Raw genomic sequence first — 57671 nt, 5'->3', positions numbered from 1 at the left:
GGTCCTGATTGCCCCCGTGTCGCTCGCCGGCGTCCCCGGCAGTGGCCTGGCCGGCGAACACCAGGCGGTGACCACCGTGGCCAGCGCTGCGGTACGCGACGCGCAGCAGCGCGATACGCTTCGCTACACCGTCTGGTATCCGGCTATGGCGGGCAGCAGCGAAGTGCCACTGCGTATCGGTCCGCCCGATGCACCGCTGTTCGTGGTGGGCCAGGCGGCGCCGGAGGCCGCCATTGCCGGTGGCCGCCTGCCGACCTTGCTGCTCTCGCATGGCAACGGCGGCGGCGCCCGCATGATGGGCTGGCTGGGCACCGCGTTGGCGCGCGCTGGTTATCTGGTGATCGCCGTCGACCATCCCGGCAACAACGGCATGGATGAATTGACCCTGCAGGGCAGCATGCTGAGCTGGCTGCGTGCGGATGATCTGCGCGCCGCATTGGCCGCCGTGCAGGCCGATCCCAAGCTGGGGCAGCATGTGGATGCGGAGCGGATCGGTGTAATGGGCTTCTCGGCCGGAGGCTACACGGCCCTGCTGGCGGCGGGGGCGCGACCGGACCTGCGGCGGTTGCGTGATTTCTGCGAAGCCCATCCGGATGACGGTGTGTGCCAGCCCCAGAGCGAGGCGCCGTCGCACACCCTGGAGGCTCGCAAGGCCGCGGCGGCAGCAGCGGATCTGGCGCCGTGGATGGCCCACGCCGATGATGCCCGCCCGGTCCCGGGGGTGCGCGCCGTGTTCCTGATGGCACCGGCGATCATGCAGGCGTTCCCGCCCCAGCAGTTGCAGGCGCTGCGGCAACCGGTGTCGATCATCCAGGGCGCGGCGGACACGGTCGCTCCTGCAGCCACCAACGCGGAGGTCGCCAAGGCGTCCATCACGGAGGCGAGACTGGATGTCCTGCCCGGTGTCGGCCACTACGACTTCCTGTCCGAATGCACGCCGCTGGGCCAGCAGCGACTGCCCGCCCTGTGCAGCAGCCAGACGCCAAGAGCGCAGACGCATGCACGCGCCGTGGCGGAGGCGCAGCGGTTCTTCGAGGCCGCCCTGAAGCCGCGACCATAGCGCTTCGCGACGCCGTGTTGCACGGATGACGACGGCGCGCGAAGGCCCGTGCCACTACACTGTCAGCGCACGCTTCGAGGCGGAGAGACCATGCGTCTGTTGCATCTCACCCTGCCGGTATCCGACGTCACCGGGGTGGCGGCCTATTTCCGCGATGTGTTGCAGCTGCCGGTCAGCGGCAACCGCATCCACATCGGCTGGAGCACGATCGAGCTGCGGCTGGCCGAGGACGTCGCGGTTGGCGGCGTGCACCTAGCCTTCAACGTGCCGGACAACCGTTTCGCGGCCGCCATGACCTGGCTGCGCGAGCGTACGCCGCTGCAGCGCAACCCGGCAGGACTGGACTACTTCGCGCTGGAAAGCAGCTGGCAATCGCAGTCGGTGTACTTCACCGGCCCGGATGGACTGATCCTGGAGCTGATCGGCCGGCGCCGGCTTCCCTGCAGTCCGCAGGAGGGCGCCTTCCATGGCAGTGAGATGACCTGCCTGAGCGAAGTCGGCCTGCCCAGCCACGATGTCGATTCGGTGCGCCTGCAGGCCGCCGGGCGCTTCGGCCTGCAACCGATCAGCGCGCCCTCGGCCCAGTTCGCACCGATGGGCGATGACGAAGGCCTGCTGATCGTCGTTGCCGCCGACCGGCGCTGGTTCCCCGAACAGAAGGACCTGCCCAACGCACGGGGATTGCAGGTGCTTCTGGGAGATGTACCCGCGGGCGAGCTGCGGGATGCGGAATTGGGCTGGGAGGTACGCGCCGTACCGCATCGGCGGGGCTGAACGGGCCGTGTGCCGTGCAGGAACCTACAATGGCGCACCCTCCCGTTGCCGGACCCGCCATGCGTCGCATCCTGCTGTTGTTCGCCCTGTTGTTGCCCGCTGCCGCGGCGACGGCCGTGGATCTCCAGGAGGGCGACCTGCTGTTCGTCACCGCAGGAGACAGTGGCCTGAGCGCTGCCATCGATGATGCGACCGGTACGCAGGCTCATCCCGGTTTCGATCATGTGGGTCTGGTGGCCGCCACCACGCAGGGCTGGGAAGTGCTGCATGCGGACGAGAAGGGCTCGCGCCGGCAGACGTTGGCTACGTTCCAGCAGGACGCGCGCGCCCGGCTGCGGCAGATCGTGGTCTACCGCCTGCGCGCACCGCACAACGCTGCCATCGGCGACGCCGTCGCCACCGCGCGTACCCTGCTTGGAAGGCCCTACAACGCCTCCTACGTGCCGAACGATGACAGCTACTACTGCTCGGACTTCATCGAACGTGCCTTCCGTGCCCACCATGTATTCGCGCTGCAGCCGATGAACTTCCGCAATCCGCAGACCGGGAAGATCGCCCGGCATTGGATCGACCTCTACCGCAGCATGGGCATGGACGTACCGCAGGGCGTACCGGGTACCAATCCCAACGACATGTCGGCGGCGCCCGTGCTGGAGCGGATCGGCACACTGGAATGAGAAGCCCCGCACAAGGCGGGGCTTCAAGCGATGCTGGACAGGGACGCGAGGGTCACTCTTCCTCGTCCTGCCCGCCCTGCTGCTGGTTGCGCTGGCCGCGCTGCTGCTGTTCCTGCTGCTGTTGCTGCTGCTGATCGCGACCGCGCCCCTGCTGATCCTGCTGATCCTGCTGCTTCTGGTTCTGCTGGTTCTGCTGGTTCTGATTGTGCTGGCCCATTGCGGTGTCTCCAGTGCCACTCGCGGAATGCGGTGGTTGCGGCCATCGTCTGCAGCGGTGGGTTAACCATGCGTTGTGACGCAGCTACAGAAATGTGCATGCGCGTGAATGAACCGGCGTGGCCCCTTGTGCCGCAAGCGGCTGAAGGATTCATGCGGGTTCGGCATGTGCTCATGCCCGCAGAGGCTGTGACCTATTCAGCGGCGCCGGCCCGGCCCGGCCGCGCAGCGGGCGCAGCACCTCATGGCATCACAGGCGGCACGTAATCCAGCGTCATGCCTAGCAACCACAGCAGGCCCAGCACCAGCGGGATGTGCACCAGCAGCTGGATGAAGGTGAAGCCGACGATGTCGCGGGCCTTCAGGCCCAGCACGCCCAGCAGCGGCAGCATCCAGAACGGATTGATCAGGTTCGGCAGTGCTTCGGCGGCGTTGTACACCTGCACGGCCCAGCCCAGATGCGCCTTCAGTTCGTTCGCCGCCTGCATCACGTACGGTGCTTCGATGATCCACTTGCCGCCGCCGGAGGGAACGAAGAAGCCCAGGACCGCCGAGTACACGCCCATCACCAGAGCGAACGTATCGGTGCTGGCGATATGCACGAACAGACTGGACAGCCGGTGCGCCAGCGTCTGCCCATCGGCGCCGGCCGCGTGGGTGAGGATCATCGCGATGCCGCCATACAGCGGGAACTGGATCAGCACACCGGTCGTGCTGGGCACCGCCTTGGCCACCGCGTTGAGGAAGCTGCGTGGACGCCAGTGCAGCAGCAGGCCGAGCGAGATGAACAGGAAGTTGTAGGTATTGAGGTTGGCGATTGCGGTCACCACCGGCTTGTTGGCGAACTCGTTGAACAGCCATCCGAAGGCCAGCAACGAGAGCAGCACGGTCAGCAGTGGGCTGTATTCGAGCCATTCGCCGGGGCGCGTGCGGCGCTGCAGCGGCTCAGGCTCGGCCTGCGCCGCACCGGGAAACGATTCAGCGGTGCGCGCACTGCCAGCCGCCGGTGCGGTCAACCAGGCAATCAGCAGTGACACCAGGATCAACGCCGCGGTCAGCACGATCGACTGCCACAGGAAGATGGTTTCAGTGAAGGGCAGTACGCCGGTGATCTCCACCAGCCCCGGCGGCATGCTGGCCGGGTTCGCCTGCAGCTGCGCAGCCGAAGAACTCAGGCCCATCGCCCAGACCGCGCCCAGGCCGAGGTAGGCGGAGGCACCCGCTGCGCGGTAGTCCATGCGTAGATCGGTCCGGCGCGCCAATGCACGCACCAGCAGACCGCCGAACACCAGCGAGAAGCCCCAGCTGAGCAGCGAAGCCAGCATGCTGACCAGGCCTACATAGACCACTGCACCGCGCCCCGTGCGCGGCACCCGCGCCAGCAGTTCGATGAAGCGCGCCACCACAGGCGCGGTGGCCACGGCATAACCGCCGATCACCACGAAGGCCATCTGCATGGTGAACGGAATCAGGCTCCAGAAGCCATCGCCAAAGGCACTGGCCGTGGTCTGCGGCGTGGAACCGAAGCCGATGGCTGCCAGGGCGACGATGACCACGCCCAGCACCGCGAACACGTAGGCATCAGGGAACCACTTTTCCGCCCAGGAGGCCGAGCGCAGCGCTGCGCGCGCCATCCAGCCATCCTGTACTGCTGCCGTCGAGGCCATCACCTACCCTCCCAGGTTCGATGGCTCGATTCTCGGCCTCGCGGCGGGGACTGTCAGTCGCCTATTGGTCGTAGGAGGGCCGCCCTATCGTGCAGGAGGGCTCTGACATGATCCTGCCCATCATGGCCGCTCAGGACTAAAGCCACAGAAGGCTGGGATAATAGCGGAGGCATCAATCCTCTACAGAATCATTATTTTCAACCACTCGCGACCTGGCGGCGCGCACCTCGCTACCATGGGTCATTGATTCCCAAAGAAAGTGTTTTGTCCCTGCCGAGGGCGCCTCATCTCGCAACCATCGTTGAGTATTAGGCATGGGCAGACCCATGCGTCCGTGCAGTTGGGCGAAGCCAATTTCAAGCGTTCCATCAAGATTGGACTTCAACTTTCCTCCGCACAGCCAAGCAGGAACCTGCTGGCCTGATCCATATTCAGTAACAAATTCCAGCGCTGCACCAAGGCGTTCCCTGCCAGAGGCATATAGCGTACCGCCTTGGATACGATCTGTCTCAGCCGCATTCAAATATGCCGCCAAGCCGAATGCAGTGTGGCGCAGGTCACGGCACATTTCTTGAACCATTCCGGATTTGAATACCTTCTGGCCATACCACGCTTGCCGCACCGGCCGACCACAACCGGGCATCTGCCTTGGAATCGCACCATCACTGCGGAGATAGATATAAGCCGGAAGTTGCGCGTTCCAGTCTGCGACGGCACGCTGGTATATGTCTCGACGATCTGTGTAGACACCAATGGACATCCTGGCATCAATTGCACTGGCCTGCCAGTTTCCATTCATACAGGCACCCATGCGATCAATATCAGGAAGATATTGTGCGAGCAGCCAACCGCCGAAATAACGGGAGTCTTTTTCCAACCAACCGCTGCCGGAATACCTGATTATTTCTGCCGCACGTGTCCACAACTGTGCTGCCCATGCTGCCTGCAACGGAGCATTGCTACCTTGATGCCCTCCAGTCAAAGTCGCGGACCAAGCATCCATGATCCTGATCGCATTGCGAGCCCGCCGATTGTCTCGCTCGTAGATCCATAGCAACGCTTGGGTATATGCAGCTTGCGCATCACGAACCTCGGCCTTGCAGCCAATGTCCGGCTTGGAGTGCGGACCGCAGACTACTGCAGCCACCGGCGAAGGATCGTAATTGAGTGCAGAAAGAGGAGAAGCCTTCATATCGGAAAGCATCCTCAACTTCTCCGCGTCGCCTGCCATCAGTGACCTGCGCGTTGTCTCAAGGCCGGCGTGGTCATTAAGAATCCCTGGATGCCGGAATTCAGCTGCTACTGCTGATGCCGGGAGGGTGAACAGGGCAATGCCGGGTATGAGCACCAGCACAGAAAACCGGCCCATGAAGCCATTCCAGAATGGAGAGAAATGTTCTTTCATGGCAAGCAGGTTACCGGACGATGTCTATGCCTCAGTGATCATGCAACGCTCGTCTCAGCGTAGCAAGCTCATCTCAATCCCAGATCCAGCGCGACACCGGCAAACAGCGCCGCGCCGACCCAGTTGTTGTGCAGGAATGCCTTGAAGCATGGCCCCCGCTCGCGGTTGCGGCAGATCCAGAATTCGTACATCACCAGCGCCGCAGCCACCGCCAGGCCGGCCAGGTACCAGCTCCCCAGGCCGGCGCGCACACCGACCAGCGCCATGGTCGCCAGGAACAGAGCGTAGAGCACCCCTTGTATCACCAGATCCAGATCCCCGAACAGGATCGCCGTGGAGCGCGAGCCCATCTTCAGGTCGTCCTCGCGGTCGACCATGGCGTACCAGGTGTCATACGCGGTCGACCAGAGGATGTTGCCGGCGTACAGCAGCCAGCCCAGCAGCGGCACATCGCCCTGGACCGCGGCGAATGCCATGGGAATACCCCAGCCGAACGACATGCCCAGGTAGACCTGCGGCAGGTGCGTATAGCGCTTCAGGTAGGGATAGCTGGCGGCGAGGAACACGCCGATGAAGCTCATGCCGATGGTCAGCCCGTTCAGGGTCAGCACCAGCCCGAATGCCACCAGCATCAGTACCGCGAACAGCACCAGCGCGGCACGGCCGCTGATCGCCCCCGTCGCCAGCGGACGGGCCTTGGTGCGCTCCACATGCGGGTCGAGCCAGCGATCGGCGTAGTCATTGATGACACACCCCGCCGAGCGGGTCAGCCAGACACCCGCGGTGAACACGAACAGGGTCCACAGCGGCGGCATGCCGCCTGCCGCCAGCCACAGCGCCCACCAGGTGGGCCACAGCAGCAGCAACGTGCCGATCGGACGATCCGCGCGCATCAGACTCCAGTAATGCCGCCAGCGCGGCGTCGCCGGCGAATGCGGCGAAGTGAGGGGGGTATCGGCCATGGGGATAGGATACTCCTGCGCTGAAGGGACAGCGACGCGGGCCTGGAAAAGACGAAGCCCGATGCGCCTGCGCGCACCGGGCCCCGGTGTCCTGCCCCGCGAGAAGATCAAGCCTTGTCGTCAGACTTGTACTCGTAGTAGCCATAGCTGTAATAGCCCGTGGCGCGCTTCTCGACCGCATTGAAAATCGCACCCTTGATCTGCACGCCGTTCTGCTCGAAACGCTGCAGGGTCAGCTCGATTTCCTTGGCCTGATTCACGCCGAAACGGGTGACCAGCAGACTCGAGCCAGCGTGGGTGGCGACCAGCGCCGGGTCGGTCACGGCCAGGATCGGCGGCGTATCGACGATCACCAGATCGTACTTGCCTGACATGTCCTGAAGCAGCTGCGCAAAGCGCGGGTGCATAAGCAACTCGGCCGGGTTCGGCGGAATATCGCCGCGCACCATGTAGTGCATGTTGTCCAGACCAGCCACCGGATGAATCACGTCGTCGACGTTGAGCTTGCCGCCCAGCACGTCTGACAAGCCCTTCTGGTGCGACACACCCAGGATCTTGTGCAGGGTGCCCTTGCGCATGTCCGCGTCAATGACCAGCACGCGCTGGCCCGCTTGTGCGATCACGGCCGCCAAATTGGCAGAAACGAACGTCTTGCCAACGCCTGGGCGGGGACCCGAGATGGTCAGGATGTTGTTCTTCGCTTCCAACATGGCGAAGTGAAGGCTTGTACGCAGGCTGCGTAGTGCCTCCACGGTCGGATCAGCCGGCGCGGAGACGGCCAGCAGGTGCTGGCGGCCATCGGCGACGACGCGCGTGCCGTGCTTGCCCTTGCGCAGCTTGGGCAGGGTGTTGGACACACTGAGCGGAATGGCCGCATAGACCGGCAGGCCCAGGGCCTCGATGTCGGCCGGGTCTTCGATGCCCGGGTTCAACATGCGCTGGAGGAAGACGAATGCTGCTGAGAGAAAGGCGCCGAGCAGAGTCGCGATAAGCACGATCAACTTCTTCTGCGGCTTGACCGGGTTGGCGGTGTCCACCATCGCAGGATCAACAATCCGCACATTGCCGACAGCTCCGGCACGAGCAACATCCAATTGCTGCGACTGGTTCAACAATGCCGTGTACAGCTCATTGCTAACCTGAAGGTCACGCGTCAGGCGCAGCAGCTCTTGCTGGGTGTCCGGCAGCTGGCCGACCTGACGTTGGAAACCTGCCTTCCGTCCTTCCAGGTCACCAATCTGCTTCATGAGCGCGCGGTACGCTGGGTGCTCCCGGGTGAAGCTGCGATCCATTTCAGCTTGCTTCAGTCGCAGCTGTTGGATTGCCCCCTCCACCGCGACTTCCTGCTCCAACAATCCCTTGGTCTGCAAAGTGATATCAACGGCATTTGAGCGAGACTGATACGCGCTCATGGCCGCTTGCGCCTGCTCAACCTGACGCCTGATCGTAGGCAGCTGATCTCGCACGAACTGCAGCTGCGAAGCCGCCTCAGCGGAGCTGCGCTCGACGTTCTGGCGCACGTAAGCTTCCGCAACGTTCTGAACTACACCTTGCGCACGGATGGCATTCTGATCTTCGTATGTAAGCAGCAGAATTCCAGAATCCTTGCCCTGTTCGGTCGCCTTGATGCCTTCTTGCAGACGATTGACGACGTCCAGTCGGCGAAGCTTCAAAACGTCGAAACGCATCCCCGCGTTCGCACGGAGGCTCTCGACTTCGATGGAAATCCCATGTCCTTGGGCAAGCTCTCCCACCTTCCCGTGGAGCAGCTCGGTTCCGTCCGGGTCAAGCAGCCTGTACTGGCCAGAAGCCTCCAAGGCCTCCACGACAAAGCCAGCACCGACCATGGCTGGTGGAACCTGGAATCTATGGATCTTGAGCTCTTCACCTCCCCAACCATAGCTGGAGAGCCCCATCCAAGGGGCCGCAACCAGGTTTGGAGCATCAGGCTTGTAACGGCGTGCGATGAAGCCACCAATCAGCGGAAAGCGCGAAGCTTCGATCACCGTGTCAAGTTGAAGGCTATCGACTGCACTACCAATCACGGTACGAGAAGTCAGCAACGCGACTTCGGTAGTCGCCGCAGATGTGCCGCCGCCAAGCGCCCCGAGATCGGACAACCCCGGGATGGCCGGGGCCTTTGTCTCGACTTGCACCATTGCCTGCGCCTGAAAAACTGGAGGTGCCAACAGCGCGTAGGCGACACCTACAGCAAAGAACAGAGCTGTAGTTCCGAGGATCAGCCACTTCCGGTCGATGAGCACACCCACCAATTCGCGCAAGTCTATCTCGTCGTCCTTGACCACTCGGGATTCCGCTTTTCTCGTCATCGCATCCACTTTGTTTTTTGGAACAGCCATACCGGATGGCGCTGCTAGGCCAGCCAAGGCCCTGCTGCCGGCAAACTGTCGGCACCGCGCACTCTACTCTACGGCACTGACAGGCACCGCTGACCAATGCACCTCAGCCCAGCCTGACAGTCTAACGCATCGAGGGAACGGGAGGGCCAAAGGAACGAGAAGCACCCTCGCAAAAGACAGGCCACGATTCAAATGAATGAAATCCACTCTCGTTCAGGATTGAAAACGAGCCTCGAATTGCTAAGATGGAATCAGGGGGAAGCACGCATGCAAGACCCATACCAACTTTGGTACATAGCCAAGCCCCCCCGATAGAGCCCATGTTGACAGACACCCCTGAATGGGCCACCCCCTTCAACCTCGCCGGTCAGTCTCGGCCAGATGGCAGGCGTCTGCTCAGCCGCTGCTGCGCAAATCCCTGGCAACGCGCGCATGGATACCGGATGAACTGGCAATTTCAGGTTGGCGGCATCGCCGGTCCCGTGTAGTAGCATCCCCTACGCCCTGCAAGGCTGGCCCCCACACGTCGGACTTGCGGCGCGGGCAATCGCCCACGCCTGCGCGATTGCAGGCACATCGTTCGCGAATCAGTAGCGTTCGATCTTTCGCTCAGAACCAGTCTTGTGCGCTGTACCAAAAGGATTTTGCGAATGAAAATTGCCGTGGCCGGAACGGGTTATGTTGGCCTCTCCAATGCAGTTCTGCTGGCCCAGAACCACGAAGTGGTCGCCTTGGATATTGACGCGAAGCGAGTTGCGCTCATCAATCATCGCAAGGCTCCAATCGAGGACAGGGAAATCGAAGATTTTCTGGCCCACAAGTCCCTGCAGCTCAGTGCCACGCTGGATCCTCGCGAGGCCTATGCGGGAGCTTCGTTTGTAATCATTGCAACGCCAACCGACTACGACCCCCAATCGAACTATTTCAACACAAGCTCGGTCGAGTCGGTGATCCGCGATGTTGTGTCGATCAATCCCGATGCCGTGATGATCATCAAATCTACCGTGCCGGTCGGATGTACCGCGGAGCTTCGCGAGCGTTTTGGCACGGAGAACATTATATTCTCGCCTGAATTTCTGCGTGAAGGGCGTGCTCTTTACGACAACCTGCACCCGAGCCGGATCATTGTCGGCGAGCGCTCCAAGCGCGCGGAAACATTCGCCGAGCTCCTGAAGGAAGGCGCTGTCAGCAAGGATTCTCCCGTCCTGTTCACTGACTCCACCGAAGCTGAAGCCATAAAACTCTTCGCCAACACCTACTTGGCGATGCGTGTGGCCTACTTCAATGAGTTGGACACCTATGCCTGTACCCACGGTCTGGATACGCGCCAGATCATCGACGGCGTGAGCCTGGATCCGCGCATCGGCTCACACTACAACAACCCTTCCTTCGGTTACGGGGGCTACTGCCTGCCCAAGGATACCAAGCAGTTGCTGGCCAACTATAGCGACGTGCCGCAGAACTTGATCCACGCTATTGTGGAATCAAATCGCACGCGCAAGGACTTCATCGCCGATACCATCATCGCAGGCAAGCCGAAGGTCGTGGGCGTCTATCGCTTGGTAATGAAGTCCGGTTCGGATAACTTCCGCGCCTCGGCCATCCAAGGCGTGATGAAGCGCATCAAGGCCAAGGGCATCGAAGTGATTGTCTATGAGCCGGTGCTCGACGCATCCGACTTCTACCGATCGCGCGTAGTGAACGACCTCGCTGCATTTAAAGCGGAGGCCGACATAATCGTGGCGAACCGTTTGTCCGACGAGTTGCGCGATGTGGCCGGCAAGGTCTACACCCGCGACCTGTTCGGCTCCGACTGATAATAACTTCCGGCCCTCACGGTAAGTCCTGCATGAAAATTCTTGTCACCGGTGCAGCCGGCTTCATCGGCTTTCATTCCTCGATGCGGCTGCTCGATAGCGGTCACGAAATCGTGGGCATCGACAACCTTAACGATTACTACGACGTGCGCCTGAAGGAAGCGCGCCTGGCGCAGCTCGATGGGCGTCACGCTTTCTCCTTCATTCGCCTGGATCTGTCCGATCGCGAAGGCATGGCCGCACTGTTCAACGACCACAGCTTTGACGCGGTGCTGCATCTGGGTGCACAGGCTGGCGTCCGATATTCCATCGATAATCCGTTCGCCTATGTGGACAGCAACCTGACCGGTACTTTGACCGTGCTTGAAGGCTGCCGCCGCCACGGCGTGAAGCACTTGGTCTACGCGTCTTCGTCATCGGTATATGGTGCAAACACCAAGCAACCATTCTCGACTGAAGATCGCGTCGATGCGCCGATCTCTCTGTACGCAGCGACCAAGAGGGCCGACGAGCTGATGTGCCAGACGTACGCGCACTTGTATCGTTTCCCGATTACCGGCCTCCGCTTCTTCACGGTCTACGGGCCTTGGGGTCGCCCGGACATGGCGTATTTCAAGTTTGCCAATGCTATCACCAGCGGCAGTTCCATCGATGTGTACAACCATGGTGACATGAAGCGCGACTTCACCTACATCGACGATATCGTCGATGGCATACAGACGCTGGTTGAAGGCGCTCCCTTGCCGGCCGACGATGAAACACCGCACCGCGTCTACAATCTTGGGAACAACAACCCGGAACAGTTGCTGGAAATGATCTCGCTGCTGGAGGCAGCACTGGGCCGTCAAGCACGGAAGAACTTGCTGCCCATGCAGCCGGGTGACGTGCTAGCCACTTATGCCGATATACGGCATAGCACCCAGGACTTCAGCTTCGTACCAAAGACCGATCTGGCTACCGGCCTGAAGCGATTTGCCGCATGGTATCGCCAGTTCTACCCAGAGCGCACCTCGTAAGACCGGGGCCCGCTCATGCAATCAGCAATCACCATGAAATTCTCACGGATACGCCAACGGCTTTTCGGCGGTGAATCTGGCGGCGTCGTGCGTGGAATGCTGACGCTGGCGCTTGGCACGGGGACGGCACGACTAGTCAGTATTGCGACCATCCCGCTGCTGACCCGCATCTACAGCCCGGACGACTACGGGGTGTTGGCGGTCTATAGCGCATTGGTGGCAGTGATTGCCCCCATGTTGACACTCCGCTACGTGCTCGCCGTGCCACTGCCCCGTTCCGATCGCATGGCAGCCAACCTGATGGTGCTGTCCGGCCTGTTGATGTTGATCATGGCTGCGCTGATAGCGCTGCTGTTCTGGGCCTTCGGCGACATTGTACTGGGCTGGATGTCCATGGACGTGCTGGCACCTTGGTGGTGGCTGGTGATTCTGGGTGCCATCGCAGTGGCCGTGTACGAGGGCCTGAGTCTGTGGGCAACGCGCCGTCGCTCCTACAAGGCAATTTCCCAGACCAAGGTCGTGCAATCAGTAATGGGCGTACTGGTCAAGATTGGCTTGGGCCTGGCGGGGCTCAAACCATTTGGCTTGCTGTTCGGGCATCTGGTAGAACAAAGTGGCGGCATCAGTTCATTCACGCTGCGCTTCCGGAAAGACTTTCAGGGAAATGTCCATCGCGTGAGCCGCGATGCAATGCTCTTGCTGGCCCGCTATTACCGTGGCTTTCCGGCATTTCGTCTACCTTCGCAATTCCTGTTGGCGTTCTCTACCCAAGCACCGGCAATGTTCGCCGCGGCACTGTTCGGTGCCGGCGCTACGGGCCAGCTTGGTCTGGCGCTGATGGCTCTGGCCATTCCCGGCAACCTGATTGGCCAGTCAGTAGGCCAAGCATTCTATGGTGAGATAGCACGCCTTCCGAAGGGGTCGGAAGTTCGCATCAAAGTCCTTGCCTACTCAGTGCAGAAAAAGCTGTTCTTGGTCGGCCTGCCGCTCACCCTGGCCCTGATGCTGCTGGGCGAGCCGCTTTTCCATATGGCATTCGGTGAGCGGTGGACCGAAGCCGGCATGTATGCCTCGATTCTGGCACCCTTCGTCCTACTGCAGTTGACGTCTGCACCACTGGTGCAGATCCTCAACATCTATAACGCACAGGGTGCATTTCTTTCGATCAATGTAGTGCGTGCCATTGGCCTACTAGTCATCTACCAAACCTGCCTCTGGTTGGCACTTTCGCCCAAGGAATTCGTATACGTACTGAGCGCATTCTTGTTCACGTTCTACCTGCTCATTACTCTGTATATCCTGCACGTGGTCAACCGCGCGGCCGCGGCAGCCCGCCGTGACGGGCGCAGCTGAGACCTATGAAGAATCCTTTTCGCCTTATTGAATTGTTGTGGCTCGGCGGAGCCAAGCCACGTGTGCGCTGGCACCTCCGGGCGCTCATTCACGCACGCATGCGCGGCAACACGCTACTGGGCCGTTATGTGGAAGGCCGACTGGCGCGCAAGCACGGCTTGTTCATCTCGCACAAAGCAACGTTTCCGGTCTCGCTCGATCTAAAGCACCCTACCGGCGTAGTAATCGGTGAAGGGGTGGTGATCGGCGAGAACGTGAAGATCTTCCAGAACGTAACCCTCGGTGGTGCGCGCAGCGGCGACTGGCGATCAAAAAGTTACCCCGTTATCGGTGATGACACCACGATCTTCGCCGGAGCAGTGGTGATCGGCCGTATCACCGTAGGGCGGAATTGCATCATCGGCGCGAACGCGGTCGTCACCCGGGACGTCCCCGACAACGCTACCGCTGTCGGCATCCCCGCACGCATCATCCAGAAAGACTCCACAGAATCCTCATCCGAGCACACGAACCCATGAGCAACGCCGCTGTCCTGCATGTCAGAAAGTCCCGCCTCGAAGGCCGCGTTTCGCTGGCCGGCGCCAAGAATTCCGCATTGCGTCTGCTGGCAGCCAGCATCCTGACCCGAGATACTCTGGAACTGCGGAATTACCCAGCAGGACTGCTGGACACTCAGGTGCATGTGGACATGCTGCGCGCATTGGGCAAATCCGCTGAATTGCTGGGTACTGATTCAATCCGGATTACCGAAAGCGAGTCGCTGGCCAGCCAGCTGAAATGGGAAGGCCGTTCGATCCGAAACACCCTGCTGATCCTGGGTGCGCTGACCGCACGTCTGGGTGCAGGGAGCGTTCCGCTGCCCGGTGGCTGCAAACTGGGCGAGCGCAAGTACGACCTCCACGTCATGTTGCTGGAGCGCTTGGGCGCGCGTGTCTGGGAGGATGACGCATATTTGTATGCCGAAGCGCCCAATGGTCTGGTCGGGGCGGATATCCACCTGCCGATGCGCTCCACCGGCGCGACCGAGAATGCAATCCTGGCCGGCACCCTGGCCAAGGGCACCACGCGAGTGTGGAATCCGCATATCCGCCCGGAGATCCTCGACCTGATCGCAATGCTCAATTCCATGGGCGCTTGCATCACCGTGTTTGGCCAAGAGCACATCGAGATTCAAGGCGTTGATGCCCTTCATGGAACCGAGCACCGCGTGATCGCCGACAACATGGAGGCAATCACCTGGCTGTCTGCAGCGGTGATCACCGGCGGCGACATCGAAATCGCTGATTTTCCTTATGCCGACCTGGAAGTGGTGCTGGCGCACCTGAGGTCTGCTGGCGCGCGCCTGTATGTCGGCGATGATTCGCTGATCGTGCGTGGTGGCGCCTGCTATCCGATCGAGATCAGTACCGGACCGCATCCGGGCATCAATTCAGACGTTCAGCCAATCCTGGCTGCGTGGGGCGCCAGGGCCCGGGGTGAATCGCGCATCGTTGACCTGCGCTTCCCCGGTCGTTATGGCTACGCAGAAGAGATGGCGAAGATGGGCGTGAAGTACAACGTGGACGGTGACATGCTGCGGATCCATGGCCAAGGTGGCGTGCTGCACGGCGCTGTCGTACGTGCGCTGGACCTGCGTGCAGGGGCGGCACTGACCCTGTGTGGTCTGACGGCTGAGGGCGAGACTATCGTCACCGATGCCTGGCAGATCTCCCGCGGCTATGTCGACTTCGCCGAAAAGCTGCGTGCCATGGGTGCGGACGTTCGATGGGGCTGAACTTGGACAAGGTCAAGCTGGGCGGCATCGCCTCCGAGCTGGCACGCCTGTTCCCGGGAGCGGTACAGCGCGATGTCCCATTGGCCATCATCAGCCGCTGGCGGATTGGCGGTACTGCCGACGTTATGATTGCGCCCCGCAGCATTGAAGAACTGGCCCGTCTGCGTGGCTGGCTCGCTACGCGAGGCGTGCCATCGGTGGTGATCGGAGCGACCACCAACCTGCTGTTCGCCGACGAAGGCCTGCGTGCGGTTGCGATCCGGATTGGCCCCGAATTCTCTTCGCTGGCCATCAAGAAGAACCACCTCCGTGCCGATGCCGGTGTTTGGGTGCCAGGCTTGGCCCGTCGCGCGATGGCAGCAGGCCTGGGTGGCATCGAGCACACCTGTGGAATTCCGGGAACGCTTGGAGGCCTCATATGCATGAACGGAGGTAGCCAGCGTAAAGGTATTGGCACGCATGTTGTTTCGGTAATTTCAGTGGATGCAACTGGTCAGCTGATCGAGCGCAACAGAGATGAATGTGGATTTGCATACCGCACCTCGGTGTTCCAGACCCGACATGAAGTGATCGCCCAGGTGGAACTGGAGCTGGAGGCAGGCGTGGACCGCGCTGCGCGCAGGCGCGAGATGCTGGACATCATGCGCAGCCGGCGTATGAAGTTCCCGCAAAAACTACCCAACTGCGGCTCCGTATTTGTCAGCAATCCGGCGATGTACGAGCAATATGGACCGCCTGGAAAGGTCATCGAAGATCAGGGCCTGAAGGGTCGTGCCATAGGTGGTGCCTACGTCGCACCGGAACATGCCAACTTCATCATCAACGGCGGCAATGCCACGGCAGCCGACGTGCTGGCGCTGATCGCGCTGGTGAAGAACTCCGTGGCGCATGCGACCGGCTATTCGATGGCCGTTGAAGCGCGTTACGTTACGCCATCTGGTTCCATCGAGGAGATCTGATGGAACGCCCACCATTGATTTCCATCGTTTGTGCCTGGTACAACCGGCCCGACTACCTCAAGGACACGCTCGACAGCCTGTTGGCACAGACTGCTGCTTCCTTTGAAATTGTATTGGTCAATGATGGCAGCAAGGACCCGCGGGTACGGGATATTCTTGCGACCTACAACGATCCGCGGTTGGTGGTCATACACCAGGAAAATGCTGGTTTTGTGGCCGCCATCCGCAACGCGATCACCTTGTCGCGCGGCCGCTACATCGCCATACAGGGAGCAGGCGACATGTCCGAACCCGAACGTATTGCACTGCAGGCCAAGGCCATGGATGCCGATCCACGACTAGGCGTGGTCGGCTGCTTGCGCCGCCACGAATCGGTCAGTGCCGGTACAATCACGACGCTAGGTGTCCATGGAAAGCCTGGGGCGGCTCTCCTGGACGACTTCCTGGAAGGAGGCAATCCCTTCAGCCATGGTGAGGTCATGATCCGTCGCGAAGCCTATGACCAGGTCGGAGGCTACCGACCCTTCTTTATGTTTGCACAGGACCGCGACTTATGGATTCGCATTGCTGGCGCTGGTTGGAACATGTCCAATCTGGCCGAAGTACTGTACGTACGGCGTAACTTCGCCGGCGACGGCGTATCCACCAACAAGTCCAAACTTTACCTACAACAGGCGTTCTCCACGTTCGCCCGGCAATGCCATTATGATCGCGTCCGCGACGGGCATGATGCGATCGACCTGTATGGGGTGTCGGCCGGGCTATTCCGCCGTCCGCATCCTGGGCTCGCCCATGCAGCAGCAAAGATTGCCATCCAGTCGCTGTACGCGGGCGAGATGGACGATGCCTGCCTGTACGCCAAGCGGGCCCAGAATGAAAAGAGGACGCTGTTCACCATTGCAACCCGGCTAGCCGTGAATGCATCAGTCGCGCTGCCCGCCGTCCGCCGCCTGCTCATCCGCGTGATCGGCAAGCGCGCGGGCTGGGGAGCGTTGAGCTGAGCCCCCTTTACGTGAAACATTCAAGATCATCATGAAGATTCTGGCTGTCGCCTCTGCAGGCGGACATTGGGTACAACTACTCCGGCTCACGCCTGCATTCGAGGGAGCTGAGGTAGTGTTCGTGACAACCCAGGAGCCCGCGCCGCATGCGATCGGCAATCATCGCTGCCATACGGTTATCGATGCCAATTTCAGCCGTAAGATCAAGCTGGGCATGATGTCCCTGCAGGTGCTTCGAGTACTTCTACGTGAGCGTCCGCAGGTAGTGATATCCACTGGGGCCGCGCCTGGTTTTGTTGCTGTGGTGATAGGCAAAATACTAGGGGCACGCACTATTTGGATAGACAGCATCGCCAATGCCGAGGAGCTTTCCTTGGCTGGACGGAAGGTCGCCCGGTGGGCCGACCATTGGCTGACGCAATGGCCGGAACTAGCTAGCGAAGATGGGCCACGCTATTTGGGAGCCGTGCTGTGATCTTCCTTACCACCGGCACGCAGCTGCCTTTCGACCGCCTAGTGAGTATCGTCGATGCTTGGGCCGCACGCTCCGGGATCCAAGGCTTCGCGCAGATTGGTACATCGTCTTATATACCGACCACCTTGAAACACCAGCGTTTTATCAGCCAAGCAAACTTTGAAGAGCGCATCAGGGCCTGCTCCTGCATCATTTCCCATGCGGGAATGGGCACCATCATCTCTGCGCTGACCTATGGCAAACCCGCCATTCTGATGCCACGCCGCTTCGCATTGGGCGAACATCGCAATGACCACCAGCTGGCCACGGCCCGCAAGCTTGCCGACCGTCCGTTCCTGCGATTCATTCAGGAGGCCGATGAACTCGATGCGGCCTATCATGAGCTAGTATCCAGCGCCCCCCTCGGCGAAGTGTTGCCCCCTCATGCCGATGCCCGGTTCATCAATGGCCTGCGCGACCTGATTTTCGGCAATGATAGTGGAGTTGACACGCCATGAACCGTAGCTTGTCCGGCACATTCGCCGTCGCCCCACCCAGCGCCAAAGGTCTGCGCATTGGACACGTGGGTGGCATGCTGCTGGTTCTCGTGGCAGCCACCTTGCACAACTCGCTAGGCATTCTGGCTGCCATAGTGTTCGCGGCGGCCAACGGCAGCCTGCTGCGGCGACGACTCAATGTTGGCTGGTTTTCCGGGGCCTTCTACCTGATCGCCGCCTATGTGCTCGTCCGCGCCTTGTTCCCCTCCTTGGTGCCCTTCCTGGCACAGTCACAGGAAGCAGTGCGCTTCGTCACATTCGCGATCTTCGCTTATGCGCTACATCGCCTACGGGTGCAGGAAATTGCACTTACATTGATGCTTTTCCTCGCCTTCCTACTGTTGCCGTTCGCGCTTGATCTGGCAACGGGCGCTTTTCTATCAGGTGACTACCGTTACCGTTCATTGATGCCGCATGCGAACCACTTGGGTTATGTGTGTGCAACGGTGCTGATCACTTTCTTGTATCTGCACTTCAGCCGGCTATACAGCCCACGTGGCCTTTACGTCTTCCTGGCCGCAGCTCTTGGCATGCTGGTGGCATCCAAGAGCTCGGGCGCACTGTTCGTATTCATGGCCGGCGTGCTGATGATTTTCCTTAGCTTCCGCTTCAGCGTTACGCGTTTGGTATATGCAGCGATGGCTGTAGTGGCTGTAGTGATGGCACTTCAGACTCCCCTTGGCCAATACGCGCTCGAAAAGATCACAGTGTCCGATCTTGACCTGATCGTCGAGAAGGCCCGCAGCCACCAGTTCGGTAACCAAGGCTCCTCTTTCGCATGGCGCATGTCCTATTGGATCGCCATGATTGAAGCGCAGTTTGATAGCGGCTCGGCCATCGTGTTGTTTGGTCAGGGCGGTGGCTCAACCGGTGATGGCAACCGTGTATTTGACTTCATTTCCAAGGATCCGCATTCGGACTTCGTCCGTCTCTTCATCGAGTATGGCGTCGTCGGGAGCCTGTTGATCCTCGCCTTGCTCGCTCGCGGCTGCATGAAGGCAGGCCCAGTGGCTCTGGCCATGGTCATCCTGTTCGGCCCGATGCTGACCGGCAACAGCATCATCTCCCCACCAGTGATGTTCCCGATTCTGATGAACCTATTCCTGCTCAAATCACTGACCGAGGCCCAGAAATGAGCCGCCGCATCTTCCTGAGCACTCCACTACGCAACGAGATAGACAATATCCCTGACTTGTATGCAGCTGTGGCCGCACAGGATACCGCCATTGCCATGTGGGTCATCGTGGAAAACGGATCCACAGACGGTTCACGCGAACTGCTGCAGACGCTGGCCAAGCCCGCCAACGTCGAGCAACTCATCGTGCTCAATGAAGACACCGAATCCGGTGAGTACGCACTCGGTCAAAAGTACGCCCGCATCGTGTCACGTGGTTTCGACGAAATCCGCGGCAGCGTGGAATTGGGAAATGAGGATCTCATCGGCATTCTTGATGCGGACAGCTTTCCGGAGCCGGACTACTATCGTCTACTAATCGAAGCTTTTGATCGCAACCCCAAGTTGGGCATAGCCAGCGGAATCAGTCGTGATACTGGAACCGACAGGCGTTCTATGCACGCTGCTGACTGGGTGCGGGGCAGCTGCCGTCTTTGGCGCGGTGCGTGCATGGTTCAGTCCGGTTACATCATAGGCCCATCGGCTGATACGTTATCGCTGGCACGCGCCGAGATCGATGGCTGGGAAGCTCGTGTCGTAAAGGAGGCCACTTTTGAAGCCCGTGAAGTCGGCGCCCGTTCCAAGCAGCGCTATTACGGCGGTTCGGCCCACTTCCGCGGCAACACATTGACGTATGCGCTAGTACGCTTTGGCAAGTTTGTCATGCATGGTCGCTTCGCCGATGCCCGTGATTACCTAGGCGGTTACTGGAGCGCCCGCGCAAGCGGTTCCCCGCAAATCGACGACTCCGAAATCCGCGCATATTTCCATGGATACCTATCCCGGAAGCTCAAGCAGCGGTTGGGCCTAACGGCACACTGAGCACCTACTCCGCAGGCGGACATCTGGAAATGCAGAAGAATTACTACCCATTGGTTGATATGTCGCGCTTCTTCGCGGCCATGCTGGTCCTGATCTACCATTTGGGGTATTCCACTTGGCAACCGCGCAGCAACGGGTACTTCATTCACGAAGGTCTTTACAGCATCCCGCAGATGTCGTGGGCATGGTTTGGCTATATTGGTGTTCAGATCTTCTTCGTGATCTCCGGCTTCGTAATTACCCACTCGGCGGCCAAGGCATCACTGCACCAGTTCGTGATCGGTCGCATCACCCGTCTGTATCCGACGCTATGGATCTGCGCGACGATCACCTTGCTGGTGTGTATCGCTGGAGACCTGTACTCCGGTAGCGAACTGCTACGTCGTTACGTTGGCTCGCTGCTACTGTTGCCGAAGGCCCCATGGATGGAGGGTGTGTACTGGACGCTGGTACTGGAGATCATCTTCTACGCCTTGGTTGGCCTAATGATTCTCAGTCGACGCATCCACCGCATCGACCTGCTTGCTATTTTCCTAACGCTGTACAGCGGCTCGGCCATTATCGTCGCCAGTCTGTTCCACGCCACTGACATCGACTGGTTGTCGTCGTTGATCGGTCTTGCGCGCGGCAAGCGTCAGCTGCTGGCCTGGCATGGCGTGTTCTTCGCCATGGGCATCTACTTCTACTTGGCATCCGTCGGCCGCCTGCGGGCCATCAATGCGCTCTTCGCCATTGCCACGCTGGTGCTGTGCTGCCTCCAGATCTACGTAGGTGCCGCCCTGCCACGCGCCGAGGCGTTGGCGGAGATCGGTCAGGAGGAAATGGCCATGCGGCTACCCTGGATACCTATCGCGGCCTTCCTGGTGTTCACCGCCGTGATCCCATTGTCAATCCGCTATGGCGCGCGCATCGGACAGCACGTGTCGGTTCGGATGGCCTCTCTGCTACGTTTGCTGGGCCTGATGTCCTATCCCATCTACCTGCTGCACTTTACGCTGGGTCTGGTGATGATGCGCTTGCTGGTGACCCAGGGAGCCTCGCCGATGCTGGCGCTAGGGGTGGCTTGCATGCTGGTTCTAGTGTTGTCTTGGGCCATCGCACGCTTCGTAGAGCCGGATTTCCAGCGCTGGACCAGGGCCCAGTTGACCCGCCTGCATCAAGCGATCTTCGCCCGCGGTGCCGCCATCTCCTGAGCCTCGCAGCCGCCCTCCCCATCCAGGCCAGCAAGGTGGGAAGATTTATCCATGGAAAGTGGATAGAATAGCGGGACCGCACCAAAGTTTGGTGCGGTAGCAGCACCCAACGCGCCCGTAGCTCAGCCGGATAGAGTAGTGGCTTCCGAAGCCATTGGTCGGGGGTTCGAATCCCTCCGGGCGCGCCATCTTTCCCTGCTCAGGCCATCGATTGTTGGCCCACCGGCACGGCCCCAGAATCAGCAGGCCGCTGATCTTCCACGCTGAGACCTGGGAACCGGCAGCCGCCGAGCGCAGGCCCAGCGCCACAGGGGCGAGCACACCGGTCCACACAGCAACGCCGGGCATGGCCCGGCGCTACCGTGGGTGTACGGATCAGTACGTGCCGTCGAAGGCGAAGATCGGCTTGCGCTGCTTCCACGCGCCAGCGGTGAAGTCAGGGAACTCCAGCGTCTGGAAGCCATTGGCGATGGACTGCTCGGAGAGCGGGGTGATCGCGCTCCAGGTCACTGCATCGTAGATGTCGATCGGCATCGGCGCCTTGGCCTTCAGTGCCTCGACGAACGCATGGATGACGAACCAGTCCATGCCGCCGTGACCGGCGCTGGCCGCGGTGTCGGCATGCTGCTTCCACAACGGGTGCTCGTACTGATCCTGGTAGGTCTTGAACTCTTCCCACTGGTGCGGCGGGCTGCGGCCTTCAATGTGGATGGAGTGGTTGACGTCCATCCACAGACCCTTGGTGCCCTGCACGCGGAAGCCCATCGAGTACGGTCGAGGCAGCGAGGTGTCGTGCTGCAGCAGGATGGTCTCACCGTTCTCGCAGGCAAGCGTGGTGGTCACGATGTCACCCAGCTTGAACTTCACTTGGGTGCTGGGGTGGGTGGTGCCACCGCTCTTGGCCACGGTGTACTCGTGCAGGCCGCGTGCCTTGGTCGCGAAAGCGTTGATATGGGTGAAGCGGTTGCCGCGGTTGATGCCGGTGTACATCGCGCACGGGCCGATGCTGTGGCTGGGGTAGAGCTCGCCGTTGCGCTCCACCGAATGCTCGGTGCGCCAACGTGCCTCGCTCCAGCCCTTGGGACCGAACTCCACGCCGCTGTCGTAAGGCTGGCTGGGATCACCGGAGTTGAACTTCACCCCGCGCAGGTCGTGCTGGTAGCCGGCCTGCAGATGCACCAGCTCGCCGAACAGGCCCTGTCGCACCATCTGCAGGGCGGCCATCACATCGCGGCGGTAGCAGACGTTCTCCAGCAGCATGTACGGCGTGCCGGTCGTGAGCTGGGTCTTCAGCACATCCCAGTGGTCCTGCAGGGTGATGCCGGCCACCACCTCGCAGCCTACGGCCACGCCCGCCTGCATGGCGGCGATCGCCATCGGCGCGTGGTATTCCCACGGCGTAGCGATGATCACGCCATCGATGCCCTTCTGTTCCAGAAGGCGCTTCCAGGCGTTGCTGTCGCGATCCTGGCCATAGGTTTTCGGCGCAGGCTTGCCGGCCTTGGTCACCATGTCCACGGCACGACCCAGCATGATCGGCTCGATGTCGCACAGTGCAATGACCTCGACATCGTCGCGGCGCACCAGCTCCTTCAACAGCACCTGGCCGCGCATGCCGGTACCGATCATGGCCAGGCGGAGCGTGCGCCCGCGCGCCCAGGCCGGGGTCTGTGGCAACAGGCTGCTGGCGGCGACGGCGGCACTGGCCGCGATGAACTCCCTGCGTTTCATGGCAAACATCTCTCCTCTTGGAAGCGCGCCGGCCGCAACCGGCGCGCTGGATCACTCGAACCTGCTTACTTGAATCGATAACCGATGGTCACACTGTAACCACGGCCGAAGATCGTCGCGTAGTCGCTGGAGTCACCCAGGAAGCTGTTCGGATCGTAGAACGGCAGCCGGTCGAACAGGTTCTTGACGGTGAAGCTCAGGTTCCAGGCGTCGTCGGGGCGCCAGGTGACGCTCAGGTTGGCGGTCCACCAGGACGGCGCGCCGTCGCACTTGCTGGCCTGCAGCGCCAGGTAGCCGGCGGTGCAGGTCTCCTTGTTGTTATCCACCTCATCCACGCGGTCACGGGCCCACTTGGTACCGCCCACGTAGTTGACGAACATGCTGGTGGTCACCTGCTTGTAGGTCCAGTCGGCGTTGAGCGTGGCGCGCAGGCGCGGGTTGTTGTAGTAGCCCACCACGTCGCCGTAGTACCAGCCGCTTTCCTCATCCATGTAGTAGCGGTTGCGATTGGCGATGGTGGCGGCCAGGCCCACGTTCAGCCCGCCCCACTCGCCCAGCGAGAAGCGGCTGCGTGCGTCCACGTCGAAGCCGTCGACCAGGGTCTTGCCGCGGTTCTTGTACTGGCCGACCACGCTGGCCACGTTGCCCACGCTGTAGCCGGGCAGGACCGAGGGGCAGCTCACACCGCTGGCCGGGTCGGCGCACATCGCCGCCAGCTGGGCCAGGTTTGCGCGATCGGCATCAGTGATCGGCGAACGGGTGGAGGAGATGATGTCGGTATCACGGCTGAAATCCGGGGCGACGATCTCGTCGTTGCGGTAGATGAACCAGTAGTCGGCCGACACCGACAGCCAGCTGGCCGGCTCGTAGACGAAGCCCAGGGTGGCGATCTTGGCCTTCTCCGGCTTCAGGTCCTGGTTGGGCTGGGTCATGCGGGCCACGGTGCGGCTGCAATCGACGTTGGCCAGGCTCTTGCCCAGGTCCACGTCACCGGCGCGCTGCGACTGCCGCAACAGGTCGGCGATCGCGTTGGTCTCGGCACAGCGCACCTCATCGCGGTAGCCACCGAGCTGGGCGAACACGCCACCGCTGCCGGACTCGGCCAGGCTCGGCGCACGGAAGCCGGTCGAATAGGTGCCGCGCAGCATCAGTTGATCGAATGCCTGGTACTTGAAGCCGATCTTCGGTGCGACGTTGGCGCTGAAGTTCGGGTATTTGTCCACGCGGACCGCGGCATCCAGTTCCAGCTTGTCGGTGATCGGCGCCACCGTTTCGGCGAACAGTGCATAGGTGTTGCGCGCACCGTCGAACCACGAGCCGCCCTGCTGGGTGATCAGGCCGGCGGCTGCGTCGGCATTGCCCGGCGTGTAGAAGGTTTCGCGGCTGGCATTGAAGCCGAACGCGGCGCGCATCTCACCGGCCGGCAGCTGGAACAGCGGGCCTTCGATCTTGCCGTCCAGGGTGTGCAGGCGCGTCCAGGACTGGATGTCGAAGGTCGGGAACGCCTCGCGGATCAGCGCTGCGTTGGCTTCGCTGATCTCACCGAACTTGTATGCCGGATGGTCGGAAATGATCACCCGCCCGGTACCCGGATCCACCGAGTAGGGGCCGAAGGCCTTCTCGAAGCCCTTCAGGTTGACGTTGATGGTCTGGTAGGTGGTGGAGTGCGTGCCGGCGGTGGCGAAAGCAGTTTCCCAGTTCCAGTCACCCATGTTGCCACGTGCACCGGTCAGCACGCGGTAGCTCTTGTCGGTGTTGCGCTGGCCGAAGTAGTTGGCGCCGGCATCCTGCAGCAGGTACTGCAGGCCAACTACGCCGCCCATCATCGCCTTCAGTTCAGGGCTGGCGTGGTTGTACTCGTTGTTCGGCCCCAGGTAGGGATACAGGAACTGGTTGACCGTAGTGCCGGTATCGCGGGAGAACCAGCTGGTCGGGTTACCGGTGGTGGTGCCATAGCTGCGGGGTGTACCGCCATTGGCACGCAGATCGATGTCGGTGTAGGTCGCCTCGGCGAAGATTTCGGTCGAGTCGCCCACCAGGAAGGTGCCATTGAGGTAGGCGGTGTTGCGCTCGGATTTGGCGCCGGCGTCGATCTCGTTGTTCATCCAGGTCTCCCAGACACAACGCGGACCGGCGGCCTCGCCCTGCAGCACGTTCTTGCACCCGGGTGCGGCCTCCTGCACGCGGCGGCCGGTGACCGGATCGAAGGCGAAGTAACTGCCCGGGTTGAACTCACCCGGCTTGCTGCCCACGCCCAGGCGCAGGTTCGTCAGGTAATTGGGATTGTTGACGTAGTACTGCTCGGGACGCTTGTCGTAGAAATCACGCAACGGGATCGCGTCACGGCGGTACATGTTGACCGCACCGTAGATGTTGAAGCGGTTCTCGGCCAGGTCGCCGAAGCCGGCGGTGATGCTGGCCTGGCGCTCACCGTAGGAGTCGATGCGCGATGACGTATCGTTGGTGAAGTTGATCTCCGCGCCCTGGAAGTTGCGCTTGGTGATCACGTTGATCACACCGGCCACGGCGTCGGTGCCGTACACCGCCGAAGCACCATCGGTGAGCACTTCCATGCGTTCGATGGCGGCAGCCGGGATCGCATCGATGTTGACGAACTGGGTCTGGAAGCCGGCGGGTGCGCCGTAGTACGACAGGCGACGACCGTTCAGCAGCACCAGCGTGCCCTGTGCGCCCAACCCACGCAGATTGGCCTGCGAGGCACCGTCGGAGCCGGTGAACAGCGAGCGCGAATCCTGCTGCGCCGGGCGGGCAGCCGGCAGGTTGTCGAGCACCTGCAGCAGCGTACGCGCACCCATGTTCTGGATGTCCTGCTTGCTGATGACCTGGACCGGCGAAGCGGTTTCCACATCGGTACGGCGGATGTTGGAGCCGGTGACCTCGATGCGGGCCAGGTCGGTGGCGTTGTCCTTGCTGTCCTGCGCAGCGGCAGGCAGGGCGACCGACAGCAGCGCGCCGGCAATGGCCAGCGTCAGCGGAGCGATCGTGCGACAGGGGGGGCGGCGGTAGCGTGCGGGCAACATCGGGGTTCTCTCCTGGCAGGGGTGCGGCGCGAATAGGGATCAGCGGGCAAAGCGCTCCCGGGCCACGGCCAGCAGGCCGCAGTCGGTATGGGCGGGGGAGGAGCGGTGTTACGAAGGGGTCATGGGGCGACGATGCTGGCGGAGTCGCCCTCCTGGCCGATCAGCACGGCGTTGGCCCAGTTGGCACAGACCTGGGCGGGTTGACTGCCCTGCGCACCCAGCGTGCGCAGGCTCAGGGTGGTAAGGCCACGGATGTCCAGCTCCGGCTTGACCACGCCGGGCGCCTTCACCAGGCCGCTGTCGTAGAGCAGGCGGTTGTCGCCCCAGACCTGGAACTGCAGGCCGCCTGCGCTGCGGCAGGCATCATCGATGCCCAGATCCGCACGCAGCAGGCGCCAGCCGCCCTGCAGGTGCAGGTCGATGCGGCTGTTCGCGCCCACTCCCAGGCCGCGGCGGAACTGCAGGCCGTTCATGCGCATGCCGGCCTCGCCACGGAACGCCTGGTCGGCGCGCATCTGGCTGGCCAGCGCGGCCGGCACCGGCAGCTCGGAGAGATAGCGCTGCCGGGCCGGTCGCTCCGGTTCCTGGTGCTCGAGGATGTGGAAGGTGGACAGCGCGATCGGGCCGACATCGCGTGGCTGCAACGCGTCGAACGCGCGGGCGCTGCCCTGTGCCGCAGTGACCATCGGGTCGGTGCTGCTGGCGCCGTCGCCTTCGGGGTTCTGCACGCTCAGCACCCGGAAACGCAGCAGGCGACCGGCGTGTGCGGGGAAGTCGATGCGCTGCATCCCTTCCTTCAACTGCAGCCGGCCCCGGGCGATCGGCTCGCCCCATTCGCCATTGCTGTCGCCCAGGTACACCTCGTAGTCGCGGACCTGGCCATGCTTCCAGTTCTTGTCGTTGCGTGGCGCCAACTCGATGCCGTCGATCATCCGGCGCTCACCGAAGCCGACCACCCATTCGTGGGCGCCGGTGCGCACGGCCTGGTTGCGCACGCTGCGGAACCAGGTGGCCGGGTCATCGTCGAACGCGTTCTCCAGCGGATGGCCAGGCTCTTCCGCTGGGCGGTTGACCACCAGCAGGCTGTCGGCCGGCAGCTCGCGGCCGAGCACCGGCGCGGCCGGATAAGCATCGTCCGCAGCGGCGGCGGTCACGGCGAAGTCCAGCTGCACCTGCAGTGGCTGGCGGATAATCTGCGTGGCGGTACGCACATGGACGGTGCCGCCACGCTCACGGGCATCGAAATACCAGCCTTCGTCGGCACCGTTGAAGGCTGCCGCGTCGGCCAGCGCGGGCAGCACACGGGCGCCGGCCTGCACTGCGCGCGGGGCCTGCCGGCTCAACACGCGCAGGCCGTAGCGACGCTGCGCCAGCTGGCCCTGGTAGGTGCCCTGCACGGCCGCGATCTGCACCTGGACCGGGCCACTGCCCTGTGCCGGCGCCTGCACGCGGATCTGCTGCGTGCTCGATTCGCCCTGCTGGTAGCGGCGGGTGTTGCCGTCGTCTTCGTACAGCGTGTACTGCGAATCGCCCTGCGGATAGAGATCGAAGGTGACCTCGTCCAGCGGCTTCTCGCCATCGAACAGCATCGACGGATACATCGGCAGGATGGCCCCGGCGCGCACGAACACCGGCAGCGTGGCAAGGTCGACCTGGCGGTCGAGCTGACGGCCCTCGGCGCCGGCCTGCACGCGGCGGCCATCCCAGTAGTCGATCCATCCACCGGCCGGCAGATGGATGTCGCGCCGCCAGCCACGGCTGGCCGCCTGGCTGCGGTAGACCGGTGCGATCAGCAGATCACGGCCCAGCAGGAACTGATACTTGTAGGTTTCGTCCTGCGCATGCGGATCGCGCGGGTAATCCCACATCAACCCACGCACCGGCGGTGCGCCGGTCTGCGCGGCGTCGTGCACCAGCCCGTACATGTACGGCGTCAGCCGCATCTTCAGTTTCAGATAGTCGCGGTTGATGCTGCGGTAGGGTTCGTCGTACCACCACGGGTGCTTGCGCGCGTTCGACGACCAGCCACTCATGCCCATCAGTACCGGAGTGAAGGCCTTCCACTGCAGGTCGCGGGTGTAGGTCTCGGCGCTGCCGCCGAAGATCGCATCGACATCGCCACTGGCATAGGCCATGCCGGACAATCCCGAGCCGACCAGGGTCGGCACGTGCCAGCGGATGTAATCCCAACTGCTGCTCTGGTCACCGGTCCAGGCAACCGCGTAGCGCTGGATGCCGGCCCAGCCCATCACCGTCCACAGGAAGGGACGCGAATCGGAATTGTCGACGATGCCATTGAACGCCTGGCGGTTGGCGTCCATCGCGAACTGATAGCCCTTGCCGGTCCAGGCCACATCCAGCTTCTGTACACGGCTGCCGGCCTTGCCGACTTCCCAGGCGATCTTGTCGACACCGTTCTCCGTCCACAGGCCGGTGCGGAAGCCGTATCCGGCCAGACCCTTCACCGTCTCGGGCAACTGCTTGTAGCCGCAGCCATAGCCGTCGTTGGGCAGGATCCAGCCACCGGGCATGTCGTGTGCCCGGTACTGCTTGGCCACGCTGTCGACCACGTCAGGCGTGGTGCCGGTCGGGCCATCGCTCCAGCCCTCGGGCACGGTGCCCGGCTTCTTCGCGTTGTCGCCGTCGTTGTAGCAATCGGCATCGCCATAGGACAGCGCCCAGCGCGCGACCATGTTGGGGCGGCCGGTCAGCTGCGTGTAGCGCTCGATCAATGCCGGCAGATCGGCACCGACGAAGTAGTAGGCGTCGAAACGATCTTCGCGATGCAGCAGGGTGGACTGATCGGGCTGGCGCAGGTCGTAGCTGCCGTCGCTCCACGTATTGCGCAGCATGCCCCAGCCGCGGCTGCTCAGCAGCATCGGCGCCGGGCTCGGTCGATCACCCTCTTCCCAGCCGCCGGAGTAGGACACCTCAAGCTCGCGTCCCTTGAACTGGTAACGGCCATTCTGCTGGCCGCCGCCGAAGAATCCTTCGTCGGGCTGCGACGAGAGTACCTGCACGCTCTGTGCAGCATCCAGGTCCAGCGGCTGCAGCTCCTGCCACAACGCAGTGGGCTGGCCATTGTCCAGACGCTCCAACCGCAGGCGCAGCGGCTGGCGCTGTACGTGCAGCACGAGTGCGCCGGTGCGCAGACGGATCTCCTGCGCATCTTCTTCCAGCTGTGCCTGCACGTCGGCACTGGGCTGGGGCAGCACGATCGGCGCGGCCTTGTCGCCGGCTCCGGTCAGTACCCCCTTGCGCCCCGCCTGCACACGGACAATGTCGGCAGCCGGCAGTTCGATGCGCACGCGCGCGCCGGTGTCGGTCTGCAGGTCCCAGGCGGGCGTGCCCGCCTTGCTGGCGGTGACCGAGCGCAGGTTGCCGATGGGTTCGGCGTGGGCCGACATGGACGCCAGCAGCAGCACCGGCAACAGGGCCAGCATCAGCGGCGAGCGGCGAATGCAGATTTCCACGCGGACTCCCAACCCGTTCACCGGGCGTTTCGAAAGCGGTTGGGCCGACTCTAGGGCAGGGATTCGAAAGATGTCAACAAATGGAAAGCAAAAAGTAAGATAAGTTCGACTGAAACGAAAGTTGATGCGGCGCAATACTTTGTGTAATCGCTTGCACTCCCCTGTTAAGCTTGGTGCGATACGGCATTCTTCGATTCCTTTCGTTTTGGACGATTGCGGTCTACCAGAAACGCCAAGCGCTCTTTATCTTTCTTTTTGCTTTCGGTATTTGACATTTCGAAAGAAAACACAGATCGTGCGATGGCCCAACTGGAACCTCCGAATGGACGTCACCCTGCTTTCCGATGTGTCCGCCTGGCAGCGCCGGGGCGGAGCCGATACCGCTACTGAAATCGCCCAGCAGCCAGCACTGTGGGACGCGCTTGCACAGGATCTGCTGCAGGCCCGCGAACGCCTGCAGGCCTTCCTGGGCGACCGCCTCGACAATCCCGATCAGCGCGTGTTGTTCACTGGCGCCGGTAGTTCCGGCTTCATCGCCGAGATGGTGGCCGATGCGATCAACGCGCAGTGGGCCGCTGACGTCCGTGTGGTGCATACCACCAGCCTGCTGACCCATCCGGCGCTGTATCTGCAACGCGACCGCCCCACCCTGCTGGTTTCGTTCGGCCGCAGTGGCTCCAGCCCGGAAAGCGTGGCAGCGGTGGACCGTGTGCGCAGCGACGTGGATGACGCACGCTTCCTCGACATCACCTGCAACGCTGATGGCGAACTGGCCCGGCGCGGTGCCGGCCGTGCCGATACCTGCACTCTGTTGATGCCGTCGGCCAGCTGCGACCGCGCCTTTGCGATGACCAGCAGCCTGACCTGCATGCTGCTGGCCGCGCTGACCGTGTTCGACCGCTCACCGTGGCAGACGCGGGTGGCGCGCCTGACGCAGCTCGCTGCGCTGGCCCGCGAAGGCCAGGCGCAGTGGGATGCACCGGTGGCCGCGCTGGCACAGCGCCCCTTCAACCGCGTCATCTACCTGGGCAGCGGTCCGCTGGAAGCGCTGGCGCGCGAGTGCGCGCTGAAGGTGCTGGAGCTGACCGCCGGCCGCGTGCTGGCGCTGGCCAACACGCCGCTCGGTTTCCGCCACGGCCCGAAATCCACGCTGGATGGCAGCACCCTGGTGATCGTGCTGCGCAGCGTGCAGCCGCTTGCACGCCGCTACGAGCAGGATCTGCTGGACGAGCTGCGCCGCGACGGTGTGGCAGGCCAGGTGCTGGCCATCGGCCCGCATTCGGACATCGGTGCCGACGATGACTACACCCTCGCCGTACCCGTCCTGGAGCCGGTTCTGGGTGATCCCTGGCTGGCGCCGGTGTGGCTGGCCTTCGGCCAGCTGTTCGCACTGCAGCGCTCGGCCGCGCTGGGGCTGACCCCGGACAATCCCTTCCCCGATGGCACGGTGAACCGCGTGGTCAAGGGTGTCACCATCCACCATGGCTGAGTTGATCGCCCATGCCTGCTACGGCATCGATATCGGCGGCACCAAGATCGAGCTGGTGGCGTGCGATGCGGCGATGCAGGTCACCTGGCGCCGCCGGGTGGCCACTCCGCAGGGTGACTACGATGGCTTTCTGCGGTCGGTGGTGGCGCTGGTCGCCGACGCCGACGCCGCACTGGGCCGCAACGATGCGGCCATCGGCATCGCGCTGCCCGGCGTGCGTGACCGCCGCACGGGCCGCCAGCTGAGTGCCAACGTGCCGGCGCTGACCGGCCACAGTGTGGCGGCCGACCTGCAGGCACGCCTGCAGCGTCCGCTCCATTTCGGCAACGACCTGCAGTGCTTCGCCTTGTCCGAAGCCCATGGCGGCGCAGCCGACGGCTACCCCAGCATGTTCGGCGCGATCCTCGGCACCGGCGCCGGTGGCGGCTTCTGCCTGCAGGGCCGCCTGCTGTCCGGCTTCAACGGCCTGGCCGGGGAGTGGGGCCACTGGAGCGTGCCGGGCCACCTGCTGCAGCGTCACGGCCTGCCGTTGATCGACTGCGCGTGCGGCCTGCAGGGCTGCGTTGAGCGCTATGTATCCGGCAGCGGCCTGGCGATGATCGAACGCCACCTGGGCGGCGCGGCCGTCGATGCCAGTGCGGTGATCGCACTGGCCGAAGGCGGCGATGCGCGTGCACGCAGCGCGCTGGACATCCACCGCGACCTGCTCGGCCACAGCCTCGCTGCGCTGGTGCTGGCCCTGGACCCGCATGTGATCGTGCTCGGTGGCGGCCTCTCGCAGTACACCCCGCTGTACCAGCAGCTGCCGGCGGCAATCGCTGCCCATCTGTTCAACGGCGTGCAGGTGCCGCCGATCGTGCCCCCGCGCTTCGGCGATGCCGGTGGCGCGCGCGGTGCCGCGCTGCTTGCCTGCCAACCCTCGTTTTCCTGATTGTCCGGAGCATGACCATGTCCCCGTTGCAGACCCTGCTTGCCTCCCACCGCGCCGGCCACAATGTGGGCCTGTACAGCGTCTGCTGCAGCAACGAACAGGTGCTGCGCGCGGCCATGCATGTGGCACTGGCACACGACACGGTGCTGCTGGTCGAAGCCACCTCCAACCAGGTCGACCAGTTCGGCGGCTACACCGGCATGACCCCGCCGCAGTACCGCGACTATGTCGGCACGCTTGCGGATGAGGAAGGCTTTCCGCGCACGCGGCTGATCCTGGGCGGCGACCATCTCGGTCCGAACGCCTGGCAGAAGCGCCCCGCCGCCGAGGCGATGGCCCACGCGCGCGTGCTGATCGAAGCCTACGTGGCCGCCGGCTTCCACAAGATCCATCTGGACTGCAGCATGTCCTGCGCCGACGATCCGGTGCCGCTGCCTGATGCCACCGTGGCCGCGCGTTCGTCGGAACTGGCGACGATCGCCGAGCGCACGGCTGCCCGGCTCGGCCTGCCGGCGCCGGTGTACGTGATCGGCACCGAAGTGCCCGTTCCCGGCGGCGAAGCCTCGCTGGCCGGCGGCCTGCAGGTGACCACGCCGGCAGCCGCCGCGCAGACCCTGGCCATCCACCAGCAGGCATTCGATACCCCCGAACTGCGCGATGCCTGGCAGCGCGTCATCGCGATGGTGGTGCAGCCGGGCGTGGATTTCGATCACAGCAGCGTGCACGAGTACGATCCGGTCGCCGCCAATGCGCTGGCCGACTTCCTAGAACAGCAGCCGCGCATCGTGTTCGAGGCGCACTCCACCGACTACCAGCGCGAAAGCGGACTGCATGCGCTGGTCCGCGATCATTTCGCGATTCTCAAGGTCGGCCCTGCCGCCACCTTCGCCTATCGTGAGGCACTGTTCGCATTGGCGGCGGTCGAACAGGCGCTGCTGCCGGCTGCGCAGTGCTCACGCCTGCCGCAGGTGCTGGAAGAGGTGATGGTGGCGCAGCCGAAGTACTGGCAACCCTACTACCAGGGTGACCAGGCGACACTGCGCCTGTTGCGCAGTTATTCCTTCAGTGACCGCTGCCGCTACTACTGGGGCGAGCCGGCACTGCTGCGCGCCGTGCAGACGCTGTTCTCCAACCTGGAGCAGCACACGCCACCGTTGGTGCTGCTGAGCCAGTACCTGCCGGAGCAGTACCGCGCCGTGCGTGACGGCCGCCTGGCCAACACGCCGACGGCCCTGGTGCAGCACCGCATCGGCCAGTGCCTGGGCGAGTATGCCCGCGCCTGCAGTGCCAACCAGGCAGGCAAGCGCGGTCAGGACACACGATCCGCTGCCGGCATTGCTGCGAACGGCTAATCTCTACCCCTCACAGCAGACCCGAGACTCCGCCATGCGCAACACCCGCTCCCGCCGGCAACAGATCCTGCAGCTGCTGATCGAGCACGGCTCGGTGCAGGTGGCCGATCTGGTCGAGCGCTTCGGCGTGTCCGCGGTGACGATCCGCGCCGACCTGACCCACTTCGAGTCGCAGGGCCTGGCCAACCGCACCCACGGTGGCGCCAATCTGGTGCGCACGCCTCCGCAGGAGCAGGACATCCATGAAAAGGATGCGCTGAATCTGCCCCTGAAGGAGTCCATCGGCGCCTGCGCGGCGAACCTGGTGCAGGCCGGTGACAACATCATCATCGACTCCGGTTCGACCACCATGACGCTGGCCCGCCATCTGCGTGGCCGCCGCGATGTGACGGTGATGACCAATGGCCTGAACATCGCGTGGGAACTGGCCAATGCTGCCGGCATCAATGTGCTGCTGACGGGCGGGCTGCTGCGTCAGCAGTCGCTGTCGCTGCAGGGCAGCCAGGCCGAGGCCAGCCTCAATTCCTACAGCTTCGACACCCTGTTCCTGGGCGTGGACGGATTGGACCTGCAGTTCGGCCTGACCACCCACGATGAGGCGGAAGCGCGCCTCAACCACCGCATGGTCGAGCGCGCGCGGCGCATCGTCGTGCTGACCGACGCCTCCAAGTTCGGCCGTGTCAGCCTGCATCGCATCGCCCGCCTGGATCAGATCCATACCGTCATCACCGACGCCGGCATCGACGACGCAACCCGCGAGGGCCTGCAGCGGCTGGGCATCGAAGTGATCATCGCCGAGCCGCCCGCATGACCGACACCCGTTCCCTGCATGGCCGCATCCTCACCCCGCTGGGGTGGCGACGTGGCCATGTCCACTTCGACTCGCATGTGCGCCAGCTGCAGGTGGACGACCACAGCGGCGGTGATGACCCGCAGCTGCAGGTGATCCTTCCCGGTTTCATCGATCTGCATGTGCACGGCGCTGCCGGTGTGGACCTGATGCAGGGCGGCGACGTCGCCCGCACCATCGCCCGCACCCACCTGCGCTTTGGTACCACCACCCTGCTGGCGACCACCATGACCGCCGGCCTGGACGAGATCGAGTACGCCCTGCAGGGCGTGGCCGCCACCATGGCAGCACCGGACGACGAGGCCGCATGCATCGCCGGCGTGCATCTGGAAGGGCCGTTCATCAGCCCTCAGCGCCTGGGCGCACAGCCCAACCGTACGATCGAGGCGACGCTGGCGCTGGTGCAGCAGCTGCATGCGCTGGCACCGATCCGGGTGATGACGCTGGCGCCGGAGATCGGCGAACACACGGCGCTGATTCCTGCGCTTTCGGCGATGGGCATCCGTGTGCAGCTCGGCCACAGCGCGGGTACTTACGAAGAAGGTGTGGCTGCTCTGCAGGCGGGTGCATCCGGCTTCACCCATCTGTTCAACGGCATGACCGGCGTCGATCACTATCGCCCGGGCATCGCGGCGGCGGCGCTCGCCCATGCACGTTACGCCGAGATCATTCCCGACCTGCAGCACATCCATCCCGGCGTGATCCGCCTGGCCGCGCGCGCGATTCCCCGCCTGTACGCGGTGACCGACGCTACGGCCGCCACCGGCATGCCGGATGGCGAGTACGCGCTGGGCGAACAGCGCGTGCACAAGTGTGGCGGTTGCGTGCGGCTGGCGACCGGTTCGCTGGCCGGCAGCGCGCTGACCATGGACCAGGCACTGCGCAACCTGGTGCGTGTCGGCCTGGATCTGGCCGACGCCTCGCATCGCGTTTCCACGTTCCCGGCCGACTACCTGGGCCTGGGCGATCGCGGTCGCATCGCGCCCGACGCCCGCGCCGATCTGGTGGTGCTGGACGCTGGACTGCGCCTGCAGCAGGTGGTGGTGGGTGGCCGGGTGGTCGAGCTGCACTGAGCAACATCCCTGCCGTAGAGCCACGCATGGCGCGGCGCCACAGAACGCAATCTGCGAAGAACCGCCGCCGGGCAGGGTCCGGCGCTACCACAGGAACTGCCGATGACTGCAAGCACCGCTCCGCGCTGGCCCGTACGCTATCTGCTCTTCATCGGCGGCCTCGGCGGCCTGCTGTACGGCATCGATATCGGCATCATTGCCGGTGCCCTGCCCTATCTGGAAGCGACCGCCAGCCAGGCCTGGCAGCTCAGCAGCCAGCAGCTGGGATTCGTCGTTGCGGCCGTTCTGCTGGGCAGTGTGCTGTCGTCACTGTTTGCCGGCATGGTGGCCGACCTGATCGGACGCCGCGGCGCGATGCTGCTGGCTGGCGTTCTGTTCACCGCCTCCATTCCCATCATGGCGCTCGCTTCGGGCTACACGCCGCTGCTGCTGGGCCGACTGCTGCAGGGGATCAGCGGCGGCCTGATCGGAGTGGTGGTACCCCTGTACCTGGCCGAGGTGCTCAGTCCGGAGCGGCGTGGCCGGGGTGCAGCGATGTTCCAGCTGCTGCTGACCATCGGACTCGTGCTGGCGGCGCTGATCGGCCTGTACCACGCCCAGGCCGTGGATGCCGCTGCCGAAACCGTGCGCTCGCTGCCGCTGGCACAGCAGGCGCAGGAACTGTTCGCCGTGAAGGACCATGCGTGGCGGACCATCTTCTGGAGCTGCCTGACGCCGGGCCTGGTGTTCTGTGCCGGCATTTTCTGGCTGTCGGAGTCGCCGCGCTGGCTGGTCCGCCGTGGTCGGGTGGACGACGCCCGTCGCAGCCTGCTGCGGGTGCTGCCGGCCGCCGAGGTCGAGCCCACGCTCGCGCGCATCCAGGCACCGGAATCCAGTGGCACGAACGGCAGGCGTGATCCGCTGCTCAGCCGCCGCTACGTGGTGCCGTTCGTGCTGGCCTGCGTGGTCCTGGCCTGCACCCAGGCCACCGGCATCAACTCGGTGCTCGCCTATGCGGTGAACATCCTCAACCAGGCGGGCCTGTCCGGTTCGGTGGCCAATGGCGCCGACGTAGCGATCAAGCTGCTCAATGCGGTGATGACCGTGGTCGCGCTGCTGCTGGTCGATCGCAAGGGCCGCAAGTTCCTGCTGATGCTCGGCAGCGGCGGTATCTGCGTGGCGCTGCTGGCCGCCGCCACCCTGTTTTTCCAGGCCGAACGCGGCCGCGCCGTTGTGCAGCCGCAGCTGCAGGCCGCAGCCAGCGGCGATGGCCTGCATCTGGTACTGGACGAGGCGCAGTGGCAACGCCTCACTGACGGCATCGACAGCGAAGGCCGTCCGATGCAGTTGACCGTCTCCTACGCCTATGGCGACTTCACCAACGTGCGCGCACTGCGCAGTGACAACCTGATCGATCGCGAGCTGCGCATCGACCGTGCCGGCACCGTGCAGCCGGACAGCGTCATCGGCGCCTTCTTCCGCACCCTGCACCTGAATCCGTTCGCAGACCCGGCCGGCGCCGCGCACGCACCACTGCGCATCGAGCAGGCGCGGATCGGGCCGGTGCCAACGCCCGCCCACGGCTGGGCGGTGGCCGCCTGCATCCTCGTGTTCGTTGCCTTCTTCGCGGTGGGCCCTGGCGTCTGCGTATGGCTGGCACTGTCCGAGCTGATGCCCAACCGGATCCGCTCCAATGGCATGAGCATCGCGCTGCTGATCAATCAGTTCGTGTCCACCACCATCGCCGCGCTTTTCCTGCCGACCGTGGGCCACTATGGCTACGCCAGCATGTTCCTGTTCTGGGCGGCATGCACATTCGTGTTCTTCCTGGTGGCTGCGTTCTGGCTGCCGGAAACCAAGGGCAGGTCGCTGGAGGAAATCGAGGCCAGATTCGCGACCAGGCAGCGCTGAGCAGGGTTCAGGGCGCCGGCACCCGCTGGCCGGTGATGTGCCACGCCAGTTCCTGCGCCTCGGCCACGCTGGGCAGGCCACTCAACATCATCGATTCGCCGAACGGACCACTCACCGTCGCCACCGTCAGCACGCGGCCATCCACGCTGATCGCCACCCGCTTCCCTACCAGTGCGGCCGTGCCATCGTGGATGCGCTGCTGTGCCTCCTTGCGATAGCGGATCTGCAGGCCGGGCTGCTGGCTCTGGTCCAGCACGTAACGGACATCGGCGATGTCGGCACTGCCGGCAATCGGCGGCTCACGCAGCGCGAGTGTTTCACCCTGCCACTGTACCGCCGTGCCGTTGCCGGCAGCATCGATCGCGCTCAGACGCACATCCACGCCCGGACGCGGCGCATGATCCCTGCCAGCCTCCGCATCCGCTGTTGCGCCGGGCATGCAACCGGCCAGGCCCAGCACCGCGACCAGCAGAAACGAACCCGCCCGCCTCACTTCAGCTTCCTCAGCTTGAATGCCACCAGCACCTGCAGCAGCCCATACAGCAGGCTGCCGATGCCGATCCACAGCGTGGTCACGGCCACGCCCGCGTAGGGATTGGCCGCAAACAGCAGGCCCAGCACCACCGCCAGCACACCACTGAGTATCAGCAACCACTCGCCCTGGATCTGCCTGCGCACGCGGATTGCGTACACGATGCGATAGATGCCGGCCACCAGCAGCCACGCCGCCAGGAACAGCACCAGCACACTGGCGGTGGCGAGCGGATTGATCACCGCCAGAATGCCGAAACCGAGCGAGGCGATGGCATACAGCGCCAGCCAGCCACGCGAGGCACCGCTGCCACCGCTGATCAGCGCGAACAGGCTGATGACACCTTCGATGATGGCCATCACGCCCAGCGTCCAGGCCAGGGCCGTCGCCGCCGACAGCGGCCAGCCGATCGCGATGATGCCGAAGCCGAGTGCGACCAGGCCGTACAGCAGCAGGATCCACCAGCTGCGACCGACCGCCGACAACAGGGGAGACAGGGGGGAATTCATGACCACTCCTTCGATCCGGAATCGGCTTCATCCTAGCCGCTGGCGATGAAGAGGGCGATCACGGAACCCGTGCGCAGACCCACACGCGCACCTCTGCGGCACCCACGCAGCGCAGTGTCTCAGCGATTTCCATCACGGTGCTGCCGGTGGTCATCACATCATCGACCACGGTCAGCCGCGGCGGCACCGGCGCATGTGCATCGAAGGCGTCGAACAGGTTGTCCCTGCGCTGTTCGGCCGTGCGTTCGGATTGTGGTGCCGTATGCCGACGACGGTACAGGCCCTGCCAGACCGGCATCGGCAGCAACCGGCAGAGTTCGGCGGCCTGGTTGTAACCACGCTGGCGCAGGCGCCGATCATGCAATGGCACCGGCACCAGCGGCGCGCACGACCAAGGGGGCGGCGCGCGCTGCATCAGCTGCGCGAGCAGGCGTCCGGCCGCCAGGTCCTGATGGAACTTGTAGCGCACCAGCAGCTGGTCCACCGGCGGCAGGTACAGCAGGCTTGCGTGCGTGGCCAGCTGCGGTGGTGCCTCCTCGCGGCAGCTGCCGCAGACGATCAGGGCCGCATCCAGCAGCGGCAGCGCGCAGCGCAGGCAGGCGCGACCCGACCACGGCAGTCCGGCGTAGCAGGCTGGACAGAGATCCAGCTCGTCGTGACCCGGGTCGTTGCAGACCAGGCAGCGCAGCGGAATCAGCAGGCGCAGCAGCCGCTGCAACGGGGCCCCGGCGACAATGCGGTGGACGATGCGCATGCCGCAGGCTCGCGCATGGCAGGCAGCGACGCCATCGGCGGACGGACCAGACATGGGTCGGTGAAATGCCCGTCATCGTGTGCCGACGGGCATGACCCACCATGCCCCTACTGCATGGCCTGCCAGGGTGGCTGCCGGTCGCCTCTCCCTGGCAGCATCTGCCGGGCACGTACGCGGATCACCTACTTTCGACCGGGATCGACGGACGTGGCATCGGCCGATGGGCCAGGCACCATCAGCAGCTCGGCCAGGCCACGATAGATCGGCACCCGGCACACCAGACCGGATACCCCACGGGCAATCAGTACCGTGGCCAGAATCGGCAGCAGCAGGTCACCGCTGTCCGTCAGTTCCAGCGAGATCACGGCGGAGGTCAGCGGCGCCTGGGTGACGCCGGTCAGATACGCACACATGCCGAGCAGCACGAACGCGCGTGGATCCACGCCGGGCATCAGCACCGCCAGGTTGTGGCCCAACCCGGCACCGACCGCCAGCGCGGGCGAGAACAGGCCCCCGGGGATACCGGCCACATAGGAGGCCAGATTGGCCAGCAGCTTCATCAGCCCGAACTCATGACCCACCAGCGCGTGACCCTGCACCAGGCTGCGCGCCTGTTCGTAGCCGGTGCCGAACGCACCTTCACCAAACAGCATCGCCAGCGCCACCACCACCAGGCCGCAGCCGGCGGCCAACAGCACGGGATGGCGCTGGCGCAGTTGCCCCAGCCAGCGCGGACGGCCTGCCGCGCTCGCCAGTACGGCGCGCGCGAACAGTCCTCCCAGCAATCCCGCCACCACACCGCACAGCAGGATCGCCAGCCAGCCCTGGCCCAGCGGAAGCCGCGCCGAAACATGGCCGAAGTAGGTGTAGTTGCCCAGCAGACCCAGCGATACCACACCACCGACGATCACCGCCGTCAGCAGCGTGCCCGAGAACCGGTGCTCGAAGCGGCCGCTGAGTTCCTCGATGGCGAACACGATGCCTGCCAACGGGGTATTGAAGGCTGCCGCGATGCCTGCGGCGCCGCCCGCCAGCAGGAAGTGCGACAGCTCACGCGGGTCCTTGAAACCAAACCAACGACCGAACAGGTACATCAGGCTTGCACCCACGTGCACGGTCGGACCTTCGCGGCCGACCGAAGCACCGCCCAACAACGACAGTGACGTCAGCAGCAGCTTGCCGGCCGATACCGCCGGTGAAAGATTCGTCGCGCGGAACGAGGCATCCGGCTTGTCCAGCGCAGCGATGACCTGGGGAATGCCGCTGCCGCGGGTAGGCTTCAGTACGCCGCTGGTCAGCCATGCCAGCAGCGCGAAGATGCCTGGCGTGAGCAGCAGCGCCCACCACGGCGAATGCGCAGTGATGCGCTGGAACAGATGGAACGCCGCGTCGCTGGCCTTGGCGAACAGGATGGCCACCAGCGCCACCGCCACGGCACCTCCCCAGAGTGCGGCGCGGCGGCGCCAAGCCTCACTGAGGACCAGCGCGCTGATGCGGCCGCGAAGGCGATGGAGATCGGTCATGGGACAGAGTCTGCGCGCCAGCGCTTCCGTAGGGCAGTGGCTACTGTGGCCGGCTGCCTTGCACGAAACGGTGAAACGCGGTCCATCCGCTCCAGTCTGATCAGCGGGTCGCAATGTAAACTAGAAATCAATGTAATTGGTTGACAGAAGCTTCAGCGCTACCCACACTGCCGCCCTCGCTCCACTCGTACCCAGGGTCCTGCCATGGCCGCCGCCATCCGCCACGACTGGCAACACGATGAACTGCAGGCGCTGTTCGAACTCCCCCTCCCCGACCTGTTGTTCCGCGCCGCTGCAGTCCATCGCGAGCACTTCGACCCCGCCCGGGTGCAGGTCTCCACGCTGCTGTCGGTGAAGACCGGCGGCTGCCCGGAGGACTGCGCGTACTGCCCGCAGGCCCAGCGCTACAGCACCGGCGTCAACGCACAGAAGCTGATGGACACCGAAGCGGTACTGGCCAAGGCGCGCCAGGCCAAGGCTGCCGGTGCGTCGCGCTTCTGCATGGGCGCGGCCTGGCGGTCGCCGAAGGATCGCGACATCCCGAAAGTGGCGGCGATGATCGCCGGGGTGAAGGCACTGGGCCTGGAGACCTGCGCCACGCTGGGCATGCTCAGTGGCGACCAGGCACGGGCACTGAAGGACGCCGGCCTGGACTACTACAACCATAACCTCGACACCGCGCCGGACTACTACGACTCGGTCATCCATACCCGCCAGTACCAGGACCGCCTGGACACGCTGGAACACGTGCGGGATGCAGGCCTGAAGACCTGCTGCGGCGGCATCGTCGGCATGGGCGAGACGCGGGCGCAGCGCGTGGGCCTGCTGCTGGCCCTGGCCACGCTGCCGGCCCATCCGGATTCGGTGCCGATCAACAGACTGGTGCAGGTGGCCGGTACGCCGCTGCACGGCAGTGCCGAACTGGACCCGTTCGAGTTCGTGCGAATGATCGCGGTGGCACGCATTGCCATGCCGCGTTCGATGGTGCGCCTGTCGGCCGGCCGCGAGGCGATGAGCGACGAACTGCAGGCGCTGTGCTTCCTGGCCGGCGCCAACTCCATCTTCTATGGCGACAGGCTGCTGACCACCGGCAACCCGGAAAGCGAGCGCGATCTGGCATTGTTCGCGCGGCTGGGCCTGCAGCCGATGGCGGTGCAGGTGGACGCCGAGGGCCACGACCACGGCGGTACCGTGCATGCCGATATCGGCAGCGATGCACCCGGCTGCGGCTGCGCTCACGCAGCCTGAGACGGGGGCCGAGCAGGCGTCGCGGCAACGCGCTACCCTAGCCGCCCCGTCGCCGCCTCCCGCCGCCATGGCCCGCCCCGACCTCACCGCCCGCATCCAGGACCAGCGCGCGCTGCGCGATGCCCAAGGTCGTCGCCGCCCACGGCGCACGGTCACCCGCCGCGATGGCGTCTGCCTGGAAGTGGAAGGCCGCTGGCTGACCGGCTTCTGCAGCAACGACTATCTGGGCCTGGCCCAGCAGTTCAGCGTGGTCAATGCATTGCAGGACGCGGCCGCCCGCGAAGGCGCCGGGGCCGGCGCATCGCACCTGGTCTGCGGCCACCACGCGATGCACGATGCTCTGGAACGCGAAATGGCCGAGTGGCTGGGCTACCCGCGCGCACTGCTGTTCGGCAGCGGTTTTGCCGCCAACCTGGCGGTGCAGCAGGCGCTGCTGAGCGAAGAGAACGACGTCTGCGTGCAGGACAAGCTCAATCACGCCAGTCTGCTCGATGCCACGCGGCTAGCCGGTGCGCGTCTGCGCCGCTACCCGCACCTGGATGCGGAAGGGGCCATGCGCCAGCTCAGGCACGCAGCCGATGGCGCAGCGATGCTGGCCACCGATGGTGTCTTCAGCATGGACGGCGACGTCGCGCCGCTGCGCGCACTGTCACTGGTCGCGCGCCTGCAGCAGGCACTGTTCTATGTGGACGATGCACATGGCGTTGGCGTGGTCGGCGATGGCCGGGGCACGGTGGCGGCCGCCGGTCTGGGCGTGGACGACGTGCCGTTGCAACTGGTCACCCTGGGCAAGGCGCTGGGCAGCGCCGGCGCGGTGGTGCTGGGCCGCGAAGACCTGATCGAGCATCTGGCCGAAACCGCCCGCCCCTACATCTACACCACCGCGATGCCGCCGGCCCTGGCGGCGGCGGCACTGGAAGCAGTGCGCCTGGCACGCCGCGACAACTGGCGCCGCACCAAGCTGGTCGACCTGATCGCACTGTTCCGCGGCGAAGCGCGCCGCCACGGGCTGGATCTGATGGCATCGGAGACACCGATCCAGCCCCTGCTGTGCGGCGATGACCACACCGCACTAGCGCTGTCCAAGGCGCTGGAGCAGGCGGGATGGCTGGTCGGAGCGATTCGCCCGCCGACCGTTCCGGAAGGCAAGGCACGCCTGCGCGTCACCCTCTCTGCCCTGCACACGGCAGACCAGGTGCGGGGGCTGGTCGAGGCCATCGCCAGCGCGCGTGATCGCCTCTCGGTCACGCCGCGCGAGGCCGCGCCACCGCCGTTGCCGGCCCTGGCTTGAGGTTCGGCTGGTTTCCGCATGCATATCGAAGTCGCCGGCCAGGGGCCGGACCTGGTACTGATCCACGGCTGGGCCCTGCAGGGCGGTGTGTTCGCGCCGCTGGTCCAGCGCCTGGCGCAGCAGTTCACCCTGCACCTGGTCGATCTTCCCGGACACGGCCACAGCCGCGGGGACACCACGCCGTTGCGCCTGCCCTTCGTGGTCAACGCGATCGCCGCCGCCACGCCACCGGCGGTGTGGTGCGGGTGGTCGCTGGGCGGGCTGTTCGCACTGCATGCCGCGGCGACCCTGCCGAAAGTGCGGGGACTGGCGATGATCGCTGCCACGCCCCGCTTCGTGCGCGGCGACGACTGGCCGCATGCGGTGGAGCCGGCCGTGTTCGAGCAGTTCGGCCGTGAGCTGGCCAGCGATTTCGATGGCACGCTGGAACGATTCCTGGCCCTGGATGTAATGGGTTCGGCGCACGCCCGCGAGGAACTGCGCACCCTGCGCCAGCGCCTGGTGGAACGCGGTGCACCGACCGCACGCGCCCTGCGGGAGGGTCTGCAGCTGCTGGAAAGCACCGACCTGCGCGGCGCCCTGCCGGCACTGGGCAAGCCCAGCCTGTGGATCGCCGGTCAACGCGACAGGCTGGTGCCACCGGCCGCCATACAGGCTGCAGCGGCGCTCGCGCCCGGCGGACAGGCGCTGACCATCGCTCACGGCGGCCACGCCCCCTTCCTCGGCCACGCCGACGAAGTGGCCGCCGTCCTGCAACGCTTCGTTGCCGGCCTGACACCGGCGGATGACGGACAATGACGTTCCTTCGAACTGCGCAGGGCTGACGCATGGATCTGGGTATCAAGGGCCGCTGGGCCCTGGTCTGCGGTGCAAGCAAGGGGCTGGGCCTGGGATGCGCGCGCGCACTGGTGCGCGAAGGCGTGAACGTGGTGATCGTTGCGCGCGGCGAAGCAGCGCTGCAGGCCGCCGCCGAGCATCTGCGCGCACTGCCCGGCGCCGGCGAGGTGCACGCGGTCGCTGCCGACGTCAGCACAGAAGCCGGACGTGCCGCTGCGTTGGCCGCCTGCCCGCAGGTGGACATCCTGGTCAACAACGCGGGCGGGCCGCCGCCGGGCGATTTCCGCAGCTTCGAGCGTGACGACTGGATCGCTGCACTGGACGCCAACATGCTGGCCCCGATCGCGCTGATCCGCGCCACCGTGGACGCGATGATCGAACGCGGCTTCGGCCGTATCGTCAACATCACCTCGTCGGCGGTGAAGGCGCCGATCGATACCCTGGCGTTGTCCAACGGCGCGCGCAGTGGCTTGACCGGCTTCGTCGCCGGTCTGTCGCGGCGCACGGTCGCCCACAACGTCACCCTCAACAATCTGCTGCCTGGCCAGTTCGACACTGATCGCCTGCGCGCCAACTTCGCCCACAGCGCGGGCAAGGATGGCGATGCCGGAGAGATCGCCGAGCGCCGCCGCCAGCAGATCCCCGCCGGCCGCTTCGGCACCGCCGACGAATTCGGCGCGTCCTGCGCTTTCCTGTGCAGCGCACAGGCCGGCTACATCACCGGGCAGAACCTGCTGATCGATGGCGGCGCCTACCCCGGTACGTTCTGAGAGATCCTGCAATGCCGTCCCACTTCGATCCCCGCCATGTGCGCCGTGCGTTCTCCCGCGCCGCCAGCAGCTATGACGCCGCCGCTGCCCTGCAGCGCGAAGTGCAGTCACGGCTGGTGGAATCGCTGGACTACCTGGAGGCACGCAGGCCCGAGGTGGTGCTGGACATCGGTGCCGGTACCGGCCATGCCAGCGCACTGATGAAAAAGCGCTGGCCGAAGGCACAGGTGATCGCGCTGGATATCGCCCTGCCGATGCTCGATCAGGCCAGGCGCCAGGCCGGCTGGTGGAAGCCCTTCCAGCGCCTGTGCGCCGATGCGGCGGCATTGCCGCTGGCCGACAACAGTGTCGATGTGATCTTCAGCAATCTCTGCCTGCAATGGGTGGACGACCTGCCTGCGGTGTTCGCCGGCTTCCGCCGCGTGCTCAAGCCCGGCGGCCTGCTGTTGTGCTCGACTTTCGGGCCGGAAACCCTGATCGAGCTCAACGAAGCGTTCGCTGCTGCCGATGATCGCCCGCACGTCAGCCGTTTCGCGCAGATCGCACAGTTCGGCGACGCGCTGATGATGGCCGGCTTCCGCGACCCCGTGCTGGACCGCGACCTGTTCACCCTGACCTACGAGGATCTGCCCGCCTTGATGCGCGAACTGCGGGCGATGGGCGCGACCAATGCACGGGTGGACCGTCGGCATACGCTGACCGGCCGCGGGCGCTTCGCCGCTGCGGCGGCCGCCTACGAGCCGATGCGCCGTGCCGATGGCACGCTACCCAGCAGTTGGGAAGTGATCTATGCCCATGCCTGGGCACCGGACCCGGGCGCACCGATCCGCGAAGGCGGCCACGACGTGGCCTCGGTACCGGTGTCGGCCATTCCGATCCGTCGCAAGCAGACCTGATCGATCGATCACGGGTGATGTGCCGACCAAGGTCGGCACCCACCCAAAGCAGGCGGCAGCCGCTCAGGTATTGGCCGGCGAACTCAGCGGTGGCCGCACCAGATCGCGATGGAAGAAATAGATTTCCTGCAGCAGGAAACGCCAGCTGGTATGGAAGCTGCGGAAGCGGGTGCTCGGCGTCGATGACGCCAGCGCATCGATGCCCAGCGCCCGGCTCAGGCGCAGCGCGCGTGCCATGTGCAGCGGATCGCTGACGATGATCACCCGGTGCAGGTTGCGCTGGTCCATCAGCCGCTTGGCCTCGATCAGATTCTGCACGGTGTTGCGCGAGGCGGTTTCAATCAGGATCGCATCGTCCGGAACGCCGTGCTTGAGCGCATAGCGCCGCGCCACCTGCGATTCGGAGAAGCGGGCGCCGCTGCCGCCATACCCCCCGGTGAAGATCAGCAGCGGTGCATACCGGGCCTCGTACAGGTCCAGGCCATGACGGATGCGCTCCTCGAAGACCGGCGACGGCTTGGCGTCATAGGCGGCCGCACCGAGCACGATGATCGCATCGGCCTGGGCGGCCTGATCGCGCTCTCCCACCCAGACGATCCATGCGGTTACGCCCAGCAGCCAGATCACCAGCAGCACGAACAGCCGCCACGCCCAACCGAACAGGCCGGTACGCTCGCGGTGCCGGCCGCGGCTCAAGGCATGCCCCAGCGCAGGGCGGGAAGATCGACGTTGCCACCGGACAGCACCAGGCCCACCCGCTGCCCGGCAAACCGTTCCGGCTGGGACAGCACCGCCGCCAGCACCGTCGCCGAAGACGGTTCAACCACCTGCTTGAGCACCTCCCACAGCAGGCGCATCGCACCCAGGGTGGCGGCGTCGTCGACCACGATGACCTCCGCACCGGCAGCACGCAGCAGCGCGAAGTTGGGCGCACCGATCAGGGTGCGCAGGCCATCGCAGATGGTGTCGGGGGTGAACGCACCCTGCCGCTCGCCGGCGGCCAGTGAGCGGGCGGTATCGTCGGCACCAGCCGGTTCGGCCAGCACCAGCCGGGTCTGCGGGCCGGCCAGCTGCAGCGCCAGCGCAGTACCGCTGGCCAGGCCACCACCGCCCACTGGCACCACCAGCACGTCGAACGGCCCGCCGCTGTGCAGCAGTTCCAGCGCAGCGGTGCCCTGCCCTGCCATCACCGCCGGATCGGCATACGGGTGCACCAGGGTTGCACCGGTGTCGGCCTGCACCCTGGCGCAGGTGGCCTCACGCTCGGCAATGGTCGGCGCGCAACGCCAGAGCGTGGCTCCATGGCGCGCGATGTTGGCCAGCTTGGCGGCGACAGCGCCCTCGGGCACCACCACATGGCAGGGAATGCCCCGCGTCCGTGCCGCCAGCGCCAGGGCCGCGCCATGATTTCCCGATGAATGGGTGACCACACCTCGTGCTGCGCGCTCGTCCGACAGCGACCAGACGGCGTTGCAGGCGCCCCGGAACTTGAACGCGCCGCCCCGCTGCAGGTGCTCGGCCTTGAAGGCCAGGCGTGCGCCGGCAAGCGTGTCGAGGGTGCGCGAGCGCAGCACCGGCGTCACACTTGCGTGCGGCGCGATCCTCGCGGCGGCAGCCAGGACATCTTCGGCACGGGGCAACAGTGAATCGCTCATGACGCAAGATTAACGTATGCCCTCGTGCTGGCGACCCCGGCACAGGCCATGCCAGCATGCAGGCCTTCGCCGCCATTCATCCTGGGTGGTGGAATTAAGGGCCGATTCAATGCCCACGCCCGAAGCTGACTGCACACCCGTTCTGGGGGGACCCACATGAAAACGCGCCTGATGCTTGCCGGTGGCCTGTTGCTGGCCCTGACCGGCTGCACCACCTACGACTATGTCGGCGGTGGCCGCAGCGGCAGCTACTACCACGGTGCGCCGTCGGTGGAGTACCGCTACCCCGCCGGCTATCCCTACAACTACGGCCCGTACTACGGAGGCTATGGCGGCTATTACGGCGGCTATGGCTACCCGTACTACTCGCGTCCGATCTATCGTCCACCGCACAATCACCGCCCGCCACCGCGCCCGCCGGGCAATGGCGAGAACCGTCCGCCGCGTCCGCCGCGCGAGAACAATGGCGGCTCACCGTGGCGGAACATGGACTCGATGCGACGCCCGCCGCAGCCGAGCGTGCAGCGCCCGGCACCGCCGGCCCGCCCGGCGCCGGCACCGAGTGCGCCCAGGATGAACGGTTCCCCCTGGCGCAACATGGATCGTGCGACGCAGCGCACACTTGAGCGCTGAACCGTCTTGCATTTCACACGGTCCAAGCGGCAATCTAAAGCGGTTGTGACGGCCCGCGTCACAAAGTGACAAGAAGCGGTATGGGCCGTCGCGGAAAGCTCTACGTCGATATCCGACAGGAACATCTGGATCCCCCCTGTTCCGGCCCTGTCGGATGTCGGCACCTCTGAAGGCAGACGGCCCCGCAATGCGGGGCCGTCTGTTTTTGCGGATGCCTTCCGCGAAGAAAAACAGGGCCGGACAGTCCCCCGACTGCCGGCCCTCTGCTCCCCCATCGTGCGCCTGTACCGGCCCCTGTTCCAATTCCGGTCACGGGCGCCTTCGGCGCCAGCCACGATGGGTGCTATTGGGTTATCTGCAAAAATCCTGCCAACTTTAGGGTCAATTTCGTCCGGCCCTGGCTTCTCCGGGCGTCGCCCTGCCGAATGGCGCTAAAATCGCCACCCCGGCACCGCCTCCGGCCGCGCCCGCCCCCATCGACTCCGCCCCCATGACCCACTCCTTCCATCGTTACGACGTCATCGTCATCGGCGGTGGCCACGCCGGCACCGAGGCCGCGCTGGCCGCGGCCCGCACCGGCGTGCGCACCCTCCTGCTGACCCACAACATCGAAACGGTGGGCGCGATGAGCTGCAATCCGGCCATCGGCGGCATCGGCAAGGGCCATCTGGTCAAGGAGATCGACGCGCTTGGCGGGGCGATGGCGCATGCCGCCGACCGCGCCGGCATCCAGTGGCGCACGCTCAATGCCTCCAAGGGTCCAGCGGTGCGCGCCACCCGCTGCCAGGCCGACCGCAACCTGTACCGCATGGCGATCCGCGCCCTCGTCGAGGGCCAGGCCAACCTGACCGTGTTCCAGGCGGCCGTCGATGATCTGGTCATCGAGGGCGACGCCGTGCGCGGCGTCATCACCCAGACCGGCCTGCGCTTCGATGCGGAGGCGGTGGTGCTGACCGCCGGCACCTTCCTGGCCGGCAAGATCCACGTCGGTCCGACCCAGTACGCCGCCGGCCGCATGGGCGATCCGCCGGCCACCACGCTGGCCGCACGCCTGCGCGAGCGCCCGTTCCAGGTCGACCGCCTGAAGACCGGCACGCCACCGCGCATCGACGGCCGCTCGCTGGATTACAGCATGATGGACGAGCAGCCCGGTGACACGCCGCGGCCGGTGATGTCCTTCCTCGGCTCGGTGGACGAACATCCGCAGCAGGTCAGCTGCTGGATCACCCATACCACCGAGCAGACCCACCAGATCATCCGTGACGCCCTGCACCGCTCGCCGCTGTACAGCGGCCAGATCGAGGGCATCGGCCCGCGTTACTGCCCCTCCATCGAGGACAAGGTGGTGCGCTTCGCCGAAAAGGCCAGCCACCAGATCTTCGTCGAGCCTGAGGGGCTGGGCATCGTCGAGATCTATCCCAACGGCATCTCCACCTCGCTGCCGTTCGACGTGCAGCTGGAGATGGTGCGCAGCATCCGGGGCTTCCAGAACGCGCACATCACCCGCCCCGGCTACGCCATCGAGTACGACTTCTTCGATCCGCGCGGGTTGAAGGCTTCGCTGGAAACCAAGCTGGTCAACGGCCTGTTCTTCGCTGGCCAGATCAACGGCACCACCGGTTATGAAGAGGCGGCCGCGCAGGGCCTGCTGGCCGGCCTCAATGCGGCCCGCCAGGTGCGCGGCCTGGATGGCTGGTGCCCGCGCCGCGACGAAGCGTATCTGGGCGTGCTGGTGGATGATCTGATCACCCACGGCACCAACGAGCCGTACCGCATGTTCACCAGCCGCGCCGAGTACCGGCTGCAGCTGCGCGAGGACAACGCCGACCAGCGCCTGACTCCGGTTGGCCGCGACATGGGACTGGTCGATGATCGGCGCTGGATGGCGTTCGAGGCCAAGCAAGCTGCCGTAGCCGCCGAACGTGCGCGGCTGGGGGCGCTGTGGGCGACCCCGGCCAATGCCCTGGGCCGCGAAGTGCAGGACACGCTGGGGGTGACTGTCAGCCGCGAAACCAATGTGCTCGACCTGATCAAGCGCCCCGAGCTGGATTACGCGCAGCTGATGCAGGTGCCCTCGCTCGGCCCGGCAGTGGCCGATGGCAAGGTGGCCGAGCAGGTCGAGATCGGCGTGAAATACGCCGGCTACCTGGACCGCCAGCGCGACGAGATCGCGCGCCAGCAGCGGCACGAAGCCACGCCGATCGCTGAAGGCTTCGACTACGCCAGCGTGCGTGGCCTGTCGGCCGAAGTGCTGCAGAAGCTGGAACGTGTGCGTCCGCAGACCATTGGCCAGGCGCAGCGCATCCCCGGCATGACGCCGGCCGCGATCTCGCTGCTGCTGGTGCACCTGGAGCGTGCACGGCGCGGACGCGTGGCGTAACGCAGCATCGACGGTGGCGCCGGGCCATGCCCGGCGAGCGCAGCGGCCCGCGTATCATCGTCGCGATCGCCCTGATTTCCGGAGACACCGATGACCCCGCTGCGCCCTTTCCGCGACAAGATGCCGGTGCTCGGCGCACGCGTATACGTCGACCCGGCGTGTACCCTCATTGGTGACGTGGAGCTTGCCGACGATGTTTCGATCTGGCCGGGTACCGTCATCCGTGGCGACGTCAATTTCGTCCGCATCGGCGCCCGCACCAACGTGCAGGACGGCACCATCATCCACGTCAGCCATCACAGCCCGTACAACAAGGCCGGCCATCCGACCCTGATCGGCGAAGGCGTGACAGTCGGCCACGGCTGCATCATCCATGCCTGCAGCATCGGCGATTACAGCCTGATCGGGATGGGCGCCTGCATCCTCGATGGCGCGCGCGTGGAGCGCCACGGCTTCGTCGGTGCTGGTGCAGTGGTGGGTCCGGGCAAGGTGGTCGGCGAAGGCGAACTCTGGCTGGGCAATCCCGCCCGGCCGGCGCGCATGCTGAGCGACAGGGAGATCGAGTCGCTGCATTACTCGGCCGACCACTACGTCCGGCTGAAGGACGAATACCTGGGCTGAGGCCCTCGACTGCCGGCGCGCTCTGCTAAAGTCTGGGCCCGACCAGGAACTGTCGAGACCCCCATGCCTGTGGTTGCCAGCCGGAGAGGACTCCAGCGCCCACAACGAAGGCCGTCGCTCTGATGGCCGCACCGATGCTCGACACCTACCGCGAGGTGGTGACGCCGGAAGGCGTGCCGCTGCAGCTGCCGGCCGCCGGTCCGGTGCCACGTGCGCTGGCCTGGCTGGTCGATCTGGCCATTCGTTTCGCGATTCTTGCCGCGCTGTCGATCCCGCTGGCACTGTTGAAGGAATTCGGCACCGGCCTCTACCTGGCCCTGATGTTCCTGGTGTACTGGGCGTATCCGATCGTCTGCGAGGCGCTGTGGGGCCGCACCCCGGGCAAGCGCGCGCTGGGCCTGCGCGTGCTGGCCCGTGATGGCGCGCCGGTGGGCTGGATGGCGGCGATCACCCGCAACCTGCTGCGGACCGTCGACATGCTGCCGTTCGCCTACGCGCTGGGCCTGCTCAGCAGCCTGTTCGACGCGCATGGCCGCCGCCTGGGCGATCTGGTCGCCGGCACCGTGGTGGTGCACGCGCCGGCGCTGTACCTGCCGCCGCCGGCCACCATCGACAGCGTGCTGGCGCCGCCGCAGCCGCTGCGGCCGGAGGAACAGGCGGCGCTGCTGGCCTTCGCCGAGCGTGCCCCGCGGCTGGCACCGCTCCGCCAGCAGGAACTGGCCGCCATCGCCGAACCATTGACCGGCACCCATGGCCAGGTCGGCGTGCTGCGCCTGTATGCGATGGCCAACTGGTTGCTGGGACGGCGATGAAGCAGGAACAGTTCGTCGCCCGCCATCAGCAGGAATGGCTGGACCTGGAGCAGTGGCTGCTGCTGCGTGCCGGCGCCTCCCGCCGTCGCCGCCGCCAGCCCGCGGCCACCACGTTGGACGACACTGCGTTTCCACAGCGTTACCGGCGGCTGTGCCAGCAGCTGGCACTGGCCCGTGAGCGGGGCTACAGCCCGCAGTTGGTGCAGCGCCTGCAACAGCTCATGCAGCAGGGCCACAGCGTGCTGTACCGGACGCCTCCCACGCGCTGGCGGCGCGCGCTTGAATTCCTGGTGGCCGATTTCCCGCTGCTGGTGCGCAGCCAGGCACGCAGCATGTGGGCCGCCCTGGCGATGTTCGCGCTGCCGGCGGTGGGCTGCTTCGTGCTGGTGCAGCTGTACCCGGACCTGATCCACCAGGTGATGGACAACCGCCAGATCGCCGAAATGGAACGCATGTACGACCCGGCTGCCGAACGCCTGGGCCGCGACAGCGGTACCGACTGGATGATGTTCGGCCACTACATCATGAACAACATCAGCATCGCCCTGCGCACTTTCGCCAGCGGCCTGCTGGCCGGGCTGGGCACGCTGCTGGTGCTGTTGTTCAACGGCGTCATCATCGGCGCGGTGGCCGGCCACCTGCAGCACATCGGCCATGGTGATCCCTTCTGGCGCTTCGTGGTCGGCCACGGTGCATTCGAGCTCACCGCCATCGTCATCGCAGGCGGCGCCGGTCTGCAGCTGGGCATGAAGCTGCTGGCGCCCGGACGCCGCAGCCGCCTGGACGCACTGGTCGAAGGTGGCCGCATCGGTGCCCGGCTGTGCCTGGGCGTGGCCTTCATGTTGCTGGTCGCGGCGTTCGTGGAGGCGTTCTGGTCGTCCATTGCCGAAGTGCCGGCGTGGGGCAAGTTCAGTGTGGCCGGGGTGCTGTGGGCCGGCGTGCTGCTGTGGTTGTGGCGTGGCGGACGCGGAGGCGGCGATGCGCATTGATCGCCTGGACGTCGTGCTGCGCGCACGCAGCGGCTGGGAAGCGATGGAGCTGGGCAGCGCGCTGACCCGCCGGCATGCGCGTGCGGTGTGGGGCAGCTGGCTGCTGGCCAGTGCACCACTGTTCGTGATCGCCAACGCACTGGGCTGGTGGCTGGACGCATTCGGCCTGGCCTGGCTGCTGATGTGGTGGTGCAAGCCCGTGTTCGAACGCGCGCCGCTGTATGTGCTGTCACGCGGTGTGTTCGGCGAGCCGGTCACCGCCCTGGCCGCCCTGCGGGCACAGCGGCAGTGGGGCAACCGTGGTTTCTGGGGCTACCTGGGCTGGCGTCGCTTCAGCGTGCTGCGCAGCCTGTGCCTGCCGGTCAACCTGCTGGAGGGCAACACCGCCGAACAGCGTGGCCCGCGCCGGCGCGCGGTCGCAGCCGGCGCGGCGGGTCCGGCGCTGGTGCTGACCGTAGCCTGCATGGTGTTCGAGGGCGTACTGGTCGCAGGCGCGATCGGCGCGGTGTTCATGTTCATCCCGTTCGAGCTGCTCTCCGATTCCTGGCGCGCGGCCTGGGACATGATCGGCAAGGACACGCCCGCCTGGGCGAAGCTGGGATTCAATCTGGCCTGCTGGCTGGCCTCCGTGCTGATCGGGCCGTTCTACGTCGGCGCCGGGTTCGGCCTGTACTTGAATCGACGTACGCAGATGGAAGCCTGGGACGTGGAGATCGCCCTGCGCCGGCTGCGCGAACGCCTGCTGCCGGTTGCCTCGTCGCTGGCGCTGCTGCTGTGCCTGGCACTGCCGCTCACCTCCATGCCGGTGCACGCGCAGGAGGGTGACGCATCGAGCAACCGCAAGAGCGACGCGCGCCGGGCACCGCAGATCAACCCCGGCGATACACCCGCCATGATCTTCGGCGACACCCCGGTGGATACCGCGGGCTTCCGCCAAGCCGTGAGCCGCGCCTACGAGGATCCGTTGCAGCGCCCGACCCGCCAGGTCACGCAGTGGAAAGCGATCGAAGAGGCGGAAGAGAAAAAGGACGCACGCAAGGAACTGGAACGCGACGGCAGCAGCCAGAGCCAACGCACGTCGCGCAGCAGCAGCATCGCCTGGCTGGCGCGATTGGCCGAATGGGGCCTGTGGGGCCTGCTCGGTGCCCTCCTTCTGGTGCTGGTGCTGACTGCACGGTTGTGGCTGCCGTGGCTGCGCGGCTCGGGCCGCCGCCGGGCCGCAGCGGCGCCGCACGTGGTCGAGGAACAGGTCGAGCTGCCGGTGGTGCTGCCGCCGGACGTGGCGACCCAGGCTGGTCTGCTGTGGGACCAGGGCCGGCCGCGCCAGGCGCTGGCCCTGTTGTACCGGGCCAGCGTGCGCACGGTCAGCGAGCGTGCCGGCATCGCACTGCCTCCGGGCGCCACCGAATCGCAGTGCCTGCGTGCCTCGCGACGCATGCCCGACAGCGTCGACCGTGAACTGTTCGCGCGCATCGTGCGGATGTGGCAATACGCCGCCTACGGTGGTCACCTGCCCAGCCGCGGCGATTTCGATGCGCTGGCCACGACCCTGCGCCAGCAGTACGGGTGGCAGGCATGAACCCGCGCCTGTTCTGGTCACTGTTGCTGGGGACGCTGCTGCTGCTCGGCGTGCCACTGGCGATCCTGTTCATGCGTACCCATGAGCGGGTCACCGAAACGGTCACGCTGCCACCGCAGGGCGAGGCCCGTTACAACCCGCTGTACGTGCTCGGGCAGGCGCTGCGCGCCGATGGCATCGAGGTGCATGCGCGGCCGCGGCTGGACCTGCAGCAGATGGCGCTGGGGCCGCAGGACACGGTGGTGCTGCTGCAGGACAGCAGCGAGCTGCCGGCGCCGGCCGCCAGGGCGCTGTTGGCGTGGGTCGACGGCGGTGGCCATCTGCTGCTGCGCACGCCGCCGCCGGCCGAGGACGATGCCGGCAGCACGCAGGGGCCGCTGCTGGATGCACTCGGCGTGGACAGCCTTTACCAGCGCAGCGACTGCCAGCCCTTCCATGTTCAGGACGATCCCGGCCACGTGGAATTCTGCCAGGGCCGCCGCTTCACGCTTGGCTTCGCCGCTGAGGCGCGGACCGAACGCCGGTGGGGCAGCGGGCACGACCTGGTGTTCGCGCGCCTGCGTCACGGCCAGGGCCGGGTGAGCGTGCTGGCGGACATGGATTTCATGCGCAGCGAAGTGGAGTCGCAGGCCGCGCGGATGGCCGCGGCCAAGGGCCAGGCCAGCGACGGCCTGCACGACCGTTCCCACCGCGATCTGACCCGCTACCTGCTCGATCCCAATTACGGCAAGGGCGCCATGTGGCTGGTCTATGCCAGTCGTCCGCCGTCACTGTGGGTGCGCCTGTTCTACCAGGGCTGGCCGCTGTGGGTACCGCTGCTGATGGCACTGCTGGCCTGGCTGTGGGCGCGCTCGCAGCGGTTCGGCAGCCTGTTGCCATCGCCCGTGATCGAGCGCCGCTCGCTGCTGGAACATGTGCGCGCCAGCGGCGAACTGCTGCTGCGCTTCGGCCAGGGCGTGCGCCTGTACCAGGCCGTGCATGCCCTGTTCGTGCATCGCCTGCGCCTGCGCGCGCCACTCGCTGCTGCGCTGGAAGGCGCGCCACGCGAACAGGCCATCGCCGAACTGCTGCAGTGGCCGCGCAGCCGCGTTGCCAGTGCCCTGACTCCGCCTCCGCCGCACGATTCCTCCGCCCTGCGCGAGCGCATCCGCTTGCTGCTCCAGATGAGATCCCTGCTATGACCGAAGTCCCCGAACGTCCGGCGGCCGCCAATGCCCGCCTGATCGAACGCGTCGACGCCATCCGCCAGGCCGTCGGCCACGCCTTCATCGGCCAGGCCGACGTGCTTGACCAGATCCTGGTTGCCCTTCTGGCTGGCGGCCATGTCCTGATCGAAGGCGTGCCCGGACTGGGCAAGACACTGCTGGTGCGCGCACTGGCGCAGGCACTGGAACTGGACTATGGCCGCGTGCAGTTCACGCCGGACCTGATGCCCAGCGATGTCAGCGGCCACGCCGTCTACGATCCGAAGAGCGAGAGCTTCAAGATCCGTCGCGGGCCGGTGTTCACCAACCTGCTGCTGGCCGACGAGATCAACCGTGCACCGGCCAAGACCCAGTCCGCACTGCTGGAAGTGATGCAGGAGGGCCAGGTGACCATCGAAGGCAAAGCCTTCACCCTGGCGCCGCCGTTCATGGCCCTGGCCACGCAGAACCCGCTGGAACAGGAAGGCACCTACCCGCTGCCGGAAGCGCAGCTGGATCGCTTCCTGTTGAAGGTGCTGATCGACTATCCGCAGCTGGAGGACGAGAAACGCATGGTCACGGCCATCACCCGTGGCCGCGCCGCCAGCGATTTCGATCTGAGCCGGGTGCCGCGCGTACTGGGCGCCGGAGAACTGCTGCAGCTGCAGCAGGCCACGGCCGCGATCACCGTCGATGACGAAGTGATCGACTACGCCGTGCGCATCGTCGCCGCCACCCGGCAATGGCCCGGCATCGCCGTGGGCGCTGGACCGCGTGGCAGCATCGCGCTGGTGCGTGCTGCGCGCGCGCAGGCCGTGCTGGCCGGTCGTGACTTCGTCACCCCCGATGACGTGCGCGACATCGCGCGTCCGGCGCTGCGCCACCGCATCGCGCTGGCACCGGAACTGCAGATCGAAGGCCAGGACGCCGACGATGTGCTGGGTGCGCTGCTGGCCAAGGTGGAAGCACCGCGCCGATGAGGCCTGCGCCGCTGCTGCTGGTCCTGCTGCTGGCCTGGGCTGCGCTGGGAGGCGTGGTGCTGGCTGGCGCATTGCCGCGCTGGAGCTGGGCACTGGTCGCCACGGTGATCGGTACGCTGGCGTTGCTGGACCTGTGGCGGCAGGCCCGGCGACCGTCGCCACAGGTGCAGCGCGAGCTGCCCGAAGCGCTGGCCCTGGGCGTGCGCCGCGAGGTGGGCCTGCGCCTGCAGACCACAGAGCCGATGCGGGTGCAGGTATTCGATCTGGTGCCGGGTGGCTGGCCGCTGGAGTCGCTGCCCCAGCGCGTGCAGCTGCGTCCCGGGCATGCCTGCGCGCTGCACTACACCCTGCAGCCGCAGCAGCGCGGACGCTTCCGCTTCGAGGGCGTGCAGCTGCGCATCCGCTCGCCATGGCGCCTGTGGTGGCAGCAGCGCACCCTGCCCCCTCTGCTGGACGTCCGCGTCTATCCGAACTTCGTGCCGCTGACCCGCTTCGCGCTGTTCAGCGCCGATCAGGCCTCACGCCTGGTGGGCGCCCACGTGAAGCGCCGGCGTGGTGAAGGCACTGACTTCCACCAGATGCGCGAGTACCGCGTCGGCGACAGCCTGCGCCAGCTCGACTGGAAGGCCACCGCCCGCGCACGCAAGCTGATCTCCCGCGAGTACCAGGACGAGAAGAACCAGCAGTTGCTGCTGATGCTCGACAGTGGCCGCCGCATGCTGGCCAGCGAAGGCGGACTCTCGCACTTCGACCATGCCTTGAACGCCTCGCTGGTGGTCGCCTATCTGGCGTTGCGGCAGGGCGATGCGGCTGGCCTGTTCGCCGTCGGCGGCGAGCGTCGGTGGGTGCAGCCACAGCGCGGCATGGGCACCGTCGAGCATCTGCTGCGGGCCAGCTACGACCTGCAGCCGCAGCCGGTAGCCACCGATTACCTGGCCGCCGCCACCGAAGTATCCCTGCGCCAGCGACGCCGTGCGCTGGTGATGCTGGTCAGCAACGTGCGCGACGAAGACATCGAGGACCTCCTGGCCGCGGTGCGCCTGCTGCAGCGCCGCCACCTGGTGTGCGTGGCCAGCCTACGCGAGCACGAGCTGGACGGCGCGCTCGAAGGCGAGGTGCATACGCTGGAGGACGCCGCGCAGGCCGGCGCCGCGGCGCTGTATCTGCAGCAGCGCGCGAAGGCGCACGAAGCACTGCGCAGCGAGAAGGTAATGGTTCTGGACGTGACCGCCGATGCCCTGCCGGCCGCGCTGGTGGAACGCTACCTGGCCGTGAAGCGCGAAGGCCTGCTCTGACCGGTAGCGGGGGGGGGGGGGGGGGGGGGGGGCGCGCCCGCCCCCCCCGCGCGCGGCGCGCGCGGGCGGCCCCGGGGGGGGGGGGGGGGGGGGGGGGGGGGGGGGGGGGGGG

General features: G+C 65.4%; 49 protein-coding genes and 1 tRNA gene (1 of these 50 running past the window's edge). 36 read left to right on the top strand and 14 right to left on the bottom strand.

What is annotated here, in order from left to right; genetic code table 11:
* The 3 genes from ACVOMM_RS02225 to ACVOMM_RS02215 all read left to right on the top strand — a co-directional run.
* Positions 1-1060, top strand: the 3' portion of a protein-coding gene (locus ACVOMM_RS02225) for an alpha/beta hydrolase family protein (protein WP_481525843.1). Its footprint begins 29 nt before the window's first position; 1060 of the gene's 1089 nt are visible here — the last part of the coding sequence; the start codon falls outside the window, past its left edge; its stop codon occupies positions 1058-1060.
* A gap of 90 nt (positions 1061-1150) precedes the next feature.
* Entirely contained in the window at positions 1151-1834 is a 684-nt protein-coding gene (locus ACVOMM_RS02220; protein WP_053518161.1) for a VOC family protein, read from the top strand.
* A 59-nt stretch (positions 1835-1893) separates the two neighbouring features.
* Positions 1894-2511 carry a YiiX/YebB-like N1pC/P60 family cysteine hydrolase gene (locus ACVOMM_RS02215; RefSeq protein WP_065174334.1) on the top strand — a complete coding sequence of 206 codons (618 nt, stop codon included), beginning with the start codon at positions 1894-1896 and terminating at the stop codon, positions 2509-2511.
* Between the two features lie 52 nt (positions 2512-2563).
* Here ACVOMM_RS02215 and ACVOMM_RS02210 read toward each other — a convergent pair whose 3' ends face one another.
* The 5 genes from ACVOMM_RS02210 to ACVOMM_RS02190 form a co-directional block, all read right to left on the bottom strand.
* Positions 2564-2728: a hypothetical protein gene (locus ACVOMM_RS02210; RefSeq protein WP_180875603.1), complete on the bottom strand. Its 165-nt coding sequence runs from the start codon at positions 2726-2728 to the stop codon at positions 2564-2566.
* Positions 2729-2969: 241 nt separating this feature from the next.
* Positions 2970-4394 carry a short-chain fatty acid transporter gene (locus ACVOMM_RS02205; protein WP_193396040.1) on the bottom strand — a complete coding sequence of 475 codons (1425 nt, stop codon included), beginning with the start codon at positions 4392-4394 and terminating at the stop codon, positions 2970-2972.
* A 172-nt stretch (positions 4395-4566) separates the two neighbouring features.
* Complete coding sequence (locus ACVOMM_RS02200) at positions 4567-5799, bottom strand: alginate lyase family protein (RefSeq protein ID WP_111187229.1); 1233 nt, start codon at positions 5797-5799, stop codon at positions 4567-4569.
* 68 nt (positions 5800-5867) lie between these two features.
* Complete coding sequence (ubiA, locus tag ACVOMM_RS02195) at positions 5868-6761, bottom strand: 4-hydroxybenzoate octaprenyltransferase (protein WP_459062412.1); 894 nt, start codon at positions 6759-6761, stop codon at positions 5868-5870.
* A 107-nt stretch (positions 6762-6868) separates the two neighbouring features.
* Positions 6869-9091 carry a polysaccharide biosynthesis tyrosine autokinase gene (locus tag ACVOMM_RS02190; RefSeq protein WP_459062483.1) on the bottom strand — a complete coding sequence of 741 codons (2223 nt, stop codon included), beginning with the start codon at positions 9089-9091 and terminating at the stop codon, positions 6869-6871.
* A gap of 680 nt (positions 9092-9771) precedes the next feature.
* Here ACVOMM_RS02190 and ACVOMM_RS02185 point away from each other — a divergent pair.
* The 13 genes from ACVOMM_RS02185 (at position 9772) to ACVOMM_RS02125 (ending at position 21429) form a co-directional block, all read left to right on the top strand.
* Positions 9772-10938 carry a nucleotide sugar dehydrogenase gene (locus ACVOMM_RS02185; RefSeq protein ID WP_111187228.1) on the top strand — a complete coding sequence of 389 codons (1167 nt, stop codon included), beginning with the start codon at positions 9772-9774 and terminating at the stop codon, positions 10936-10938.
* A 32-nt stretch (positions 10939-10970) separates the two neighbouring features.
* The gene (locus ACVOMM_RS02180) at positions 10971-11954 is read left to right on the top strand and encodes an NAD-dependent epimerase (protein WP_164150532.1); all 984 of its coding nucleotides are present in this window, start codon (positions 10971-10973) and stop codon (positions 11952-11954) included.
* A gap of 33 nt (positions 11955-11987) precedes the next feature.
* Positions 11988-13307 carry a lipopolysaccharide biosynthesis protein gene (locus ACVOMM_RS02175; protein ID WP_481525842.1) on the top strand — a complete coding sequence of 440 codons (1320 nt, stop codon included), beginning with the start codon at positions 11988-11990 and terminating at the stop codon, positions 13305-13307.
* Positions 13308-13312: 5 nt separating this feature from the next.
* Complete coding sequence (locus ACVOMM_RS02170) at positions 13313-13825, top strand: serine O-acetyltransferase (protein ID WP_080375288.1); 513 nt, start codon at positions 13313-13315, stop codon at positions 13823-13825.
* Positions 13822-15081 (top strand): UDP-N-acetylglucosamine 1-carboxyvinyltransferase, encoded by a 1260-nt coding sequence (locus ACVOMM_RS02165; protein WP_053518172.1) that lies wholly within the window; start codon positions 13822-13824, stop codon positions 15079-15081. The genes ACVOMM_RS02170 and ACVOMM_RS02165 overlap by 4 nt, the downstream gene beginning before the upstream one ends.
* A gap of 2 nt (positions 15082-15083) precedes the next feature.
* The gene (gene murB, locus ACVOMM_RS02160) at positions 15084-16040 is read left to right on the top strand and encodes a UDP-N-acetylmuramate dehydrogenase (protein WP_197600254.1); all 957 of its coding nucleotides are present in this window, start codon (positions 15084-15086) and stop codon (positions 16038-16040) included.
* Positions 16040-17041, top strand: coding sequence for a glycosyltransferase family 2 protein (locus ACVOMM_RS02155; protein ID WP_481525841.1), 1002 nt, complete (start codon positions 16040-16042; stop codon positions 17039-17041). The genes murB and ACVOMM_RS02155 overlap by 1 nt, the downstream gene beginning before the upstream one ends.
* 31 nt (positions 17042-17072) lie before the next feature.
* A complete protein-coding gene (locus tag ACVOMM_RS02150) occupies positions 17073-17516 on the top strand; it encodes a hypothetical protein (protein ID WP_459062414.1) in 444 nt (147 codons plus the stop codon).
* A complete protein-coding gene (locus tag ACVOMM_RS02145) occupies positions 17513-18013 on the top strand; it encodes a glycosyltransferase (protein WP_459062415.1) in 501 nt (166 codons plus the stop codon). Before ACVOMM_RS02150 ends, ACVOMM_RS02145 begins: the two co-directional genes overlap by 4 nt.
* Positions 18014-18087: 74 nt before the next feature.
* Positions 18088-19188 carry an O-antigen ligase family protein gene (locus ACVOMM_RS02140; RefSeq protein ID WP_459062416.1) on the top strand — a complete coding sequence of 367 codons (1101 nt, stop codon included), beginning with the start codon at positions 18088-18090 and terminating at the stop codon, positions 19186-19188.
* On the top strand, positions 19185-20048 hold the full coding sequence (locus tag ACVOMM_RS02135; RefSeq protein WP_111187224.1) for a glycosyltransferase family 2 protein: 864 nt from the start codon (positions 19185-19187) through the stop codon (positions 20046-20048). The genes ACVOMM_RS02140 and ACVOMM_RS02135 overlap by 4 nt, the downstream gene beginning before the upstream one ends.
* 29 nt (positions 20049-20077) lie before the next feature.
* The gene (locus ACVOMM_RS02130) at positions 20078-21241 is read left to right on the top strand and encodes an acyltransferase family protein (protein WP_053518179.1); all 1164 of its coding nucleotides are present in this window, start codon (positions 20078-20080) and stop codon (positions 21239-21241) included.
* Between the two features lie 111 nt (positions 21242-21352).
* Positions 21353-21429: transfer RNA gene (locus ACVOMM_RS02125), tRNA-Arg, on the top strand.
* Between the two features lie 187 nt (positions 21430-21616).
* Here the strand turns inward: ACVOMM_RS02125 and ACVOMM_RS02120 are convergent.
* The 3 genes from ACVOMM_RS02120 to ACVOMM_RS02110 all read right to left on the bottom strand — a co-directional run bounded on the left by ACVOMM_RS02120 (position 21617) and on the right by ACVOMM_RS02110 (position 29486).
* Positions 21617-22972, bottom strand: coding sequence for a Gfo/Idh/MocA family protein (locus ACVOMM_RS02120; RefSeq protein ID WP_111187265.1), 1356 nt, complete (start codon positions 22970-22972; stop codon positions 21617-21619).
* Positions 22973-23037: 65 nt separating this feature from the next.
* Positions 23038-26013 carry a TonB-dependent receptor domain-containing protein gene (locus ACVOMM_RS02115; protein WP_481525840.1) on the bottom strand — a complete coding sequence of 992 codons (2976 nt, stop codon included), beginning with the start codon at positions 26011-26013 and terminating at the stop codon, positions 23038-23040.
* A 119-nt stretch (positions 26014-26132) separates the two neighbouring features.
* Positions 26133-29486, bottom strand: coding sequence for a TIM-barrel domain-containing protein (locus tag ACVOMM_RS02110; protein WP_481525839.1), 3354 nt, complete (start codon positions 29484-29486; stop codon positions 26133-26135).
* A gap of 322 nt (positions 29487-29808) precedes the next feature.
* Between ACVOMM_RS02110 and ACVOMM_RS02105 the strand changes: the two genes are divergently transcribed.
* From ACVOMM_RS02105 to ACVOMM_RS02080, 6 genes are all read left to right on the top strand, one after another.
* A complete protein-coding gene (locus tag ACVOMM_RS02105; protein ID WP_065174327.1) occupies positions 29809-30975 on the top strand; it encodes an SIS domain-containing protein in 1167 nt (388 codons plus the stop codon).
* Positions 30968-31906 (top strand): ROK family protein, encoded by a 939-nt coding sequence (locus tag ACVOMM_RS02100; RefSeq protein WP_053518015.1) that lies wholly within the window; start codon positions 30968-30970, stop codon positions 31904-31906. The genes ACVOMM_RS02105 and ACVOMM_RS02100 overlap by 8 nt, the downstream gene beginning before the upstream one ends.
* Positions 31907-31923: 17 nt before the next feature.
* Positions 31924-33258 carry a D-tagatose-bisphosphate aldolase, class II, non-catalytic subunit gene (locus tag ACVOMM_RS02095; protein ID WP_481525838.1) on the top strand — a complete coding sequence of 445 codons (1335 nt, stop codon included), beginning with the start codon at positions 31924-31926 and terminating at the stop codon, positions 33256-33258.
* Complete coding sequence (locus ACVOMM_RS02090; protein ID WP_346475376.1) at positions 33176-34069, top strand: DeoR family transcriptional regulator; 894 nt, start codon at positions 33176-33178, stop codon at positions 34067-34069. Before ACVOMM_RS02095 ends, ACVOMM_RS02090 begins: the two co-directional genes overlap by 83 nt.
* Positions 34066-35181: an N-acetylglucosamine-6-phosphate deacetylase gene (locus ACVOMM_RS02085; RefSeq protein WP_481505041.1), complete on the top strand. Its 1116-nt coding sequence runs from the start codon at positions 34066-34068 to the stop codon at positions 35179-35181. The genes ACVOMM_RS02090 and ACVOMM_RS02085 overlap by 4 nt, the downstream gene beginning before the upstream one ends.
* A 102-nt stretch (positions 35182-35283) precedes the next feature.
* Positions 35284-37071 carry an MFS transporter gene (locus ACVOMM_RS02080; RefSeq protein WP_481525837.1) on the top strand — a complete coding sequence of 596 codons (1788 nt, stop codon included), beginning with the start codon at positions 35284-35286 and terminating at the stop codon, positions 37069-37071.
* 7 nt (positions 37072-37078) lie between these two features.
* On the opposite strand, the gene ACVOMM_RS02075 is transcribed toward ACVOMM_RS02080, so the two are convergent.
* From ACVOMM_RS02075 to ACVOMM_RS02060, 4 genes are all read right to left on the bottom strand, one after another.
* On the bottom strand, positions 37079-37564 hold the full coding sequence (locus tag ACVOMM_RS02075) for a SecDF P1 head subdomain-containing protein (RefSeq protein ID WP_345776128.1): 486 nt from the start codon (positions 37562-37564) through the stop codon (positions 37079-37081).
* Complete coding sequence (locus ACVOMM_RS02070; protein WP_053518003.1) at positions 37561-38112, bottom strand: HdeD family acid-resistance protein; 552 nt, start codon at positions 38110-38112, stop codon at positions 37561-37563. The genes ACVOMM_RS02075 and ACVOMM_RS02070 overlap by 4 nt, the downstream gene beginning before the upstream one ends.
* 58 nt (positions 38113-38170) lie before the next feature.
* A complete protein-coding gene (locus ACVOMM_RS02065) occupies positions 38171-38866 on the bottom strand; it encodes a double zinc ribbon domain-containing protein (protein ID WP_481525858.1) in 696 nt (231 codons plus the stop codon).
* A 182-nt stretch (positions 38867-39048) separates the two neighbouring features.
* Positions 39049-40389, bottom strand: a complete 1341-nt coding sequence (locus tag ACVOMM_RS02060) for a chloride channel protein (protein WP_445394025.1) — start codon at positions 40387-40389, stop codon at positions 39049-39051.
* 204 nt (positions 40390-40593) lie between these two features.
* On the opposite strand from ACVOMM_RS02060, the gene bioB reads away from it, so the two are divergent.
* From bioB to bioC, 5 genes are all read left to right on the top strand, one after another.
* A complete protein-coding gene (bioB, locus tag ACVOMM_RS02055; RefSeq protein ID WP_481525836.1) occupies positions 40594-41637 on the top strand; it encodes a biotin synthase BioB in 1044 nt (347 codons plus the stop codon).
* Between the two features lie 67 nt (positions 41638-41704).
* Entirely contained in the window at positions 41705-42928 is a 1224-nt protein-coding gene (gene bioF, locus ACVOMM_RS02050) for an 8-amino-7-oxononanoate synthase (protein WP_481525835.1), read from the top strand.
* A gap of 18 nt (positions 42929-42946) precedes the next feature.
* Positions 42947-43726: a pimeloyl-ACP methyl ester esterase BioH gene (gene bioH, locus ACVOMM_RS02045; RefSeq protein WP_481525834.1), complete on the top strand. Its 780-nt coding sequence runs from the start codon at positions 42947-42949 to the stop codon at positions 43724-43726.
* A gap of 29 nt (positions 43727-43755) precedes the next feature.
* A complete protein-coding gene (locus ACVOMM_RS02040) occupies positions 43756-44535 on the top strand; it encodes an SDR family oxidoreductase (RefSeq protein ID WP_053517992.1) in 780 nt (259 codons plus the stop codon).
* Between the two features lie 11 nt (positions 44536-44546).
* Positions 44547-45431: a malonyl-ACP O-methyltransferase BioC gene (bioC, locus tag ACVOMM_RS02035; RefSeq protein WP_053517990.1), complete on the top strand. Its 885-nt coding sequence runs from the start codon at positions 44547-44549 to the stop codon at positions 45429-45431.
* A gap of 63 nt (positions 45432-45494) precedes the next feature.
* Here the strand turns inward: bioC and ACVOMM_RS02030 are convergent, their stop codons facing one another.
* Together ACVOMM_RS02030 and ACVOMM_RS02025 are read right to left on the bottom strand one after the other, a co-directional pair.
* On the bottom strand, positions 45495-46127 hold the full coding sequence (locus tag ACVOMM_RS02030) for a YdcF family protein (RefSeq protein WP_111187213.1): 633 nt from the start codon (positions 46125-46127) through the stop codon (positions 45495-45497).
* Positions 46124-47086, bottom strand: a complete 963-nt coding sequence (locus ACVOMM_RS02025) for a pyridoxal-phosphate dependent enzyme (RefSeq protein WP_481525833.1) — start codon at positions 47084-47086, stop codon at positions 46124-46126. Before ACVOMM_RS02025 ends, ACVOMM_RS02030 begins: the two co-directional genes overlap by 4 nt.
* Before the next feature lie 156 nt (positions 47087-47242).
* On the opposite strand from ACVOMM_RS02025, the gene ACVOMM_RS02020 reads away from it, so the two are divergent.
* From ACVOMM_RS02020 to ACVOMM_RS01980, 9 genes are all read left to right on the top strand, one after another.
* Positions 47243-47719: a hypothetical protein gene (locus tag ACVOMM_RS02020; protein WP_053517985.1), complete on the top strand. Its 477-nt coding sequence runs from the start codon at positions 47243-47245 to the stop codon at positions 47717-47719.
* A 490-nt stretch (positions 47720-48209) separates the two neighbouring features.
* Positions 48210-50099 (top strand): tRNA uridine-5-carboxymethylaminomethyl(34) synthesis enzyme MnmG, encoded by a 1890-nt coding sequence (gene mnmG, locus ACVOMM_RS02015; protein WP_346475370.1) that lies wholly within the window; start codon positions 48210-48212, stop codon positions 50097-50099.
* 90 nt (positions 50100-50189) lie between these two features.
* Complete coding sequence (locus ACVOMM_RS02010; RefSeq protein WP_053517982.1) at positions 50190-50720, top strand: gamma carbonic anhydrase family protein; 531 nt, start codon at positions 50190-50192, stop codon at positions 50718-50720.
* Positions 50721-50842: 122 nt separating this feature from the next.
* Positions 50843-51532, top strand: coding sequence for an RDD family protein (locus ACVOMM_RS02005; RefSeq protein ID WP_053517981.1), 690 nt, complete (start codon positions 50843-50845; stop codon positions 51530-51532).
* Positions 51529-52521 (top strand): stage II sporulation protein M, encoded by a 993-nt coding sequence (locus tag ACVOMM_RS02000; RefSeq protein WP_053517980.1) that lies wholly within the window; start codon positions 51529-51531, stop codon positions 52519-52521. Before ACVOMM_RS02005 ends, ACVOMM_RS02000 begins: the two co-directional genes overlap by 4 nt.
* Complete coding sequence (locus tag ACVOMM_RS01995; RefSeq protein WP_053517978.1) at positions 52511-54100, top strand: DUF4129 domain-containing protein; 1590 nt, start codon at positions 52511-52513, stop codon at positions 54098-54100. Before ACVOMM_RS02000 ends, ACVOMM_RS01995 begins: the two co-directional genes overlap by 11 nt.
* Entirely contained in the window at positions 54097-55281 is a 1185-nt protein-coding gene (locus ACVOMM_RS01990; protein WP_065181461.1) for a DUF4350 domain-containing protein, read from the top strand. Before ACVOMM_RS01995 ends, ACVOMM_RS01990 begins: the two co-directional genes overlap by 4 nt.
* Positions 55278-56264, top strand: a complete 987-nt coding sequence (locus tag ACVOMM_RS01985) for an AAA family ATPase (RefSeq protein WP_053517976.1) — start codon at positions 55278-55280, stop codon at positions 56262-56264. The genes ACVOMM_RS01990 and ACVOMM_RS01985 overlap by 4 nt, the downstream gene beginning before the upstream one ends.
* The gene (locus ACVOMM_RS01980; protein WP_065174310.1) at positions 56261-57559 is read left to right on the top strand and encodes a DUF58 domain-containing protein; all 1299 of its coding nucleotides are present in this window, start codon (positions 56261-56263) and stop codon (positions 57557-57559) included. The genes ACVOMM_RS01985 and ACVOMM_RS01980 overlap by 4 nt, the downstream gene beginning before the upstream one ends.
* Positions 57560-57671: the final 112 nt, after the last annotated feature.

It is taken from the genome of Stenotrophomonas sp. STEN009, from assembly GCF_056760395.1.
The sequence above is the reverse complement of the archived record's forward strand: the minus strand, read 5'-3'. Positions and strand labels throughout refer to the sequence as shown.

What these genes read in the sequence shown, in the direction of transcription:
- ACVOMM_RS02200 (WP_111187229.1), bottom strand. Translation starts at nt 5,799, where the DNA reads ATGAAAGAACATTTCTCTCCATTCTGGAATGGCTTCATGGGCCGGTTT.
- ACVOMM_RS02175 (WP_481525842.1), top strand. Translation starts at nt 11,988, where the DNA reads ATGAAATTCTCACGGATACGCCAACGGCTTTTCGGCGGTGAATCTGGC.
- ACVOMM_RS02135 (WP_111187224.1), top strand. Translation starts at nt 19,185, where the DNA reads ATGAGCCGCCGCATCTTCCTGAGCACTCCACTACGCAACGAGATAGAC.
- bioB (WP_481525836.1), top strand. Translation starts at nt 40,594, where the DNA reads ATGGCCGCCGCCATCCGCCACGACTGGCAACACGATGAACTGCAGGCG.
- ACVOMM_RS02000 (WP_053517980.1), top strand. Translation starts at nt 51,529, where the DNA reads ATGAAGCAGGAACAGTTCGTCGCCCGCCATCAGCAGGAATGGCTGGAC.
- ACVOMM_RS02100 (WP_053518015.1), top strand. Translation starts at nt 30,968, where the DNA reads ATGGCTGAGTTGATCGCCCATGCCTGCTACGGCATCGATATCGGCGGC.
- bioF (WP_481525835.1), top strand. Translation starts at nt 41,705, where the DNA reads ATGGCCCGCCCCGACCTCACCGCCCGCATCCAGGACCAGCGCGCGCTG.
- ACVOMM_RS02120 (WP_111187265.1), bottom strand. Translation starts at nt 22,972, where the DNA reads ATGAAACGCAGGGAGTTCATCGCGGCCAGTGCCGCCGTCGCCGCCAGC.
- ACVOMM_RS02080 (WP_481525837.1), top strand. Translation starts at nt 35,284, where the DNA reads ATGACTGCAAGCACCGCTCCGCGCTGGCCCGTACGCTATCTGCTCTTC.
- ACVOMM_RS02155 (WP_481525841.1), top strand. Translation starts at nt 16,040, where the DNA reads ATGGAACGCCCACCATTGATTTCCATCGTTTGTGCCTGGTACAACCGG.
- ACVOMM_RS01990 (WP_065181461.1), top strand. Translation starts at nt 54,097, where the DNA reads ATGAACCCGCGCCTGTTCTGGTCACTGTTGCTGGGGACGCTGCTGCTG.
- ACVOMM_RS02215 (WP_065174334.1), top strand. Translation starts at nt 1,894, where the DNA reads ATGCGTCGCATCCTGCTGTTGTTCGCCCTGTTGTTGCCCGCTGCCGCG.
- ACVOMM_RS02010 (WP_053517982.1), top strand. Translation starts at nt 50,190, where the DNA reads ATGACCCCGCTGCGCCCTTTCCGCGACAAGATGCCGGTGCTCGGCGCA.
- ACVOMM_RS01985 (WP_053517976.1), top strand. Translation starts at nt 55,278, where the DNA reads ATGACCGAAGTCCCCGAACGTCCGGCGGCCGCCAATGCCCGCCTGATC.
- ACVOMM_RS01980 (WP_065174310.1), top strand. Translation starts at nt 56,261, where the DNA reads ATGAGGCCTGCGCCGCTGCTGCTGGTCCTGCTGCTGGCCTGGGCTGCG.
- ACVOMM_RS02025 (WP_481525833.1), bottom strand. Translation starts at nt 47,086, where the DNA reads ATGAGCGATTCACTGTTGCCCCGTGCCGAAGATGTCCTGGCTGCCGCC.
- ACVOMM_RS02190 (WP_459062483.1), bottom strand. Translation starts at nt 9,091, where the DNA reads ATGACGAGAAAAGCGGAATCCCGAGTGGTCAAGGACGACGAGATAGAC.
- ACVOMM_RS02090 (WP_346475376.1), top strand. Translation starts at nt 33,176, where the DNA reads ATGCCCGCGCCTGCAGTGCCAACCAGGCAGGCAAGCGCGGTCAGGACA.
- ACVOMM_RS02115 (WP_481525840.1), bottom strand. Translation starts at nt 26,013, where the DNA reads ATGTTGCCCGCACGCTACCGCCGCCCCCCCTGTCGCACGATCGCTCCG.
- ACVOMM_RS02165 (WP_053518172.1), top strand. Translation starts at nt 13,822, where the DNA reads ATGAGCAACGCCGCTGTCCTGCATGTCAGAAAGTCCCGCCTCGAAGGC.
- mnmG (WP_346475370.1), top strand. Translation starts at nt 48,210, where the DNA reads ATGACCCACTCCTTCCATCGTTACGACGTCATCGTCATCGGCGGTGGC.
- ACVOMM_RS02040 (WP_053517992.1), top strand. Translation starts at nt 43,756, where the DNA reads ATGGATCTGGGTATCAAGGGCCGCTGGGCCCTGGTCTGCGGTGCAAGC.
- ACVOMM_RS02130 (WP_053518179.1), top strand. Translation starts at nt 20,078, where the DNA reads ATGCAGAAGAATTACTACCCATTGGTTGATATGTCGCGCTTCTTCGCG.
- bioH (WP_481525834.1), top strand. Translation starts at nt 42,947, where the DNA reads ATGCATATCGAAGTCGCCGGCCAGGGGCCGGACCTGGTACTGATCCAC.
- ACVOMM_RS02185 (WP_111187228.1), top strand. Translation starts at nt 9,772, where the DNA reads ATGAAAATTGCCGTGGCCGGAACGGGTTATGTTGGCCTCTCCAATGCA.
- ACVOMM_RS01995 (WP_053517978.1), top strand. Translation starts at nt 52,511, where the DNA reads ATGCGCATTGATCGCCTGGACGTCGTGCTGCGCGCACGCAGCGGCTGG.
- ACVOMM_RS02170 (WP_080375288.1), top strand. Translation starts at nt 13,313, where the DNA reads ATGAAGAATCCTTTTCGCCTTATTGAATTGTTGTGGCTCGGCGGAGCC.
- ACVOMM_RS02095 (WP_481525838.1), top strand. Translation starts at nt 31,924, where the DNA reads ATGTCCCCGTTGCAGACCCTGCTTGCCTCCCACCGCGCCGGCCACAAT.
- ACVOMM_RS02180 (WP_164150532.1), top strand. Translation starts at nt 10,971, where the DNA reads ATGAAAATTCTTGTCACCGGTGCAGCCGGCTTCATCGGCTTTCATTCC.
- ubiA (WP_459062412.1), bottom strand. Translation starts at nt 6,761, where the DNA reads ATGGCCGATACCCCCCTCACTTCGCCGCATTCGCCGGCGACGCCGCGC.
- ACVOMM_RS02210 (WP_180875603.1), bottom strand. Translation starts at nt 2,728, where the DNA reads ATGGGCCAGCACAATCAGAACCAGCAGAACCAGCAGAACCAGAAGCAG.
- ACVOMM_RS02085 (WP_481505041.1), top strand. Translation starts at nt 34,066, where the DNA reads ATGACCGACACCCGTTCCCTGCATGGCCGCATCCTCACCCCGCTGGGG.
- bioC (WP_053517990.1), top strand. Translation starts at nt 44,547, where the DNA reads ATGCCGTCCCACTTCGATCCCCGCCATGTGCGCCGTGCGTTCTCCCGC.
- ACVOMM_RS02140 (WP_459062416.1), top strand. Translation starts at nt 18,088, where the DNA reads ATGCTGCTGGTTCTCGTGGCAGCCACCTTGCACAACTCGCTAGGCATT.
- ACVOMM_RS02020 (WP_053517985.1), top strand. Translation starts at nt 47,243, where the DNA reads ATGAAAACGCGCCTGATGCTTGCCGGTGGCCTGTTGCTGGCCCTGACC.
- ACVOMM_RS02205 (WP_193396040.1), bottom strand. Translation starts at nt 4,394, where the DNA reads ATGGCCTCGACGGCAGCAGTACAGGATGGCTGGATGGCGCGCGCAGCG.
- ACVOMM_RS02005 (WP_053517981.1), top strand. Translation starts at nt 50,843, where the DNA reads ATGGCCGCACCGATGCTCGACACCTACCGCGAGGTGGTGACGCCGGAA.
- ACVOMM_RS02150 (WP_459062414.1), top strand. Translation starts at nt 17,073, where the DNA reads ATGAAGATTCTGGCTGTCGCCTCTGCAGGCGGACATTGGGTACAACTA.
- ACVOMM_RS02070 (WP_053518003.1), bottom strand. Translation starts at nt 38,112, where the DNA reads ATGAATTCCCCCCTGTCTCCCCTGTTGTCGGCGGTCGGTCGCAGCTGG.
- ACVOMM_RS02105 (WP_065174327.1), top strand. Translation starts at nt 29,809, where the DNA reads ATGGACGTCACCCTGCTTTCCGATGTGTCCGCCTGGCAGCGCCGGGGC.
- ACVOMM_RS02065 (WP_481525858.1), bottom strand. Translation starts at nt 38,866, where the DNA reads ATGCGCATCGTCCACCGCATTGTCGCCGGGGCCCCGTTGCAGCGGCTG.
- ACVOMM_RS02220 (WP_053518161.1), top strand. Translation starts at nt 1,151, where the DNA reads ATGCGTCTGTTGCATCTCACCCTGCCGGTATCCGACGTCACCGGGGTG.
- ACVOMM_RS02060 (WP_445394025.1), bottom strand. Translation starts at nt 40,389, where the DNA reads ATGACCGATCTCCATCGCCTTCGCGGCCGCATCAGCGCGCTGGTCCTC.